Origin of the sequence: Pelotomaculum terephthalicicum JT, from assembly GCF_022410535.1 — a bacterium.
Lineage (GTDB): Bacteria > Bacillota > Desulfotomaculia > Desulfotomaculales > Pelotomaculaceae > Pelotomaculum_D > Pelotomaculum_D terephthalicicum.
This window is the reverse complement of the sequence record NZ_JAKNBL010000004.1, coordinates 114,872-169,493: the sequence shown is the minus strand read 5'-3', so window position 1 is coordinate 169,493 and position 54,622 is coordinate 114,872. Positions and strand designations below refer to the sequence as shown.

General features: G+C 47.3%; 43 protein-coding genes, 1 pseudogene and 2 riboswitches (1 of these 46 only partly in view). Of the genes and pseudogenes, 31 read left to right on the top strand and 13 right to left on the bottom strand.

What is annotated here, in order from left to right; translation table 11 throughout:
* From L9W92_RS05150 to L9W92_RS05130, 5 genes and pseudogenes are all read left to right on the top strand, one after another.
* A pseudogene (locus tag L9W92_RS05150) lies at window positions 1-608 on the top strand (hypothetical protein); the annotation flags it as partial.
* Window positions 608-952: a hypothetical protein gene (locus L9W92_RS05145; protein ID WP_240082678.1), complete on the top strand. Its 345-nt coding sequence runs from the start codon at window positions 608-610 to the stop codon at window positions 950-952. The pseudogene L9W92_RS05150 and the gene L9W92_RS05145, both read left to right, overlap by 1 nt.
* Window positions 953-1,610: 658 nt before the next feature.
* Window positions 1,611-2,465 carry a sce7726 family protein gene (locus L9W92_RS05140; protein WP_240082677.1) on the top strand — a complete coding sequence of 285 codons (855 nt, stop codon included), beginning with the start codon at window positions 1,611-1,613 and terminating at the stop codon, window positions 2,463-2,465.
* Between the two features lie 5 nt (window positions 2,466-2,470).
* Window positions 2,471-3,418, top strand: coding sequence for a sce7725 family protein (locus tag L9W92_RS05135; protein WP_240082676.1), 948 nt, complete (start codon window positions 2,471-2,473; stop codon window positions 3,416-3,418).
* Between the two features lie 23 nt (window positions 3,419-3,441).
* Window positions 3,442-4,515, top strand: coding sequence for an RES family NAD+ phosphorylase (locus L9W92_RS05130; protein WP_240082675.1), 1,074 nt, complete (start codon window positions 3,442-3,444; stop codon window positions 4,513-4,515).
* Between the two features lie 186 nt (window positions 4,516-4,701).
* Here the strand turns inward: L9W92_RS05130 and L9W92_RS05125 are convergent, their stop codons facing one another.
* Together L9W92_RS05125 and L9W92_RS05120 are read right to left on the bottom strand one after the other, a co-directional pair.
* Window positions 4,702-5,706 (bottom strand): tyrosine-type recombinase/integrase, encoded by a 1,005-nt coding sequence (locus L9W92_RS05125; protein WP_240082674.1) that lies wholly within the window; start codon window positions 5,704-5,706, stop codon window positions 4,702-4,704.
* Window positions 5,707-6,419: 713 nt separating this feature from the next.
* Complete coding sequence (locus tag L9W92_RS05120; protein ID WP_240082673.1) at window positions 6,420-7,778, bottom strand: ISNCY family transposase; 1,359 nt, start codon at window positions 7,776-7,778, stop codon at window positions 6,420-6,422.
* Between the two features lie 571 nt (window positions 7,779-8,349).
* On the opposite strand from L9W92_RS05120, the gene ilvE reads away from it, so the two are divergent.
* The 17 genes from ilvE to L9W92_RS05035 all read left to right on the top strand — a co-directional run bounded on the left by ilvE (window position 8,350) and on the right by L9W92_RS05035 (window position 30,427).
* Entirely contained in the window at window positions 8,350-9,258 is a 909-nt protein-coding gene (gene ilvE, locus L9W92_RS05115) for a branched-chain-amino-acid transaminase (RefSeq protein WP_240082672.1), read from the top strand.
* 60 nt (window positions 9,259-9,318) lie between these two features.
* On the top strand, window positions 9,319-10,980 hold the full coding sequence (ilvD, locus tag L9W92_RS05110; protein WP_240082671.1) for a dihydroxy-acid dehydratase: 1,662 nt from the start codon (window positions 9,319-9,321) through the stop codon (window positions 10,978-10,980).
* Between the two features lie 14 nt (window positions 10,981-10,994).
* Window positions 10,995-12,653: a biosynthetic-type acetolactate synthase large subunit gene (gene ilvB, locus L9W92_RS05105; protein WP_240082670.1), complete on the top strand. Its 1,659-nt coding sequence runs from the start codon at window positions 10,995-10,997 to the stop codon at window positions 12,651-12,653.
* Window positions 12,654-12,666: 13 nt separating this feature from the next.
* On the top strand, window positions 12,667-13,188 hold the full coding sequence (gene ilvN / locus L9W92_RS05100; RefSeq protein ID WP_240082669.1) for an acetolactate synthase small subunit: 522 nt from the start codon (window positions 12,667-12,669) through the stop codon (window positions 13,186-13,188).
* Window positions 13,189-14,184 carry a ketol-acid reductoisomerase gene (gene ilvC, locus L9W92_RS05095; protein WP_240082668.1) on the top strand — a complete coding sequence of 332 codons (996 nt, stop codon included), beginning with the start codon at window positions 13,189-13,191 and terminating at the stop codon, window positions 14,182-14,184.
* A 278-nt stretch (window positions 14,185-14,462) separates the two neighbouring features.
* Window positions 14,463-16,124: a biosynthetic-type acetolactate synthase large subunit gene (ilvB, locus tag L9W92_RS05090; protein WP_240082667.1), complete on the top strand. Its 1,662-nt coding sequence runs from the start codon at window positions 14,463-14,465 to the stop codon at window positions 16,122-16,124.
* 25 nt (window positions 16,125-16,149) lie between these two features.
* Window positions 16,150-17,688, top strand: a complete 1,539-nt coding sequence (locus L9W92_RS05085; RefSeq protein WP_240082666.1) for a 2-isopropylmalate synthase — start codon at window positions 16,150-16,152, stop codon at window positions 17,686-17,688.
* 124 nt (window positions 17,689-17,812) lie between these two features.
* Complete coding sequence (leuC, locus tag L9W92_RS05080) at window positions 17,813-19,075, top strand: 3-isopropylmalate dehydratase large subunit (RefSeq protein ID WP_240082665.1); 1,263 nt, start codon at window positions 17,813-17,815, stop codon at window positions 19,073-19,075.
* Complete coding sequence (leuD, locus tag L9W92_RS05075; protein ID WP_240082664.1) at window positions 19,076-19,567, top strand: 3-isopropylmalate dehydratase small subunit; 492 nt, start codon at window positions 19,076-19,078, stop codon at window positions 19,565-19,567. It abuts the gene before it with no gap.
* 2 nt (window positions 19,568-19,569) lie between these two features.
* A complete protein-coding gene (gene leuB, locus L9W92_RS05070; RefSeq protein WP_240082663.1) occupies window positions 19,570-20,649 on the top strand; it encodes a 3-isopropylmalate dehydrogenase in 1,080 nt (359 codons plus the stop codon).
* Window positions 20,650-20,662: 13 nt separating this feature from the next.
* On the top strand, window positions 20,663-22,243 hold the full coding sequence (gene cimA, locus L9W92_RS05065) for a citramalate synthase (protein WP_240082662.1): 1,581 nt from the start codon (window positions 20,663-20,665) through the stop codon (window positions 22,241-22,243).
* 128 nt (window positions 22,244-22,371) lie between these two features.
* Window positions 22,372-23,214, top strand: a complete 843-nt coding sequence (gene cdaA, locus L9W92_RS05060; protein ID WP_240082661.1) for a diadenylate cyclase CdaA — start codon at window positions 22,372-22,374, stop codon at window positions 23,212-23,214.
* Between the two features lie 2 nt (window positions 23,215-23,216).
* On the top strand, window positions 23,217-24,173 hold the full coding sequence (locus tag L9W92_RS05055) for a CdaR family protein (RefSeq protein ID WP_240082660.1): 957 nt from the start codon (window positions 23,217-23,219) through the stop codon (window positions 24,171-24,173).
* A 136-nt stretch (window positions 24,174-24,309) separates the two neighbouring features.
* On the top strand, window positions 24,310-25,647 hold the full coding sequence (gene glmM / locus L9W92_RS05050) for a phosphoglucosamine mutase (RefSeq protein ID WP_240082659.1): 1,338 nt from the start codon (window positions 24,310-24,312) through the stop codon (window positions 25,645-25,647).
* A gap of 382 nt (window positions 25,648-26,029) precedes the next feature.
* The gene (gene glmS, locus L9W92_RS05045) at window positions 26,030-27,859 is read left to right on the top strand and encodes a glutamine--fructose-6-phosphate transaminase (isomerizing) (RefSeq protein ID WP_240082658.1); all 1,830 of its coding nucleotides are present in this window, start codon (window positions 26,030-26,032) and stop codon (window positions 27,857-27,859) included.
* 243 nt (window positions 27,860-28,102) lie between these two features.
* Window positions 28,103-28,477 carry a TnsD family Tn7-like transposition protein gene (locus L9W92_RS05040; RefSeq protein WP_240082657.1) on the top strand — a complete coding sequence of 125 codons (375 nt, stop codon included), beginning with the start codon at window positions 28,103-28,105 and terminating at the stop codon, window positions 28,475-28,477.
* 297 nt (window positions 28,478-28,774) lie between these two features.
* Entirely contained in the window at window positions 28,775-30,427 is a 1,653-nt protein-coding gene (locus L9W92_RS05035) for a Shedu anti-phage system protein SduA domain-containing protein (RefSeq protein ID WP_240082656.1), read from the top strand.
* Window positions 30,428-30,769: 342 nt separating this feature from the next.
* Here L9W92_RS05035 and L9W92_RS05030 read toward each other — a convergent pair whose 3' ends face one another.
* The 3 genes from L9W92_RS05030 to L9W92_RS05020 form a co-directional block, all read right to left on the bottom strand.
* On the bottom strand, window positions 30,770-32,518 hold the full coding sequence (locus L9W92_RS05030) for an adenine deaminase C-terminal domain-containing protein (RefSeq protein WP_240082655.1): 1,749 nt from the start codon (window positions 32,516-32,518) through the stop codon (window positions 30,770-30,772).
* 166 nt (window positions 32,519-32,684) lie between these two features.
* Entirely contained in the window at window positions 32,685-34,334 is a 1,650-nt protein-coding gene (locus tag L9W92_RS05025; RefSeq protein WP_240082654.1) for an FAD-binding protein, read from the bottom strand.
* Window positions 34,335-34,453: 119 nt separating this feature from the next.
* Window positions 34,454-35,062, bottom strand: coding sequence for a TetR/AcrR family transcriptional regulator (locus tag L9W92_RS05020; protein WP_240082653.1), 609 nt, complete (start codon window positions 35,060-35,062; stop codon window positions 34,454-34,456).
* A gap of 420 nt (window positions 35,063-35,482) precedes the next feature.
* On the opposite strand from L9W92_RS05020, the gene L9W92_RS05015 reads away from it, so the two are divergent.
* From L9W92_RS05015 to L9W92_RS19115, 6 genes are all read left to right on the top strand, one after another.
* A complete protein-coding gene (locus L9W92_RS05015) occupies window positions 35,483-35,620 on the top strand; it encodes a hypothetical protein (RefSeq protein ID WP_240082652.1) in 138 nt (45 codons plus the stop codon).
* A 266-nt stretch (window positions 35,621-35,886) separates the two neighbouring features.
* Window positions 35,887-36,531: a UbiX family flavin prenyltransferase gene (locus L9W92_RS05010; protein WP_240082651.1), complete on the top strand. Its 645-nt coding sequence runs from the start codon at window positions 35,887-35,889 to the stop codon at window positions 36,529-36,531.
* A 155-nt stretch (window positions 36,532-36,686) separates the two neighbouring features.
* The gene (locus tag L9W92_RS05005) at window positions 36,687-38,186 is read left to right on the top strand and encodes a UbiD family decarboxylase (protein WP_240082650.1); all 1,500 of its coding nucleotides are present in this window, start codon (window positions 36,687-36,689) and stop codon (window positions 38,184-38,186) included.
* 290 nt (window positions 38,187-38,476) lie between these two features.
* Window positions 38,477-39,655 carry a phenylacetate--CoA ligase family protein gene (locus tag L9W92_RS05000; RefSeq protein ID WP_240082649.1) on the top strand — a complete coding sequence of 393 codons (1,179 nt, stop codon included), beginning with the start codon at window positions 38,477-38,479 and terminating at the stop codon, window positions 39,653-39,655.
* A gap of 339 nt (window positions 39,656-39,994) precedes the next feature.
* Entirely contained in the window at window positions 39,995-41,497 is a 1,503-nt protein-coding gene (locus L9W92_RS04995; RefSeq protein WP_240082648.1) for an SLC13 family permease, read from the top strand.
* A gap of 229 nt (window positions 41,498-41,726) precedes the next feature.
* Window positions 41,727-42,362 carry an MFS transporter gene (locus tag L9W92_RS19115; RefSeq protein WP_240082647.1) on the top strand — a complete coding sequence of 212 codons (636 nt, stop codon included), beginning with the start codon at window positions 41,727-41,729 and terminating at the stop codon, window positions 42,360-42,362.
* Here the strand turns inward: L9W92_RS19115 and L9W92_RS04985 are convergent.
* The 8 genes from L9W92_RS04985 to L9W92_RS04950 all read right to left on the bottom strand — a co-directional run bounded on the left by L9W92_RS04985 (window position 42,325) and on the right by L9W92_RS04950 (window position 51,739).
* Entirely contained in the window at window positions 42,325-43,470 is a 1,146-nt protein-coding gene (locus L9W92_RS04985; protein ID WP_240082646.1) for a double-cubane-cluster-containing anaerobic reductase, read from the bottom strand. The two genes, L9W92_RS19115 and L9W92_RS04985, sit on opposite strands and share 38 nt — an antisense overlap.
* 18 nt (window positions 43,471-43,488) lie before the next feature.
* Entirely contained in the window at window positions 43,489-44,643 is a 1,155-nt protein-coding gene (locus L9W92_RS04980) for a double-cubane-cluster-containing anaerobic reductase (protein ID WP_240082645.1), read from the bottom strand.
* 254 nt (window positions 44,644-44,897) lie between these two features.
* Window positions 44,898-46,256, bottom strand: a complete 1,359-nt coding sequence (locus L9W92_RS04975) for a nitrogenase component 1 (protein WP_240082644.1) — start codon at window positions 46,254-46,256, stop codon at window positions 44,898-44,900.
* A 2-nt stretch (window positions 46,257-46,258) separates the two neighbouring features.
* Window positions 46,259-47,812 carry a nitrogenase component 1 gene (locus L9W92_RS04970; RefSeq protein WP_240082643.1) on the bottom strand — a complete coding sequence of 518 codons (1,554 nt, stop codon included), beginning with the start codon at window positions 47,810-47,812 and terminating at the stop codon, window positions 46,259-46,261.
* Window positions 47,772-48,602, bottom strand: coding sequence for a nitrogenase iron protein (nifH, locus tag L9W92_RS04965; RefSeq protein ID WP_240082685.1), 831 nt, complete (start codon window positions 48,600-48,602; stop codon window positions 47,772-47,774). Before nifH ends, L9W92_RS04970 begins: the two co-directional genes overlap by 41 nt.
* Before the next feature lie 75 nt (window positions 48,603-48,677).
* Window positions 48,678-49,457: an ABC transporter ATP-binding protein gene (locus tag L9W92_RS04960; protein ID WP_240082642.1), complete on the bottom strand. Its 780-nt coding sequence runs from the start codon at window positions 49,455-49,457 to the stop codon at window positions 48,678-48,680.
* Window positions 49,454-50,476, bottom strand: coding sequence for a FecCD family ABC transporter permease (locus tag L9W92_RS04955; RefSeq protein ID WP_240082684.1), 1,023 nt, complete (start codon window positions 50,474-50,476; stop codon window positions 49,454-49,456). The genes L9W92_RS04960 and L9W92_RS04955 overlap by 4 nt, the downstream gene beginning before the upstream one ends.
* 114 nt (window positions 50,477-50,590) lie before the next feature.
* On the bottom strand, window positions 50,591-51,739 hold the full coding sequence (locus L9W92_RS04950; protein WP_240082641.1) for an ABC transporter substrate-binding protein: 1,149 nt from the start codon (window positions 51,737-51,739) through the stop codon (window positions 50,591-50,593).
* Between the two features lie 102 nt (window positions 51,740-51,841).
* A riboswitch (molybdenum cofactor riboswitch) is annotated at window positions 51,842-51,979 on the bottom strand.
* 301 nt (window positions 51,980-52,280) lie between these two features.
* On the opposite strand from L9W92_RS04950, the gene L9W92_RS04945 reads away from it, so the two are divergent.
* From L9W92_RS04945 to tsaA, 3 genes are read left to right on the top strand one after another with little or no spacing between them, the layout of a single operon-like run.
* Complete coding sequence (locus tag L9W92_RS04945; protein WP_240082640.1) at window positions 52,281-52,829, top strand: FmdE family protein; 549 nt, start codon at window positions 52,281-52,283, stop codon at window positions 52,827-52,829.
* A gap of 18 nt (window positions 52,830-52,847) precedes the next feature.
* Window positions 52,848-53,639, top strand: coding sequence for a DUF364 domain-containing protein (locus L9W92_RS04940; protein WP_240082639.1), 792 nt, complete (start codon window positions 52,848-52,850; stop codon window positions 53,637-53,639).
* On the top strand, window positions 53,600-54,442 hold the full coding sequence (tsaA, locus tag L9W92_RS04935) for a tRNA (N6-threonylcarbamoyladenosine(37)-N6)-methyltransferase TrmO (protein WP_240082638.1): 843 nt from the start codon (window positions 53,600-53,602) through the stop codon (window positions 54,440-54,442). The genes L9W92_RS04940 and tsaA overlap by 40 nt, the downstream gene beginning before the upstream one ends.
* Window positions 54,443-54,568: 126 nt before the next feature.
* A riboswitch (molybdenum cofactor riboswitch) is annotated at window positions 54,569-54,622 on the top strand (it continues 65 nt past the right edge of the window).

Here is a 54,622-nt window from a genome sequence, read left to right as displayed (position 1 = left end):
AATATTCTCTGGATTTAGACCCCGAGGACGGCATGATTGACTCCAGTTTAATGACGAAATTCCGCAAAACGCGTATTACCGAGGACATTTTGGAGGAAATGCTGAAAGAAACCATCCGTCAGGCAATAGAAAAGGGAATTATTAAATCTGGGACAATTATTGTGGACTCCACGCATACGAACGCCGCTGTTCGTCCGAAGACCGTAACGCAGGTTTTGAGAGATTTCAGCAAGCAGCTACGGAAGAAAATATACAAAAACATGTATGAGCTCTCAGCAAAATTCTCGGAGAAACCCGATAAAACCGCCGAGTTAGCCGAGGAAATCGAATATACGCGTCAATTGATCGAAAACACCGAAGAAGAAATAACAGAGACCAAGAACCGCAAAATCATTGAGCTTTATGAGCGCATCAAAGAGCTTCTGGACACCGACCGTATCCGGGAAATTCGCTCTAAAGACGATGAGGACGCGCGGTTCGGCCACAAAACGACGGCCAGTACATTTTATGGTTACAAAAATCATCTTGCGATACTGAAGAAAGCATCATTACGGGAATTGAGATCACTGGCGGCGGGGCGCCGGGCGGAAAACAGTTGGGAACATTAGTGGAGAAATCACGTAAAAATGGCATTGAAGTCAAAGAGGTTATCGGGGACACGGCATTCTCATCTATTGAGAATATTGACTATTGGGAAAAAAACGGCATCACATTGATTGCGAAATCTAACCCGGTCATCGCCACGGCGGCATCGCCTAAGAACGACGGATTTGAGTATAACAAAGACGCGGGGACCATGCAATACCCGGCGTGCGAGTTGGCCATGTGGGTTGAGAAACGAATAGGAAAGTACGAAAGCCAAGTCTGGAGCTATTATTTCAGCAAAAAGAATGCGCAAAATGTCCTCTTGCCGACACCTGTAAGTTGGTATATCAAAAACGAAGACTTATAATGTTACTGTCACCAGTGAGCGCAATCAAAAGCGGTTGGCGTTTCAGCAAAGCGATTATTTCGTTGAACGGCTGAAAATCCGTTACCGAATCGAAGAGAAAAACGGCGAATTCAAACAGGCGCATGGATTCTGAACAGTAGACTCCACAGGCCTTGAAGCCATGCGATTGCAGATGTTTTTTACCGCTTTTGCGGTCAATGTGAAGAGAATTGGTTAAGCTAATTGAGAAAAAAGCGGCCTGATACGGTCTTTTTTTATTTTCTGACAGTTTTACGAATGAAAAATAATTTTATTTGCATTTTTTGACTATATAATTATACTAGCAAATTCTGTTTCAAAGAGAAGCAAAGGTTTTTCAGTGGCCTTTAATATCAAGGGATTTAACGGTTTGTCCTATTCTTTTTCCAACCTTTTTCAACTCAAAAAACGGCCTAAAAAAACCGGCCAGGAAAGGGGATGTTTCAGTAGCGACAAAAAGTAGGCTCAAGTGGACGAGCGTCATTCAGCCTACGGATGACGCTTGTTGCACTATAATATATTACTGGAAATTAATTCCAAAATTAATTCCTCTACATTTTTTGGAAAAAATTTTATCCAAGATGGAGGAATTATGATATAGTTATTATGTATAGGTGTGCTTGAAGAAAGGAGGGCGTCTATGGGCGTCAACAATACTGTCCTTAGCAGGCTTTTTACTCAATACGCATTCAACGACCTGGTTGAAAAAAATCATAGCACCATATACAGTAATGTTGTACGGCGCTATAAAATTGACCCAAGCGGGAAAACCAACCAACAAGTCATAAGCGAGATATATCGTGTCCTATCAAAAAGCTATCGTAATGAGTATTTTTACCAGAATACCCTTCTAAACAAATTGCTTTTGGGAATACACAATTTGAATACTACCACTGCTCTCACACAAATTCCAATTGGAAAATCAAAGGCAGATTTTATCATGATTAATGGTAAAGCTGTAGTCTATGAGATTAAATCCGAGTTAGATTCTTTTGAAAGGCTAGAGACGCAGCTGCATGATTATTATAGAGCATTCAATCATGTATGTGTCATTACCAGCGAGAATAATTACGAAAAAATCAGAAAGCTGTTATATAATGGCCCTGTGGGTTTTTATGTGCTAACAAAAAAAGATACATTAAGTAAAAAAATGAGAAAAGAACCTGCCGAGAATAATTCTTATTTGGAACATTCGGCTATATTTAAGCTTTTGCATAAAAGTGAGTTTGAAAATATATTATATGCATTTTGGGGGAGATTACCCGAATGTCAACCTGTGTTTTACTACGATGAGTGCTTTACTCTTTTTTCAACTATCCCAATTGAGATAGCATATCAGATGGCTTTAAAAGAGTTAAAAAAGAGAAATGAAGTTGTTATAGAACAATTTGCCAAAGTACCTTATGAGTTAAAGTCTTTGATATATTTTTCTAGTACGTCAGTTAAAGATTACACTATGCTTAATTCTTTCTTACAAAATGAATTTGGAGGGTGAGCCTTATGTATTTCCCCTATTTGCGCGGAAGGCAATTTGAGCTAATAGCACTTAGAGAATTAAGCGAATATAAACTTTTGGGACCTCATATTATCCCAATTGTTGAGCCAGTCAAATTGTCATCTACACTTTGCATGGCAATTGAATCATATGCTGCCAATGAGCAACCCATTGCACTTATTCATAATCCTACAGTAGGGTCTTTTATGAGCGATATGGGTGATGAAAACAAAGAGAAAAATCGCATGCGTTTTTCTGCCTTGATGGGAAATCCGCGAGTAATAAAAGCGCATCAAATGAATCCCTATTCATCAATGCAACTGGTAACATTGGAATCTGAAGGCGTTAGAAAGCAGGATATTTTCGTTTTAAATACTAACCGAGAAAGTTTAGATATATATGAAAAAGAATTTGCAGTTATAATGCCTCGATATACTTTTATTCCAGACGAGAGCGTCTTTCGGAGAAAGGTAAGACGTCAAAGGGTCTTAATTGATGATAAGTTCAACAAGAAAGGTAAGAATGCCGAATATCAGGAAACAGACGACGAATTCTTTTCGGATGACCATTTGTATTATCGAGATGATGGCTTTCTAGGCTTTGCAGATTATTCAGTTATTGGAGACGAATACCTTGAAAAAGGGTTCGCACCATATGCTGTTGCAATTCATATTGTATATTTTGCTGATGACGAGAGCCTTCGTATACATCATTTTGTTTCGGATTCAAATGAAGATGCCACAAACCCTGCCGGAAAATTCTATGAGGCACTTAAAAAACTGGCCGCATGGTGTAAAATTCATCCCATAGACCATTCTATGGGACTTAGCACTTTTCTTGAGCATTATGCTAATGGCACATATCCTGGGCTGGGTACTGTAAAAAAACTTTCTATCATGCATCATCTGGAAATAATCGGTAAGTACCTTTCAAGGAAAGAGGACGCGGGTTAATGAACTGCTGTATAGAATGTTTTGTGGACCCGGAAGTGAAATCCATTATTTCCTCATCAAAGACTATTGGGAATTGTGATTTCTGCCATAAACAAGATGTCCCTGTATTAGATATTGATATGGATTCCATCGCTCTAACTGATTTGGTCAATCTATTTGATGGACTATTAGATGTATATACAGAATCCACTAATTTGCCAGATAATTATCCGAGGCATAAAATTAACATGCTCAAAAATATTCTTCATGATGATTGGTACATCTTCAATTGTGATGCGGATACCATACATCGCTTATTAGTGGGAATTTGTAAAGAACGCTATGAAAGCGAGCCAAATCTGTTTAACTTCCCTGTTGGGATTGTCGAGTTGAGCCAAGAAGATTATCTTAATCAGTTTTCTATTATGCGCACCTACGATTGGGAGGATTTTTTAGCAGAAATTAAAACACAGAACAGGTTTCATACTGATATGTTCAATACTAAAGTAATGGACCAGTTTTTTGAGCCGATGAGAAAAACTTTAAAAAAGGGAAGCGTTTTTTACAGAGCGCGCATTTGTACCAACGAAAAGGGATTTAGTCCTAACGAAATGGGACCTCCACTGGCAGGCGTAGCTACCGCTGGTCGCGCCAATTCTGAGGGCATAAGCCGATTGTACTTAGCAGATTCAATAGAAACTACTTTACATGAAATCAGAGCAGCGGCATACGACTATGTAACTGTTGGAACCTTTTGCCTGCATGAAGATATCGAAATTGTCAACTTTACTATGATTGATAAAATCAGCCCTTTTTTTGGGATTGACTTTACTCAACAGGCTATAAATCTTAAACACTTACGGCGTATAGGTTTAGAAATTTCCAAGCCGCTACGTCGCCATGACAGCCCGCTTGACTACTTGCCCTCTCAATATATTTGCGACTATATTAAAAGCCAAGGTTACGATGGCGTTGAATATGCAAGTACTATGTATCCAGTGGGCTTTAACCTCGCTGTTTTTAACAAAGCGAAACTGGAATGCGTCGATGCTGTTGTGTATGATGTGCAGTCTCTATCATATACATATAAAAGATTAAGTAGACCTCACGGAAGCTGATATTCTATGCAATACTAGCTTCCGTATCTTATTAGCGATTCCACTATCTACGCTTGCTTCACCCCACGTATGGTATGTTCGCGACAAAACCCTAAAATATAGTCAATCACGGGTGAAAACAAGAGTTTTAAATGATTTTAGTGATTTTTAGTGCCTTTGTGCCTTGCATTTCAGGCGAAATTCTCGCTAATTTATTCCGAAATTTATATCGAAATCTGTCGCACAGCTATGACGGAGGTCATGGAACCGGATCGGCCGCAGGTTATGCCGCTTGAGAAGACTGGCGAACTCCTTCGACACATAGCTGGGCTTGATGACCTCACCTTTCTCGTCGATGCAGATGTAGTCGCTCTCCTTATGATTGCGGGCCTCCTTGACCCTCAGAAGCAGCTCTTTGATCGTCTGTATCAGCGGCATCGTGCGGAGGCTCGCCGTTCGTTTCAACTTATCCTGCGGCAGCACAGTATATTTTCCGTCTATAAAAGCCTGATTCAACGAATGGTTAATGATGATCGTTTCACGCTCAAAATCAACGGCGCCCCAGCGAAGTCCCAATACCTCACTGCGGCGAAGACCATAAAACAATGCCAGCGTGACGACCAGTTCCAGCTTTTCGCCCTTTACAACCTCAAGCAATCGGTTGGCTTCTTCGACAGAGTATGGATTGTAGATGAAGTCTTCGGCTTTCGGCCACTGAACCTGGTCTGCGGGATTTCTGGGTATCAGGTCCTTTTGGTACGCCTCCTGCAGTGCCTTGCGGATATTTGCGTGGTGCCGGATGATGGTGTTGTTGGAAACGCCCCGGTCATGCAGATACTCATAATATCCCTTGATATGATCCGGCTTCAAATTGCTAAGCAGGGTTGCGCGTTCCCGGAAGTAAGGGCATACGCTGTTTTGTACAATATTCTTGTAGCTGCTGTACGTTGTCGGGGAAACCTTGCCCTGCATGTTGGACACCCAGTTTGCCATATACTCGTCAAAATAAATGCCTCGGGAATTACGCCGGATGTCCTCAAGGCCGGTGTGTTTGATTCTCAACTCCGTAAGGATTTCTTCCGCGCGCTTTTTATTCCCTTTCGCAGGCAGATGGGTGGCGAACCATTTCGGTTTCTGCTTTCCGGTTTCGTCGCGGATGTTCAGTACCGCGTACCAATATCCATTTTTGATTTGAGGATGTCCTTCGATCATAAAATCATTCCTTCTTTCTCAAAATATTCTTTTTACTGTGTGATCGCATAATAAAAATGCACGCATCGGCGCATCATTTTTGCCGTATAAAAACGAATTGGCAGCCACAACGGACTCGAAATCCAGAGCCTTTTCCAGTGTTTTCGATTCGAACCCACCGGCTGCCGCAGATGACTAAATGATAGGGAGGCTACTAACCCTTTGGCTTTATTCAGTTTTTTTACAGATTAATTAAGACTCTCACATCGTAAATCCTCCCTCCTTTCAGCACAGGCTTGTCCGGTTCATCCTCACACAAAACAAGGCGCTTCTGATCCGCCGTTTTACCGGCGAACTGGAAGCGCCATTTTGATGCCTCACAAGGTACGTATATTGATATTGTTAGACTCGTAAATACAAGACCCGCAAAAAATTCTGTCAATATTTTTTGAAAATGTCACCATAGATTTTTGTTTACCAATAGAGCGACCTGGCCGGCAAGCCTTGACTGCCATGGTCTAGTAAATTGGGGAACGGGCGAAGGCGACGGCGTACGGTAAAGGTAGTTGTACCGCCCGTTCCCGCATCTAATATTACCATGGCAATCAAGGCCAAGCTGCTGACGCAGTTGCCGTCCATGTCTTAGTCGGGTGAATTAACAAAGCAATAATAAAGGGGAGCGAGCTCAGGTTCCAACACCGGTAAATTAATCAATTTTAGATAAGCCGTAGACATCAGGCAAATTTTTTGTACTTACCGAGGAAGATTTCTTGAAGCATCTCAAGTATTTCACGGTCGCTGTTTTCAAAGGTAACCTTTTTAAAGAGAGCCGGACCGTACTTGTAATAGTGTGAATCCGGCGGTGTGTGAGCAAAAGATTTATACGCCTTTGGAGCATCATCCACAACCCTTTTAGGTTTAATAAATGGTGTAGTTTCGTAAATTCTTCCTTTGTACTCGACGCATACGCCCCTTGTACTACAGACAAGAACATTTACACTTATATGGGGTGGAACGGCATGTTGGTTATCATGCTGAATGACCCTAAAATGCTTGCCGTAGAATGAAAGCACACCACCGTTATCAATCTTTCTTTTTTGTTTGACACAAAGGATGCAATCGAGGTCAAGACCGGCATGTAACTGGCGGAAGGCAGATTCAGCGTCTTGCGGTTCAACGGAGAACATCCTGTTGAATTCAGGGATGTAATCCGTGAGGAACTCGTTGGCTTGGTCAATAGTATTGATTCCAGCGATTTTAAATTCAACTGGAAGTCTGGACTGGAGAGTTTCCCAGAGACGCTCAACGCGCCCCTTTGCCTGGGGAGATCTGGCGGGAATTATGGTAACACCAAGTTCCTTCATTGCTCTTCCGAATTGAGTATCATTACACACCTTACCTTCAAGCTGATCTTCAATGGTAAGCTTATCAGCTTTGGATGAGAGGAAGATAGAATGCCTATCCGAATAAATGCTTATCGGGATACCGTAATTGAGGATAATCTGCCGGGTTGTTTCAAAATAACCCTGTAGACATTCATTCTTGGTCATATATAGACCGACAATCTTGCCAGTAGCGTCATCTATTGCACCATGAAGAGTATATTTTGTTCTACCCCTGAACCAGTTGTAAGGAGTAGCGTCCATCTGGATTAGAAGGCCTTCCTGGGGTTTTCTCTTGCGACGTCGATAAGGCTTGTAGAGCCTTCGTTTTTTGGGACTCTTGATATCTGCACAGGTAAGTATCTTATAAAGTGAAGCATAACTTATCTTTATTTGCTCGTGCTTCTCAAGGAGTTCCTGAAAATGCTTGAAATTAGCATCCTTATATTTACCAGATGTTTTGAGCGCAACTATATTTTGTTTTAGTACGTCGGGTATTGCATGGGCAGGTTTACGACCTTGATTTTTGTGGATTAATGCCGTTACGCCGTTTTGCCGCACCCCCTTTTTTAGGCGTATCACCTGGCGCTCACTGAGGTCTAAAACCGCTGCTGCTTCCTTGATAGACATACTGCCTTCGAGAGTCTTCTCAATGACTGTGTATCTTTTTATTTGTTCTTGTGACATGAGATAAAGTACCTTGTCTTTCATAGGTGACATATTATCACGATAATTAACAAGGTGACATTATCACATGATAATCACAGACCCGCAAAAAATTCTTGACACTTTATCCGGTTTTTTGTATACTGGTTAACAAGTTATATCTGGAAAAGGCTGTGAAGGGGACAAGGAGCTTGTGTATGGGCCGCAGAGAGCCGGGGTAGCTGAGAACCGGCGCCTTGAATACGATGGCTTTACATCACCCTGGAGCTGTCGGCTGAAAGGTTGCCAGTAAGCCGGGCCGGGTCGGGCGCCCGTTACAACGCCGTGTCTTTAATCGGCACATTAAGAGGCTTCCGCTTTTGGCGGCGGCAAGCAGGGTGGTAACGCGCAAGGCTTCAACCTCTCGTCCCTGGCATTTTATCCAAACGCCAGGTGAGGGGTTGTTTTATTTATTGGGGGTTGTTTTATTTATTAAATATATTTATATTATTTAAAGGGTAGTTTAACAACGTGGGGAATTAAAAGACCCTACGGATAGGTTCCGTTGCTGGAATTTTATCCAAAGGGCTTTTCTTTAATATTCGTTGTGCTTAAATATTTTATGGAGGAGTTGCTGATGAGCCTGATTATTTATCTTGACGGGGAATACTTGCCTGAGGAACGGGCGGTGGTGTCTGTTTTTGACCATGGACTCTTGTATGGCGACGGGGTTTTCGAAGGCATCCGCGCTTACAGCGGCAGAGTATTCAAACTGCATGACCACCTGGTCCGTCTTTATGAATCGGCCAGGACAATCGGCCTGGAGATTCCCGAATCCTTGGAGAACATGCAGGAGATTGTTTTGGAAACCTTGCGCCGCAACAACCTGCGCAGCGGCTATATCCGCCTGGTGGTAACCCGCGGCAAGGGCGATCTGGGTCTTGATCCGCTTAAATGTCCCAGACCCACCGTATTTTGCATCACCGCCTCGATCCGGCTTTACCCGGAAGAGTTATATGAAAAGGGTTTGACTCTGATTACCGTTTCCACCCGCCGGAATATTCCTGTCGCCGTTACCCCGCGGGTTAAGTCGTTGAATTACCTGAACAATATTTACGCCAAGATGGAAGCCAATCTGGCCGGTGTGCCCGAAGCGATTATGCTGAACTCGGAAGGATATGTGGCTGAAGCCACGGGGGACAATATTTTTATCGTGAAAAACGGGGTCCTTGCCACTCCTCCGTCTCACATAGGTCTTTTGGAAGGGGTTACCCGCAACACGGTAATGGACCTGGCTCGCCAGGCCGGCATACCGGTCGAAGAAAAAATTTTTACTTTGCATGATCTATACAATGCGGACGAATGTTTCCTGACCGGCACTGCCGCCGAGGTTATTCCCACGGTAAAGGTAGACGGACGTACCATCGCCGACGGCAAGCCGGGCAAGATCACCCGGGAACTTATTGCCGCGTTTCGTGAACTGACTAAGGTTGACGGCCCGCTGATTTTTTCCGAAGACGCGTCCACCTGCGGTTGCGGCTGCTAAAAACAGACGTGTTAGCCGGCCGTAGACCGGCTATTTTTTTGCAATAAGGAGGAATTGAACTTGCGTAGCGACGTAATGAAGAAAGGTATTGAAAAAGCTCCCCACCGCTCGCTTTTCAAAGCGCTGGGTTATCTTGACCAGGAGTTGGAACTGCCCCTGATTGGCGTGGTAAACTCATACAATGAGATTGTGCCCGGACACATCCATCTGCGTGATCTCACGGAAGCGGTGAAAGCCGGCGTGCGCATGGCCGGGGGAACGCCCATTGAATTTCCGTCGATAGCCGTCTGTGACGGTATAGCCATGAATCATACCGGGATGAAATATTCGCTGGCCAGCAGGGAATTGATCGCGGACAGTATTGAAGTGATGGCTGAAGCCCATCCGTTTGACGGGCTGGTGCTGATCCCGAACTGCGATAAGATTATCCCGGGCATGCTGATGGCCGCGGCCAGGCTGGATATTCCGGCCATCGTGGTCAGCGGCGGCCCGATGCTGGCCGGCCTTCACCAGGGACAGAATATATCGCTGAGCAACCTTTTTGAAGCGGTGGGCAAGGTATACGCTGGCAGCATGACTGAGGACGAACTGCACGAACTGGAAGAGGCGGCCTGTCCCGGCTGCGGTTCCTGTTCCGGCATGTTCACGGCAAATTCGATGAACTGTTTGACTGAAGCCCTGGGCATGGCCCTGCCGGGCAACGGTACTGTGCTGGCCGTGTCTGCCGCCAGGCGCCGCCTGGCCAAGATGACCGGCAGGCAAATTGTGAAACTGGTCCAGGAAGGCATCCGCCCCTCCGACATTATGACCAAAGACGCTTTTAACAACGGCCTGGCGGTGGATATGGCCCTGGGCTGTTCCACCAACACGGTGCTGCATCTCCCGGCCATCGCGTCCGAGTTGGGTGTGGAAATGAATCTCGATTACGTCAACATGGTCAGTGAGCGGACGCCGAACTTATGCAAGCTGAGCCCGATGGGTCCATTCTTTATTCAGGATTTGGACGAAGCAGGGGGAATTCCGGCGGTAATGGCCGAACTGGCCAGGAAAGGGCTGATTAACCTGGAGGCCAGAACGGTCGACGGTACTGTGGGCGATAGAATCAGCGGCCGGGAGGTATCGCGCCGGGAGGTCATCCGCAGTGTGGATGACCCGCACAGCCCCAGCGGCGGTATCGCCATTCTGCGCGGCAACCTGGCTCCCGGCGGGGCGGTGGTGAAGAAGGCCGGAGTGGCGCCGGAAATGCTTAAACACAGCGGCCCGGCCCGCGTCTTTGATTCCGAGGACGAGGCCACCAAGGCCATCACAGCGCGAAAAATAAGCAAGGGCGATGTAATCGTGATCCGCTACGAAGGGCCCAGGGGCGGGCCGGGGATGCGGGAAATGCTTACTCCGACCGCTACTGTCGCCGGCCTGGGATTGGATAAAGATGTGGCTTTATTGACCGACGGCCGCTTTTCAGGAGCGACCCGGGGCGCCTCTATCGGCCATATCTCTCCGGAAGCGGCCGAGGGCGGCCCGGTGGCAATTCTCAAAGACGGTGATATAATTGAAATTGATATTCCGAACAACTCTCTGAACGTGGCGCTGAGCGCGGCGGAAATTTCCGCCCGCCTGAAAGACTGGCAGCCGCCGGAGCCAAGGGTGAAGAAGGGCTACCTGGCGCGTTACGCCCGCCATGTGACCTCGGCCAGCACAGGAGCGATCATCAGGGAAGATTAATGGAGGTGTGCGGTGTGAATTATTCCGGGGCGGAAATCTTGATCAAGAGTTTAGAGGCTGAAAATGTGGACACAATTTTCGGCTACCCCGGAGGCCAGGTTTTACCGATCTATGACGCCCTGTACGACGCTGACATCCGGCATATCCTGTGCAGACACGAACAGGGGGCGGCTCATGCCGCGGATGGCTATGCCCGCGCCACCGGCAGGCCGGGGGTTTGCCTGGCGACTTCGGGGCCCGGCGCGACCAATCTGGTAACGGGTATTGCCAACGCCCACATGGATTCAGTGCCTCTGGTGGCTATTACCGGCCAGGTTCCCTGGAGTCTGCTGGGAAGGGACTCCTTCCAGGAAGCGGACATAACCGGCATCACCTTGCCTATAACGAAGCACAGCTATCTGGTCAGGGACCCGTCCGAACTGGCGCGTATAGTCAAGGAAGCGTTTTATATAGCTACCACCGGCAGGCCTGGCCCGGTGCTGATCGATATTCCCAAGGACGTTTCCAGTACGGTGAACGAGTATATAGTGCCGGAAGAACTGCACCTGCCCGGCTACAAACCCGTGAGCGAAGCCGACTCATGGCAGGTGGTGGAAGCGGCCAAAGCAATCGCCGCATCCGAGCGGCCGGTGATCTATGCCGGCGGCGGTGTGATTATCTCCGGAGCGCATGAAGAACTGCTCCGTTTCGCGGAACTGCTGATGGCGCCGGTGGCCACCACCTTGATGGGGTTGGGGGGCTTTCCGGGAACCCATCCGTTATCTCTCGGCATGCTGGGCATGCACGGGACCAAATACGCCAACTTCGCGGTCTGTGAATGCGATCTCCTGATTGCCGTAGGGGCGCGCTTTGACGACCGGGTCACCGGTAAATTGGAGACCTTCGCGCATGAGGCCAAAGTGATTCATATTGACATAGATCCAGCAGAAATTGGGAAAAATGTGAGAGTGGACATTCCTGTCAACGGAGACGTTAAAATAGTGCTGAAACAGCTGATGAATGTGCTTCAGCCAAGATTGGGAGAGGCCTGGCGGGAGAAAATCCAGATGTGGAAGAAAGAGTACCCGATTGATTTTTGTGATAACAGGGAACTGAAGCCCCAGGCTGTCATCCGGGAAATTTACCGCCAAACCGGTGGCGATGCCCGTATTACCACAGAGGTGGGTCAGCACCAGATGTGGACGGCCCAGTATTATACTTTTTCCAAACCGCGTTCTTTTATTTCTTCCGGCGGTTTGGGCACCATGGGCTATGGCATGCCCGCGGCTATCGGCGTCCAGGCCGGCTGCCCCGGCGACACGGTTTTTGATATTGCCGGAGACGGCAGTATTCAAATGAACATCCAGGAATTGTGCACGGCGGTGAATTATGAGCTGCCAATCAACGTGGCGGTGATGGATAACGGCTTTTTAGGCATGGTGAGACAATGGCAGGAGCTTTTTTACAACCGCCGGTATTCCCAGACGAAATTGTTTAACCCTGATTTCGTTAAACTGGCCGAGGCTTATGGTGCGGAAGGGTTCAGGGTGACCAAGCGGTCTGAGCTAGCGCCCGTTTTGGAGCAGGCGATCCGTTCCAGCAAGCCGGTAATGATTGATTTCATGGTGGAGAGTGAGGAAAACGTCATGCCCATGGTTCCACCGGGTGAATCATTAAGTAAAATGCTTGGTTAGAGGGGGGGCAAATGTGACACATACGCTTGCGGTGCTGGTGGAAAACACGCCGGGGATTCTGGCGCGGGTAGCCGGTCTCTTCAGCCGGCGTGGCTTCAACATCGACAGCCTGGCTGTCGGCAGATCCGAGGACCCCGGTATTTCCAGAATGACTATCGTGGTTGAAGGCGACGACAGTATTTTAGAGCAAGTCACCAAGCAGCTGCACAAACTTATTGATGTCATAAAGATAACCGACGTTACCAGGGACGATTTTGTCGACCGGGAGCTGGTGATGATCAAGGTCAATACCGAAACGTCCACAAGGGCTGAAATAATGCAGTTGGTGGATATTTTCCGCGCCAGGATCGTAGATGTGGGCCCCAAATCGCTAACCATCGAAGTAACGGGATACGAAAGCAAAATCAACGCTTTCGAAAACTCGTTGCGTCCTTTTGGGATCTTGGAAATGGTCCGCACGGGAAAAGTAGCCATGCTGCGGGGCTTTAAATCCATTACTATAAGTGATCACCAGAAAAGGGAGGAAACAAATTAAATGGTAAAAGTGTATTATGATCAAGATGCGGATCTGACTTTGTTGAAAGGCAAGAAGATTGCCATTCTCGGATATGGCAGTCAAGGGCACGCGCAGGCGCAGAACCTGAGGGAGAGCGGGATGGACGTAGTAATCGGACTCCCAATGAAAGAAATACCCAGTCGCCAGCAGGCTGAAGCGGATGGTTTCACAATTTTGCTGCCGGGCGAGGCGGCCGCCCAGGCCGACTTTATCCAGGTGCTGGCGCCCGATGAAATTCAGGCCAGGCTTTACCGGGATGATATCGCTCCTAATCTGGCTGCCGGCAATATACTGATGTTTTCCCACGGATTCAATATCCATTACGGCCAGATTGTTCCCCCGGCCGAGATAGACGTCATTATGGTGGCCCCGAAAAGCCCGGGCCACATGGTGCGCCGCTTGTACCAGGACGGCAAAGGCGTGCCCGCGCTGGTAGCCGTTTTTCAGGACTACTCGGGCAAAGCGAAAGAAATAGGGCTGGCCTATGCCAAAGGGATTGGCTGCACCCGGGCGGGTGTTTTTGAAACCAGCTTTAAGGAAGAAACCGAAACAGACCTCTTCGGCGAGCAGGCTGTGCTGTGCGGCGGCGTTACCGAGTTGATCAAAGCCGGTTTCGACACCCTGGTTGAGGCGGGCTACGCGCCGGAAATGGCTTATTTTGAATGCTGTCATGAATTGAAATTAATCGTTGACCTGATTAACGAGGGCGGGCTCGGCTACATGCGCTATTCAATCAGCAACACTGCCGAATACGGCGACTATATGACCGGCCCACGCATTATTAATGAAGACACCCGCCAGGAAATGAAAAAAGTGCTGGAAGAAATCCAAAACGGCGAGTTCGCCAAACGGTGGATCTTGGAAAACCAGGCCAACCGCCCGGTATTCAACGCCATGGCGAAAAGAGAGAAAGAACTCCTGCTCGAAAAAGTAGGGGCCGAACTCCGCGCAATGATGCCCTGGCTTAAGAAGTAGGAACAATTTGTCAGTACTCAGGAGTCAGGAGTCAGAATAGAAGAACCAGCAAAAGACGCACTTATTCGTTGCTTATAAAGGAAAGGGGACACACCTCCCTAACGGTCCTATCTTTGGGGCCGGAGGAATGTCCCCGATTAGGTGGGCCGAACATGAGCCGTGTTGTATGCCCAAAGGTTACCAATGGAAAATTTGTTCTACTTGTGTTTTATAGTCTTTATTCTTTATTCTGAATACTGAATACTGACTCCTGACTTCTGATATGAGGGGGAATGTGCTTGGAGATCACTGTTGCAGAAGCCCTTGTCCGATGTTTGGAACAAGAAAACGTAAATTTGATTTTCGGATACCCGGGGGGCGCTATCATCCCTGTCTATGACGCCTTATATAATTCTAACATTAAGCATGTGCTGACCCGCCATGAACAGGGTGCGATCCACGCGGCAGACGGTTATGCCAGGGTGACCGGAAAGGTCGGCGTGTGCCTGGCGACCTCGGGACCCGGCGCGACCAACCTGGTGACCGGCATTGCCAACGCCTACATGGATTCGGTGCCGATGGTCGTGATTACCGGCCAGGTGCCGGTCAGTCAAATTGGCACCGACGCCTTTCAGGAAGTTGATATCACTGGCATAACCATACCTGTTACCAAGCACAACTATTTAATCAAAGATCCGAAACAACTATCTCAGGTTGTCAGGAAGGCGTTTCATATCGCTGCGACAGGCCGGCCAGGTCCGGTGTTGATCGATTTGCCCAAGGATGTTGCTCAGGCTAAGATAAAGTTCACCTATCCCAGGAACATACACCTGCCTGGCTACAAGCCTACCTATAAAGGGCATCCGGCCATGATCAGCCAGGCCGGGAAAATTATTATGGAGTCCAAGCGCCCGGTAATCTATGCCGGCGGGGGGATTAGAATCTCCAATGCCGCGCCGGAATTGAAGGAATTGGCCGAGACCATCTCCGCGCCGGTAACGCACACGTTGATGGGATTGGGCTGTTTTCCCGGTGACCACCCTCTTTTCCTGGGGATGCTGGGCATGCACGGTACCCGGTACGCCAACCAGGCTGTTACTGAGTGCGATTGCCTGATTACCGTGGGCGCCCGGTTTGACGACCGCGTTGTCGCCAATATTGAAGGTTTTGCACCTGACGCCAAGATTATTCACATTGACATCGATCCGGCGGAAATTGGCAAAAACGTGCAGGCGGGTCTGCCTATTGTAGGAGACGTCAAGCAGGTCCTGGGAAAGCTCCTGCCGCTGTTGAAGAAAAGAAAAAACGCTGATTGGACGGCGCGGGTGCAGGCCTGGAAAAAGGAATACCCGCTTGATTACATTAAGGACGGTGCGCTAAAGCCGCAGTTCGTTATTGAAAAGCTGTATGAATCAACAGGCGGCGATGCAATCGTGGTTACCGATGTCGGGCAGCACCAGATGTGGACCGCCCAGTATTACAAGTTTAAAGAGCCGCGCAGTTTTATCTCTTCCGGCGGTTTGGGTACGATGGGATTTGGCCTGCCGGCGGCAATTGGGGCGCAAATGGGCGCTTCCGGCCAAAGAGTTGTGCTGATCACCGGTGACGGCAGTATTCAAATGACGCTGCAAGAGCTCGCCACCGCAATGGAGCAGGGACTGCCCTTGAAGATTTTTGTCATGAACAACAGGCAGTTGGGTATGGTCCGCCAGCAGCAGGAATATTATTGCGATAAGCGTTATATGGCCGTAGACTTCCAGTTTGACTTGGACTTTGCGGCGCTTGCCGGGGTTTACGGCATGGCGGGGTATACTGTTAAAACACCGGAGCAGCTGGTTGACATGCTGCCGGCAGTGCTGGCTTCCCCCGGGCCGGTTATGGTGAATTGTCTGATTAGTGGTAAAGAAAACGTACTACCCATGGTATTGGCGGGATCAAATATTAATGAAGCGATAGATTAACAGGATAATATATTTGGAGGAAATCATGAGCCAGCGTGTTTATCTTTTTGACACCACTTTACGGGACGGCGAGCAGTCGCCCGGCGCAAGCCTGAATGTGGATGAGAAAATGCAGATAGCCAGGCAACTGGCCAAGCTGGGAGTAGATATCATTGAAGCAGGTTTTCCAATATCTTCACCCGGCGACTTTGAGGCCGTCAGCGCCATTGCCCGTGAGGTCAAGGGTATGACTGTGGCCGGGCTGGCTAGGACTCATTTTGAGGATATCGACCGGGCCTGGGAGGCGGTGCGTCATGCTGAGCAGGCGCGTATCCACACTTTTATTTCTACTTCGGATATTCATCTGGAGCACCAGCTGCGGATGACCAGGGAGCAGGTGCTGGAAGCGGCGGTTGCGGCGGTTAAACGGGCCAAGTCTTACACGGCCGACGTTGAATTTTCCACGATGGACGCTTCGCGCTCTGATTTGGACTATTTGTGCCAGGTTCTGGCGGCTGCCATCAAAGCGGGAGCCACAGTGGTGAACATACCGGATACAGTTGGTTACGCCGTCCCGGAGGAATGGGGAAAATTTATCGATACCATTTGCCATAGGGTTGAAGGTATTGAGAAAGTTATAGTCAGTGTGCACTGCCACAACGACCTCGGCCTCGCCGTGGCCAACTCGCTGGCCGCGGTGATAAACGGGGCCCGTCAGGTGGAGGGCACCATTAACGGGATCGGAGAACGGGCGGGCAATGCCGCCCTTGAAGAACTGGTGATGACCCTTCGTACCCGCAAGGACCTGTTCAGCCTTTACACCGGCGTCCACACCGAGGAAATTTACCGCACCAGCAGGCTGGTAAGCAATCTGACCGGGATGAAGGTCCAGGCCAATAAGGCGGTGGTGGGCAAAAACGCCTTCGCCCACGAGTCGGGTATTCACCAGGACGGAGTGATCAAAGAGCGTACTACCTATGAGATTATGAGCCCGGCGATGGTCGGAATCAGCAAGAGCAACCTGGTGCTGGGAAAGCTGTCCGGGCGCCACGCTTTCCGTCAGAGACTGGAAGAGCTAGGCTACAACCTTTCCGGTGAGGAATTGAAGAATGCCTTTGCCCGTTTTAAAAAACTGGCCGACAAGAAAAGGGATATTACCAATGATGACCTGGAAGCCATTATAGAGGAAGAAATACGTAAAGCGCCACATACTTACACGCTTAATTACCTGCATATTTCCAGTGGCACTACTGTAGTGCCCACCGCCACGGTAGTGCTGCAGCGGGACGGCCAGCGGCTGGAAGAGGCCGCTTGCGGCAATGGCCCGGTTGACGCGATTTGTAAAGCAGTGGATAAAATCACCGGCATGAGCTGCACGATGGTCAACTGGGGAATTAACGCCATCACCGCCGGTAAAGACGCGTTGGGTGATGTTACCTTGAAAATTACCGCGGACGGGCAAAAGGTTTACATCGGCCGGGGTATCAGCACCGATATCCTTGACGCCAGCGCCAAGGCCTATGTCAACGCTGTCAACAAACTGGTCTGGGACAGCAGGCTGGTTGAAAATATAGCACAAAAATAGATTAGGAGTCAGAATTCAGGAGTCAGAATAAAAGATTGGTTAATCGTTTAATAATATTCTGACTACTGACTCCTGACTACTAACTACTAACTACTGAATATTAAAGCAAGCGGGGTGAATCTATATGCCGATGACCATTACCGAAAAAATCCTGGCGGCGCACGCCGGCAAGGAGCAGGTAGTACCCGGGGAACTAATCAACGCCCGCGTGGATTTTGTGCTGGGCAACGATATTACGGCACCGGTGGCCATCAAAGAATTTGAAAAAATAGGTGTGAACGATGTGTTTGACCGGGAGCGGATTGCCTTGGTTCCCGACCACTTCACTCCGAACAAGGACATCAAGTCGGCGGAACAGGCCAAACTTCTCAAGGAATTCTCCCGGAAGCACGGCCTGGTTAATTATTTCGAAGTCGGGCGCATGGGCATCGAACACTGTCTCTTGCCCGAGCAAGGCCTGGTGGGGCCGGGCGATCTGATCATCGGGGCGGACTCGCATACCTGCACCTACGGAGCGCTGGGCGCTTTTTCCACCGGCGTGGGCAGTACCGACCTGGCCGCCGCCATGGCGCTCGGGGAAACCTGGCTGAAAGTGCCCGAGTCCATTAAGTTTGAATTTGCCGGCAAGCTCCAGCCTTGGGTCGGCGGCAAGGACCTGATCCTCCACACTATCGGCGATATCGGGGTTGACGGAGCGCTCTACCAGGCGATGGAATTTACCGGGCCGGCTATTGAAAGCCTGTCCATGGACGGGCGCCTCACCATGTGTAACATGGCTATTGAGGCCGGGGGCAAAAACGGCATCATCGTGCCTGATGAGATTACCCGGACTTACGTTGAAGGCCGCTGCAAGCGTCCGTACCAGTTTTACCAAAGCGATCCGGACGCCAAGTACGAGAAGATTTATCACTATGACGCCTCCCTGATCGAACCCCAGGTGGCTTTCCCGCACCTGCCGGAGAACAGCCGGCCGGTGAGCGAAGCGGGCAGCGTGGAAATCGACCAGGTAGTCATCGGCTCCTGCACCAATGGGCGGATGGAAGACCTGAGGGAAGCGGCCAGATTGCTGAAGGGCAAGAAAGTCCATAAAAACGTGCGGCTGGTTGTCTTTCCCGGCACTCAGGAGATTTACCTGCAGGCTATGCGGGAAGGGCTGTTTGAGATATTCGTGAAGGCCGGCGGGGCGGTGAGCACGCCCACCTGCGGGCCCTGCCTGGGCGGACATATGGGTATCCTGGCCAAAGGAGAGCGCGCTATCGCCACCACCAACCGGAATTTTGTCGGACGGATGGGCGACCCTGAAAGTGAAGTCTATCTCGCCAACCCGGCGGTGGCCGCCGCGTCAGCCATATTGGGCCGCATCGCCGGACCAGGGGAGGTGGAGTAAATGGAACTGCAAGGCAAAACCTGGAAGTTTGGTTCGGATGTAGACACTGATGCCATCATTCCGGCCAGGTATTTGAACACTTCGGACCCGGCTGAACTGGCCAGACACTGTATGGAGGACGCCGATCCGGCTTTTCCCGATAAAGTAAAGCCGGGCGATATGATTATTGCGGGCAAGAATTTCGGCTGCGGGAGTTCGCGCGAGCATGCTCCCATTGCCATTAAAGCCGCCGGTGTGTCTTGTGTAATTGCGAAAACCTTCGCCCGAATTTTTTACCGCAACGCTTTTAATATCGGCCTGCCTATCTTTGAGGCGCCTGAAGCCGCCGAAGATATTAAAGAGGGCGATGAAGTGACGGTAGACACCGGTTCTGGGGTTATTACCAACAAGACCACGGGCAAGACCTATCAGGCCACGCCGGTGCCGCCTTTTATGCAGCAGATCATCGCGGCGGGCGGGTTGATCAATTATGTGTCAGAAAGGATGAAATAACCTTGTACAAAATAGGCGTACTGCCCGGCGATGGCATTGGTCCCGAAATCACCGTCCAGGCTGTCAGGGTGCTGGAAGCGGTGGGCCGCCGCTACGGGCACGATTTTAAGTTTACCGAAGGGTTGATCGGCGGGGCTGCTTATGACGCGGTGGGGCATCCGCTGCCGCCCGAAACGCTGGATTTGTGCCATAACAGCGACGCTGTTCTCCTGGGGGCCGTCGGCGGGTCCAAATGGGACGACTTGCCTGCGCACCTGCGCCCGGAAGTGGGGGCGTTGCTGCCTTTGCGCAAAGAGCTTGGTCTTTACGCCAACCTGCGCCCGACCAAAGTGTTCCCGGCCTTGATTAACGCTTCTACTTTAAAGCCCGAGGTTGTCTCTGGCCTGGATATCTTGGTGGTCAGGGAACTGACGGGCGGCCTGTATTTCGGCAAGAAATCGAAAGAGCCGATGGAAGGCGGCGGTTACCGGGTGATCGACACCCTGGAATACACCACCCCGGAAATAGAGCGGATTGCCCGCTTGGCTTTCCAGATGGCCAGAAAGCGGCGTAATAAAGTAACCTCCGTTGATAAAGCCAACGTGCTGGAAAGCTCCCGCTACTGGCGGGAAGTCGTGACAGCCATCGGCACGGAATATCCCGATGTGGAGCTGGAGCATTACTACGTCGACAACTGCGCCATGCAGCTGGTGAAGAACCCCAGGCAGTTTGACGTCGTGGTTACTGAAAACATGTTTGGAGATATCCTGAGCGACCAGGCCTCGATGCTTTCCGGCTCATTGGGAATGCTGGCCTCGGCGAGCATCGGCGGTGAAATTGGCCTTTACGAGCCCAGCCACGGCTCCGCGCCGAAATATACCGGCATGCAGCGCGCTAACCCCATTGCCACCATTTTGTCCGGCGCCATGCTCCTGCGCTTTTCATTAAATCTGGCGGAAGAGGCCGATTGTATCGATCGCGCTGTCACAAAAGTGCTGGATCTGGGCTACCGGACGGCAGACTTGATGGAAGAAGGTAAAGAACTGGTGAATACCATCCAAATGGGGGACCGCATTATTGAGCAGATTGAGTCCGGAGTTTAAATGAGGTGACGTAATGCATCCCGTGCAAATTTACGATACCACGCTCCGTGATGGAGCCCAGTCGGAAGGAATTTCTTTTTCTTGTGAGGACAAAATTAAAATCGCCCAATACCTGGATGAAATGGGTTTTCACTATATAGAAGGGGGCTGGCCCGGCTCAAATCCCAAAGACCTTGATTTTTTTCACAGGATTCGCGGGTATACTATGAAACGGGCTAAAATAGCCGCCTTCGGCTCAACTCGCAGGCCGTCGATAGCGGTGGAAGACGACCCGAGTGTCAAGTCAATTCTCGACGCGCAAGTATCGGTAGCGACAATTGTCGGGAAGAGCTGGGACTTTCATGTGCGCCAGGCGCTGGGCACCACGCTTGAAGAGAACCTGGCGATGATCCGTGAAACCGTGGCCTACCTGAAAAGCTGCGGCATGGAAGTAGTCTATGACGCCGAGCATTTTTTTGACGGATATAAAGCCAACGCCGCTTATGCCTTGGAAACGGTCAAAGCCGCCGAAGAAGGCGGGGCTTCGACAGTGGTGTTATGCGACACCAACGGGGGCAGCTTGCCCATGGAGATTATGGAGTTGGTCCAGGTGGCCCGGAACCGGTTGAGTGTTCCTCTCGGCATTCACGCGCATAATGACGGTGAAATGGCGGTGGCCAATTCGCTGATGGCGGTGCGGGCCGGGGCGGTACAGGTGCAGGGTACGGTCAACGGTTACGGTGAAAGGTGCGGCAACGCCAACCTGTGCTCGCTTATTCCCAACCTGACGCTAAAATGCGGCATTGAAACCATTTCCCGCAAGAAGTTGGCCCGCCTGACCGAGATGTCCCATTTCGTCAGTGAAGTGGCCAACGTCAGCCCTGATCCGCACAGGCCGTATGTCGGGGTAAGCGCTTTCGCCCACAAGGGCGGCGTGCATGTCAGCGCGCTTCTGAAAGATTACAAAACGTATGAGCATATTGAGCCCGGGTTGGTGGGCAATCAGCGCCGGGTGCTGGTTTCCGAGCTTTCCGGCATGTCCAATTTGCTCTATAAATATAAAGAACTGAATCTCCAGGTGGATCGGCAAAGCCAGGAAGGAAGGCGTATTTTAGAGGAAATAAAACAGATGGAAAACCAGGGCTTTCAGTTCGAGGGAGCGGAAGGATCATTTGTCATCCTGCTGCGCAAAGCTTTTAACGGGTATCATGAGCCTTTTTCCCTGGAGGCCTTGCGCCTGATCACGGAAATAAGGGAAAACAACCCTGCTTACTCTGAAGCGATTATTAAAATGAAAATAGGCGACCGGGTGGTGCACACCGCCGCCGAAGGAAACGGTCCGGTGAATGCCCTCGACAATGCCCTGCGCAAGGCTCTCGAAGAGGTTTACCCGGAGATCAGGTCGATGCATCTTTCCGACTACAAGGTCCGTGTGCTTGATGAAAAGGACGGCACCGGGGCAACGGTGCGAGTCCATATTGAAACCAGCAACGGCAAGCGTTCCTGGGGCACGGTGGGTGTTTCCCAGAACATTATTGAAGCCAGCTGGCAGGCGCTGGTCGACAGTGTCGCTTACGGCCTGCTGGAAGACGATAACCATGACACTCCGGCTTAACAGGCCGGAGATATGTTTTTTTACTGTTAGGAGTCAGAATTTAAAATTCTTCGGATAAACAAGAACGGACAAAAGAATTGTTCCCTTATCTGTTTTAATATCTAGGGGGACGGAAGGCGGTAGTACCGGTGGAGCAGTATTGGCTTCCTAGCCTTGACTATCTCAAGACAATACTCAAATTCAACTTGAGCAGTATTATTGATATATTAATCGTAGCCTTTGTGGTATATAAGCTGATGCTTTTGATTAAAGGAACCAGGGCGGTCCAGTTAATCAAGGGGCTGGCCGTTTTGCTGATTGCCACCGCCCTTTCTAGTATGCTGAATCTTGATACCATGAACTGGCTTTTGCGGCAGGCCATGACCGCGCTGGTAGTGGCCTTGCCGGTGGTGTTCCAGCCCGAACTGAGAAGAGCGCTGGAGAAGCTTGGCCGGGGAAGACTCTTTAATTACACTCAGCTGACTCCGCTTGTGCCGGCTGAAGTCGGGCAGGTTAAGGTAATTACCGAGATCACCAGGGCTGCCATGATCCTGTCTAAAAACAAGATCGGGGCGCTGATAGTTATTGAAAAGGAAACCGGCCTCGGGGAGCATATTGACACCGGTTCGAAAATCGACGGGCTTGTATCGGCGGAGTTCCTGGTTAATATTTTTATACCGAAAACTCCCCTCCACGACGGAGCAGTGATCATCCGGGGCAACAGAGTCGCCGCTGCGGCCTGCTTTTTGCCTCTCAGCGAAAACCCTTACCTCATCAGCAGTTTAGGCACCAGGCACCGGGCCGGAATCGGCATCAGCGAGCATTCCGACGCGGTAGCTGTGATTATTTCTGAAGAAACCGGCGCCATTTCGGTCGCGGTGGAAGGCATGCTCAACAGGCATTTAGATGAATCAGGCCTGCAGGAAAAGCTCACCTCGCATTTAAAAAGCCGGCCAGGTAATTCCTTATCGTCGCTCTGGCACAGGAGGTAACAATGGTTATAGACTGGCAGCGTAATTCGATAAAGATCCTTTCTGTTTTTCTCGCTGTTATTCTGTGGATATACGTCAGCAGTGAACAGAATCCTACCGCGGAAAAGGAAATCAATGTGAGCCTGGAAAATGTCGGTCTTGCTCAGAATTATCTAATTACCGGCGGGCTGCCTGAGAGTGTCAGGGTTAAAGTGCGCGGGAACAAGACCCAATTGGCCAATCTCGCTGCCGGGGAATTCCGGGCGCTGGTCAGCATACCTGAAGGGGAGACCGGCGAAGTCACCGTGCCGGTCCAGGTAAGTTCTCCACCGGGTCTCCGGGTGGTGCAGGTCTATCCGAATGAGGTCAGCGTGTCAATCGACTCGTTGGTGGAAAAAGTGATCCCGGTCGCTGTCAGCCTGCGGGGAAAACCGCCGCAAGGGTATACTGCGCAGACACCGCAATGCCAGCCTGGTACGGTAACCGCCAAAGGGCCAAGCAAGGCCGTGAGTGAGGTTAGTCAAGCTGCTGCGGTTGTAGACGTCCAGTCCGCCACCCAGGATATTGATCTGACTCTTACGGTTACCACGGGCAATTCGAGCGTTTCCTTAAGTCCTGCAATGGTGCGGGTGGTGGTGCCAATCACCGGCGCCGCGTTGCCTAAAACTGTACCTGTGCAGCCTCAGGTGACCGGTGCCCCCGCCAGCGGCTTCGCAGTGACGCAAATTATTTCCGAGCCGGCTGCAGTGCAGATATCCGGGCCGGCGGAAGCAATCGGCGATGTGACTGAGGTAAAAACGAAGCCTGTGGATATTCGCGGCATAGATAATAACCTTGTCAAAGAAATAGACCTGATACCCGTTCCGGGTGCCGCCGCTATTTATCCCGACAGGGTGAAAGTACAAGTGATTATCAAAAAAACAGAAACACAGCCGGAACAGCCGCCAGGCAACGGCGGTGCTGAGCAGCAAAGGCAGTAAACTGCCTTCCCGGTGATTAACCGAACAGTGTCAGTTATCATAAAATATATTATTAATAGATATGTGGAAATTGACAATACAGGGTCGCATAGGTATAATAAGTTGTGTTTTTTTACATTGGGAAGGAGACCATTCCATGGGGAAGATGTTTGGGACTGACGGGGTTAGAGGGGTGGCCAACCGCAAGCTTTCCCCTGAACTGGCTTTCAAGCTCGGCCGGGCGGGGGCGCATGTTTTAGCCCGTGATAGTGCCAGCAACCGTATGGTAATTGGTAAAGACACCCGCATTTCCGGTGATATGCTGGAAGCTGCCCTGGTCGCGGGCATTTGCTCCGCCGGGGTTGATGTGATAAAGCTGGGGGTGATGCCGACTCCCGCCATAGCTTACCTGACCCGTGATTTAAAAGCAGCGGGCGGAGTAGTTATTTCCGCTTCACATAATCCGGTTGAAGACAACGGGATCAAGTTTTTCAGCGCCAGCGGCTACAAACTGCCGGACGAGACCGAGGCAGAAATTGAAGCGCTGGTCGAGGTGGGGTGTGCCAATGTTCCTTGCCCCACGGGCGGTGATGTCGGACGGTCGCGGCAATTGGACGACGCGGCCGACCGTTACGTTGAATTTGCCAAAGATGCTTTCAGCATCAACCTCAAGGGTTTGAGAATCGTGGTGGACTGCGCCAACGGGGCTGCTTTTCAGGTGGCTCCCCGGGTTTTCAGAGAATTAGGCGCGGCAGTACATCCTATTTTTAATAAACCGGACGGGATTAACATCAATGACGGGTGCGGTTCTACTCACCCGGAAGTCTTAATGAACGCTGTCGTGTCAACCGGCGCCGACCTGGGACTGGCGCACGACGGTGACGCTGACCGGGTGCTGGCGGTGGACGCCAAGGGCAGACTGGTCGACGGCGACCAAATGATGGTAATTTGTGCCCGCCATTTGCAGGAAAAAGGTATGCTCGCGGAGAATACTGTTGTGGTAACGGTTATGAGCAATCTCGGGCTGCACCTGGCGCTGCGGGATTCCGGGATCAGAGTGGTGGAAACCAAGGTTGGGGACCGCTATGTCCTGGAAGAACTGCTGCGCACCGGCGCGCGCTTTGGGGGAGAGCAGTCCGGCCATATCATCTCTTTAGACCATAATACGACAGGCGACGGTATCCTTACCGCGCTGCATCTCTTGACGGTGATGACGGAGAGCGGAAGGCCGCTGGATGAACTGGCGTCCCAGATGGAGCAGTTGCCCCAGCTGCTTGAAAATGTGCAGGTTGAAGATAAGTCGCTGGTGATGAACAGTACTGTTCTGGCCGGGACTGTCAACGAACTTGAACAGGAACTTGGCGGCAAGGGACGCATCCTGGTCCGTCCGTCCGGTACCGAACCTCTGGTGCGGGTAATGGCCGAGGGCAGGGATATGCAGCAGCTGAAAAATATTGTGGGCAGGCTGGTGAACTTAATAGTAGAATTAAAATAACTGGTTAATGGAGGTGATTATCAGCAAAGCATATATATTTTTTTATAGGACAATTTAATTGTAAGCGCCAGAACCCTGCTCGAATTTCGAAAACAGCGTTGGAAATTCGAGTCTTGAAGAATTAGGTTTCAGGTTATTTTTCAGGGTTGACGAGGAGGGGGTTAATCGAGACCTTCGGCGGGTTCCCCCCGGTCCGGCCGGACCGTCAAAGGCATTACAAAACCAGCGGGCAACCGTTGGGACAAAAATGCCGGCGGCCGAGAGAAGCAAAACCATTAAGGGTACAGTATTGTCTTCTAAAGCTGTAATCTAGTGCCGTGGCTTTGATCTGCCCGGCTTTTTTATTTGAGGTTATGTTAAAAATATACAGGAGGAGCAAATTATGTGTGGCATTGTCGGATATATCGGTCCGAAAGAGGCCGTTTCTATTTTAGTCGGCGGTTTGGAAAAGTTGGAGTACCGGGGTTATGATTCCGCCGGAGTGGCGATTCCCAGGGAAGAAGGCATTGAAGTTTTAAAAAAAGAAGGCAGACTAACCGTCCTGAAGGATAGGCTAAATGGACAAAGCTACGGTGCCCATGTAGGTATCGGCCACACCCGCTGGGCGACCCACGGGAAGCCTTCGGATGAAAACGCCCACCCCCACACGGATTGTACCGGAAAGTTCGCCGTGGTGCACAACGGCATCATTGAAAACTATCTTAGTCTTAAGGAGTGGCTCCAGTGGCAGGGGCACACCTTCCAATCCCAGACCGACACTGAGGTACTTCCTCATCTGATCGAGCACTTTTATGAAGGCGACCTGGTGGAAGCGGTGCTGAAAGCCGTGTCAAAGCTGGAAGGTTCTTACGCCATGGCGGTTGTTTCCTCGCATGAGCCTGATAGGCTGGTGGCCGTGCGCCAGGACAGCCCTCTTGTTATAGGACTGGGCGACGGGGAATATTTCCTGGCCTCCGATATTCCCGCCTTCTTGAAGCATACCCGCCGCACATATGTTCTTAATGACGGAGAAGTAGCCGTACTGGAGCCAGGCCGGATCAATATCATGGATAAAGAACGCAACCCTTTGCATAAAGATGTTTTTGAAGTGAATTGGGAAGCCAAGCAGGCCGAAAAGAGTGGCTACAACCATTTTATGCTGAAGGAAATCTTCGAGCAGCCGAAAGCCATCAGGGACACCATCCGCGGCCGTATCGCGGCGGACGACTCAGAAGTGGTTCTGGAAGAGTTCCAAATGACCCCGGAAGAAATCAGGGGCTTGAAAAAAATCTTCATTTCTGCCTGCGGCACCGCCTACCATGCCGGGATTGTCGGCAAATACGTTATTGAAAAGCTGGCGCGCATCCCCGTGGAGGTTGATATCGCTTCGGAATTTCGCTACCGCCACCCCATTATCGAACCGGGCACGCTGGTGATCATCATCAGCCAGTCCGGCGAAACCGCCGACACGCTGGCCGCGCTGCGGGAGGCCAGGCGGCAGGGAGCGCGAGTGGTTGCCGTGACCAACGTGGTAGGCAGCTCGGTGGCCAGGGAAGCCGACGATGTCATCTATACCTGGGCCGGACCTGAAATCGCCGTGGCGTCGACCAAGGCCTATACCACCCAGCTGCTTTCCATGTTCCTTCTGGCTTTGCGCCTGGCGACAGTGCGCGGTGAAATGAAGCCCGAAGAGGCTCAGGAAATAATACGTGAAATGAGGATGTTGGACAACAAGGCGCAGGCCATTCTTGACAACTCGGTGGAAATGCGGGAATACGCCGGGGAACTGGCGCGCAGCAAGTGCGTTTTCTTCCTGGGCCGGGGGCTGGACTACGCCGTGGCGATGGAAGGCTCCCTGAAGCTGAAAGAGATTTCATATATCCATGCCGAGGCCTATGCCGCCGGCGAGCTGAAGCACGGCACCCTGGCCCTGATCGAGGATGACGTGCCGGTAGTGGCCCTGACCACCCAGGATGATCTTTTCGATAAGATGGTCAGCAACATCCAGGAAGTCAACGCCCGCGGCGCCACCGTGCTGGCCCTCGCCACGGACGGACGCAAAGAAGTGGAGAAAGTGGCCGACAGAACCGCGTACATCCCCAATACCCACCCGGTCCTGGCCCCGGTTCTGGCCGTGATCCCCCTGCAGTTGCTCGCTTATCACACCGCGGTGGCGCGGGGGTGCGATGTTGATAAGCCGAGAAATCTGGCCAAGAGTGTAACGGTGGAATAAAGAAAAGTAAAATAAGTGTCCGTTTCACTAAAGTTTGAGAATGTAGCAAAATAGTTTAAGAATGGTTTCATTAAATTTTGAGAATGAGCTTAAAAATAAAGTAAAAGGTGCAGATTTCTCTGCTCCTTTTTACTTTCAAGCCTTATATTTTTCTTTTCTCTATATAGTGTGTATAACATTCTTTGCAAACCCAATCATTAGACGGTCATAAAACATGCACAGGGTCTTGGAGTTGCACACCTTTTGAATTCGAGTATAAAAATTTATATACCGAAAGGTAAGCAAGTAGAAGTAGACTATAGTGCAAATGCCGATGATATACGTAAATATATAAAAGAAAATCCGGGCTGCACGAGGAATGAAGTGCGAAAGCGTCTGTATCGCCAATATATGAGGCTTTATAAATACCAGCGTGAATTGCTCTACTCCATATTGCCTGAGAGAGTTAAGCAATTACCTGGAGGAATACAAAAAATTGACTGGAGTGCACGGGATATTGAAATCCTTGAAAGAGCGAAAATGGCGTATTCACGCCTGCTGTTTATGTCGGAACCTGTCCGTATCAGTTCCTCACGGCTTATGAAGAAATCGGATATCCATCACTTCGGTTTTGTATAGACAAGCTGCCTATGACAAAGCAGTATATTGAGGAGAATGTTGAGAGTGTTGAGGACTTTCAGCTCCGTCGAGTTGATTGTGTATGCCGTAAGTTAAATGACGAAAAGGTGATTTTTGAAAAATGGGAAGTCATGCGTATAACCGGGCTAAAAAAACTGTTTCAGACAGAGTTGTTGCAAGGATAGAAGAAAATATTTGAAAAACTCTGTGCCGTAAGGTGGTAATATAAGAGTAAAAAATGTATGCAGAAAAGAAAGAATCATAGGTCTATTCCACGGCTAATCGGAGATGATTGTTTTGAGTCAAAAGGACTATGTGCAGCGTATTCCTGAATATTTGAGTGAACACTTCAACAAAACATTGCTAGGTCGCCTTAAGCTCAAGCTTTGTAAGTATATAGGTGGTGATAATAAATGCTTGCCCAGTGATCAGTCGATAAGACACTTTATCATTGATCAATATCGCTCACGTGCAGAAGTTGGGAAGCTTTTCGGAGTACTCCTTGCTATAAAACGTTCCTTTCTGGGAAGATATAACCAACTCCGAGAGCCATCTGACCTATTACAGCTATTATTGGCACTAGAAGAGAATCCTCTAGAGGAAGCCTATTTCCTGGAGATAATCGGCTGCACAGAAACAATGCCCGAGACTCTTGGAGCTCTCGTCTATTGTGAAGAGCTTAGTGACGGAGGGTATGTATACACTGTGACATTAATAGATGAGGGAGGATTTCCGAATTTGTTGGCCGGACGCGCTGAAATCCGTGCTAATAAAGCTGCACCTGAGCCATTTTTTGGGTTACTTGGCCAAGAAGGTTATATACATTACGGCTTGAATGACTATCGAGATAACCCCGTTGCTGTTCTAATGACAAAGGTATTAAACTATATTGAACAAAACCGTCTGGAGAAATTTGTTCAGTTAACTGAATTAGGCAATTATCACCTCATTGAACAATTTGATACCACTCCTCCAATAGACAAAAGACTCGATGAGCTATTGAGGTTAGTGTTTTGTAATGAGTTACTATGTACCGAAGCAGAAATTGAGTTGTCCCTGGTTAAACCATACAGCCTAGATTTTTGCATCTCGTACCCTTTAGATGTAGTAGATGAGATTGCATTAAAAGCCAAAAGAGGTTCAACCAGCAGCCTTCTAGTGTATTGGTATAATAACTCATTTATAATGAGCGATGACTATGCCTATTATCTTGCGTATCGCAAACTTGGATATCAAAAGGTACCTGCTATTATAATAGGGCCTTACCCTAAGGAAGTTGTAAAACCCATAAGAATTGGCGGCACAGAGCTGGTTCCTCCTATCCTCATTTCGCGCAGTAGTGATTATAGTTCTCTTTCTTTAGAACTTCAAGATTATATTTTAGAACAACGCCTACAAGCAAAACCTTTATCTGACACAATAACCAATCTATATAGCTTATTTCTGTTTCTTGCTAAACTCATTCAAGCTCCCTACACAAAAGAGAAGCAGCTTCATAAATTTTTACTTAAAAATCCTATTGCCATAGACCCCTACAACCTACGTGTTAAAACGGAAGTCCGGTTGGGAAAAGTTTACCGTATAGATTTGGTAATTCAATATGAATTCACAGACAAGCGAGTTATGTTGATTGAGTTAGAAAGGGCTAATCTACCGATTTTTACAAAGAGGGGGAGGCTACGTGCGAAGGTTACGGACGCTATACAGCAAGTCGAAGATTGGTTGAGATGGTGGCGAGAAAACCCCTCTGAAATTCCCAAACCTTTGGATAGTTCTATGCCTGCTGAAGGCCTGGTTGTGATTGGCCGAAGTTTCAACATGGATGAGGATGCCAAACGCAGGTTGTTGAATCTAAATCACAATCGGAAGGTGAAAGCCATTACCTACGATGATTTACTTGATCGTCTTAGAAATCTAATAGGCGCTCTGGAGAGTACAGAGAGATCATAATGCAGTAAGGTTGCCTAATAGTGGGAAGGGATGTTTGTTTAGAACGCGGCATATCATTTACTTGTCACATCACCGATAGGCAAAAGATACAAGGCATTTCCCAACACCCGCAGTATAAGTGACTTGCTCAACCAACTCAATCCCTCTCCCCCAAAGTGACTTATTATATTTCTTATATAATTATCATAGAAAACATATATTAAAATTAATTAAAAGGTTATTATACAAGTTAAAAATTGCAAGCAGGTATTGGAGCACTCTTTTATTACCTGAACCATTAGACAACACATGATTTGATGCGGTGCATTTAAAATAATTTCTCTAATCTAAATATAAAGCATGTTATAATAATTTTTGGGTAGGTACAATGACTTGCTGCTTTTTTACATCAATAATTCCCGCAGCGGTAATCCTTAATCCGGGCAGGAAATCGCAAACCAAAAACAGCATAGTGTAGAAAAAGTCATTATAGTGGTAGCCACATTTCCTGACTTCGTCTTCTAAGTATTTCATTTCACTGACAATTGTTGCAAAAGAACGATCGCTTGCCATCCCACCGATTTTCAGTGGCATCCGAAATGATACCTGGCCATTTTTAACCAGCACAATTCCGCCGTTCATTTCGGTTACCTCTGAGGCAGCTAAAGCCATCGACGAACGATCCATTCCTAGCACCAGCAAGTTATATGAAGAATTGTAGGTTGAAGCAACTGCGTCCAGCTGACCGAGGCCGCTGACAAAGCCGTTTGTAACCCATTTGCCGAAACGGTCGATCAGAGTGCAATAAAGCAAATCATCCTCGCGTTCCAACAAACCATCACACTGCTTAAGCAAACGGTCCTGTCGTTTGGTGATAACGGTGGAAACGAAGTTAATAACCGGGAAGACCTTCTCACGAGCCGAAGGTACTCCGAACAAAGAAGTATTTTTTAAAAAATCCGCACGAGGCAATTCAGTACGAAAACCAATTTCTCCCCAGTCCGGTGCTGTGAGTGTTGCAGATAATTTCCCATCAATAGCCACTATCTTACCTTTAGAAAGAACCATATGCGGAATGAATTTTTCCAGATCAGGCAATAAAAGAATATCCGCTTGTCGACCAGGGGCAATTGACCCTAAATCTTTTTCCATCCCAAGGTATGTGGCTGCATTGATTGTAGACATTTGCAATGCCGTAACGGGATTTATTCCTGCTTTCACAGCTATGCGCAGCATTCCGTCGATAAGTCCTTCCCTGGCAATAAAACTGGGCCGCGAACCGTCAGTGGTAAATAACATCCGGTTAGTAGGCAAACGCATTTCTGTAATTGCCCGCAACAATTCAGGCAGGTCCGGCCGGAGGGAACTATGCCGCAGCATGGTCCAGAAGCCTAATCTTAACCTCTGGGCTACATCCTCAGCGGTAATCGATTCATGGCAAGATTCGGCACCTGCTGCGGCAATTACATTTAAATGATCATAAGAACACCCTGCGGTATGACCTTCAAAGCCCTTATGACGGGCACTAGCCAGGATTATCTTTTCTAATAGGGAATAATCCCCCTTAACTATTAGTGGCCAGCGGTTAATTTCACCTATTTTAATAATGCGCGGGTCGGAAAAAAGCTCCTCTAAATTAGCAATTGAAAAAATGTGTTCTTCATTTATGTCCGGCGACTGGTGTATTACCCTTGCCATCCAATAAATCCTAGCCGGCAAATTATCAAGTAAGTCCATCATTTTTAAAAAACCCTTTGTTCCTAGATATACAAAGAAAAAGAGGTTATCGTAAATGATTGTAGTAATCCCACGCAATAGAGAAGCTTCCGCCAGGTTGACCGGATTGTATATTTCCCATGGGTGACAATGCGGTTCTATCAATGCTGGACAGAGGTAGAATCCCCTGGCGTCAACAATCGTGGTGTTCGCACCTACCATTTTTTCACTTTTGCCAACGTAAGCAATTTTATCTTGCCATATTGCAGTATTGGCCAGATAAATTTCGCCGGACAGCACGTTTATTAATGAACCACCCTTAAGATAATAACTTGCCTCTTGTCTTCCTGCAGACACGTTTAATAATTCTTGAAAACCTTTTACTGTTGATGGCAAATTTTAACCACCTCCGTGCTGATCCATCTTTATAAGTTGGAATTGGTATCGAAATTATCATGGGCCGACTATTCTTTTAAAACTGGCTGTCCCATAAGCATTTCTATGTAGGTAGCCGGGGTTGGTGAAGACCAATCCCGGATTTATCCTAAATCACACTATATAACTATAGATTTTCCTTCTTCGGCTTTGTTGAAGCACACATTTCAAATCCTTTATTACCTTCAATATTAGTATTTATGATCCATTTCTCCCCAGCTTCATCAGGAAAGTCCTCGCGATAATGAGCACCACGGCTTTCTTTTCTTAGAAGAGCTGACAATACAACTGCTTCTCCTACTAAAAGCATATTTTCGGTTTCCAATTTGTTAATTAATTTCAGGTAATCGCTCACCTCGGTATCAGGAAGTTTTTCTTTTAGTTTTTCGATATCATTGACCATTCCTGATAGTCCTTCACGATTCCGGATAACACCGACCTTTTCCCACATCAGATCCTGTAACTCTCTACGTACTTCTTGCACTGAAAGCTGTTTTTTCCCTTCTGTATGAGATTCTAGATCCTTAATTGTAGATTGGAGATTTTCAATACTTAATATTTTTTTCTTGCTTCGGGCGTACTGGGCAGCGAACCGGCCGGTTATATTACCATAAACCCAGGCTTCCGTCAACGCGTTACCACCTAACCGGTTAGCCCCGTGCACGCCACCGTTAACTTCTCCCGCTGAATACAACCCCTCGATTCCCGTCTCCCCACGCTCATTAATTAGTATGCCTCCCATAAAGAAATGGGCAACCGGGGCAACAAGGAAGCGGTCTTTACCTGTTATGCCTTTTGGAATGAATTTTTGAAAATGCTTAATTTTATCTGCCGGGATGGTCGAAAGATCCAGCCAAACACCACCATTAATCCCCCTGCCTTCTTTGATCTCTTTTGCAATAGCTAAGGTCAAGGCATCCCTGGTCATTTTCGAATTGTCTTTTAAATTATGCCGCTGAGTAATGCTTTCCCCCAGACTATTGAGCAGCCTGGCACCTCCCCAATAAACTAATATTTCATAAATAACCATTTTTTTTACAAGGGAAGATTCGAGCAAACAAGTAGGGTAGTACTGCACAAACTCCATATCTGTAAGCGGGACTCCTAGGCGGTAGGCTAGGGCACAGCCATCACCTGTTGTGCCGGGAGCGTTGTTTGTTTGGGAATAAATCTGTCCAGCACCGCCAGTGGCAAGTACTATAGCTTTAGACTGAATTAAAATAAGTCCTTGTCGGACCGGATCTATAATCAATGCCCCAGCAATGTCACCCAGTTCGCTGCGGCAAAGGCGGACGACGAATACGCCAGCCAGAAAATTAACACCCAAATTTTTTGCGAAATTAAACAGTGGAAGCGTAAAATCCGTTCCAAAACTATTCTCTGTGACTACATTTCTGGCTGTAGAATGGCCGGGTAACGAGATTATCCGTAATTTATCGTTCTTTTTTTGTAGTGGAACACCATAACCTAGTAAATTTTTCACCTGTTCTTGAGCGCCGGAAGTCATGGTGCGAACCATTTTAGTCCGGTTAATCCACCTGCCCGCTGCAAGTGTATCCGTAAGATGCTGTTCAGGTGTATCACGTTCATCCCACAGCCCGGTTGATGCAGCAAAGGAGCCTCCTGAGATAGCAGTATTGTTGGAGCGTCCCGGACGGCTCTTACTAATCAGTAAAACTTCAGCGCCCTCTTTTTTGGATGAAATAGCGGCACACAAACCCGCACCGCCACCGCCGATAATCAGGACATCCGTATTTATTACCTCTAAAACATCCATGCTTAGCACTCCTCTTATCTTTTGGATACAGTTAAAATTTAGTTAGTCAAAACGAGCAAAAAAGCGGCGCGTTTAACTTGCCGAATAGCCGCAATTTTACTGTGGCGCATGGTTTTAACTTACTTAGCTAACATACGGTCGCAAATAAGATTGCTGAAATAATCAGCTATATGTTCTGCGCTATAAGGACCATCATGTTTGTACCATTGAATTATCCAATTACATGTGCCTAATATCGCAAAAACAGTAAGTTTAATGTCAACTGAAGGAAATTCATCAACCCGAATTCCTTCCTCCAAAGTTTCTCGCAGCAGCTTTTCATAAAGATTCCGCTTATAGATATAATTTTCTCGGTGTTCTAAGCTGAGTTTGTCAATTTGATTAGTAGCAATCACAAGGTTCTCATTATTTCTTGTTAAATGTAATATATGAATTTCAACCAAATGCTTTAACCTTTCTCGAGGGCTTTGTTCATATTGTTTATATACCTGTTGAGCAAGAACAAGAAGACGGTCAATTCCTTCATTTACAACCTCATTAAGCAATTCTTCTTTACTGCTAAAATGATAGTACAAACTACCTTTTAAAATGTTAACTCTGTCAGCAATATCTTTCATCGAGGTTTCAATATAACCTAAACTTCGAAAAAGCTTAGCTGCGACTCGTATTATTTCATCCCGCTTATTTAGGCTTAAAGTAGATTGATTCATATTTTTTTCTGTATCCAATGGCAATCTCCCCACTCCTTGTAGTAGTATTTATTTTAAAAAATTATATCGAATACCTATTATCTTCTCTTATTATTTTTTGGATTGCCTTACTAGTATTACATGTCTAGCCGAAATACATAACTTAGGCTTGCCTGTATTCTTTTGAATATCACATTTAGTTATTACTATTTAGAATTTAAAGTGCTCAGCTTAAGTCATCTACCCTTCTTAAATTGTTAATTCAACCAAACGGCCGGTAGTTTGATTGAATCGTATAATAATAAGAATATATTAGTCAAGATAGATTTCTCAACCGGTAAAATACTTATAGCCAATGGTAATTATTTATGGTCGAGTTGTCTTTATAAGTTGGTGCAAGCTATCGTTCTCTATATATGCATTGCCGGCTGACTGCCGCATTGCCCCAACCTTCCAAAGATGAGAATATCCCAAATTTCTCTTAATGTACAGGTGCTGGTTTTTGACGCTTACTTTTCGACTTTTGTCCGTGTATGCTACGACAGTGCCTTTGAACAGTTTAACCTTAAGTTATTCCCACTGGGTACCGATATTTGACTGGTAAGAAAAATAAACTTGTTCTTATTATTCTATTGTTGTACACTTAACCAACCAACCAAACGGCCGGTTGGTTGTAATCAAAATAACTCTTTAACCAAAAGATGAGGGGCGATTAATAACATCGTTTCTCAAGTATCTCCCTTAGCTTGGGAGCGATAAACCGCCCCTGTTTTTTTAATAAATTTTAATATGAAAGCTATGCTCGCTTTAATGCTTTGATGTGAAAGGCTGATTGTAAGATAATACATAGGAGGGCGTAAGACATGGATGTTCAGCGAATTATTGTTGCTATCACGGGTGCTACCGGAGCAATTTATGGTGTTCGATTACTTGAGGCTTTATGCGAATGTCCAGGTGTGGAAACACATCTTATATTAAGCAACTGGGCAGAGAAAACAATTGAGCTGGAGACAAATTATACAGTTGACTCAGTACGTAAAATAGCTCATTATTGCCATGAGCTGCGTAATGTAGGGGCACCAATTGCCAGTGGTTCATTCCAAAGCAGTGGCATGGTTGTGATACCATGCAGCATGAAAACATTGTCGGCAATAGCCCATGGTCTGGCTGAAAATCTAATTATCCGTGCAGCAGATGTGATGCTAAAGGAAAGAAAGAAAATAATTTTGGTCCCGCGTGAAACCCCACTGAGTGCTATTCACCTTGAGAATATGCTTGCAGTGAACAGAGCGGGGGCATATCTGGTTCCACCTATGCCAGCTTTCTACAACCATCCGGATTCTATTGACGACTTGGTTAACCACCTGGTTGGACGGGTGATGGACCAGCTTGGATTACCGCATAAACTAATGCGTCGATGGGGTGAAGTAGGTTTGGTTGGGGCACGACCAGTAAAGTTGAACAAAGTAGAGCAGACCTTAATAAGTACCACTGGCTTTAATGTTTGACTGGTAGAGTAACCGGCGCATTTTTTATTGCCATAAACCAACCGGCCGTTTGGTTGAATTAGCGATTTAGAGGAGGTGGGAATGACTTTAAGCTGATCACTTTAGATTCTAAATAGTAAAAAAAAATAACAACATAACGTAGGAGGTTTTAAAAAATGGCTTATAAAGATTTACGTGAATTTATGAGTAAACTTGAGGAAAGAGGAGAATTAGTACGGTCTTCTGTGGAATTAGAAAGTGGTTACGAAATATCTTCGTTGATGTGGGAGCTAGCAGATCGCCAGGGGCCAGCGTTGTTTTTCAAAATAAAAGGTTACGACATACCGGTACTCATGAATACGCATGGTACTTTAGAACGTAATTGTATGGGCTTAGGTTTAGAGCCCAAGGAAACTTTTAAAGAGAACTTTTTAGCTATCCGGAACCGTATTGCAGAGTTTCTTGAGGATAAAAGCCAATGGCTGAAACCCACAATAGTTAAAACCGCTCCCTGCCAGGAGGTTGTGATTACCGGTGATGATGTAGATCTGTACAAGCTTCCTGTGTTTAAATGGAGTCCGTTGGATGGCGGTCCTTATATTACACTAACCAATATTATTACTAAGGATCCAATTTCCCCAGGTTATAGACAAAATACTGGTATGTACCGGGTGATGATCCATGACAAAAATACTACCGGCGTCATGTGTTGCGCCACTCAGGATATTGGAATTCACGTTGCCAGGGCTCGTGCAAAGGGGATGAAAACGATCCCGGTAGCCATTGCTTTAGGAGTGGACCCGGTGATTAATATTTGTTCTACAACTAAGATGGGTTCATTCCTCGATGATGAATTTGAATTTGCAGGCGGCCTTAGAGGTGAACCGGTGGAAATGGTCAAAGGGAAAACTGTAGATTTATTAGTTCCGGCTACTGCTGAAATTATTATAGAGGGAGAATTAGATATACAACCTGAAAATGCAAGAATTGAGGGCACGTTTGCTGAATGGATGGGTTACTATGAAGAACCGATGATGTTGCCCCAGTTCCATGTAACAGCAATTACCCATCGGCGTGATCCAATTTACCAATCGTGTATTTTAGGCCACCCCAATAACGAGGGGGAAATGATTAGGATGCCTGTTATTCAGGCCAATAACTACAACACATTAAAAAAGACAGTGGTAGGTTTTCGCGAATTCTGGGCGCCGCATAAATCTCGCGGCTATAAAGTGATAGTTCAAGTTAATAAGCACTATCCTGGCTGGGGTAAGCAGGCTGGTCTCCAGGCCATTTCCACAGGACAAGGATTTGCGGCTGCTAATTACGTTGTGGTTGTTGATGAGGATATTGATATTTTCAATACGGAGGAAGTTGACTGGGCCATAGCTACTAGAATGGACCCGGCTGAGGACGTAATTCTTTTACCGAAAGTTGGAGTTTATCCTTTGAACCCGGCAGGCTCCGGTCGAACAGATGTAGACCCGGTTTCAGGATATACTGAGTTTACTTATTGCGGGAAGATGGTAATCGATGCTACCAAAAAAATAGCATCCGAAAACCGCCGTCCTACAAGTATCCCAGTTGTTCCAGACCGGGAGGCATTTGAGCAGATTATAGCTAAATGGAATGACTATGGCCTTGCCAAATGGACTAAAGCGAAAGATATTTATTAAATGTTTAGGGCTTAAATACCTTTTAACTTGAATTGGGAAATATAATATAAAAATGAAAGGGGAGAAAGATAATGGGTATAGCTAAAAATATTTTGGTTATACCCATTGATTAAAATATGGATAAACACTTATTAACAAAGTTGCAATATTCCGCCCCACCAGAGAGTCAGCTTGTCGAACGGGCAAATTATGAGGTAATCAGGGAGATCCAGAGCCAGGGTTTACGCAGATTAGTTAAACATTGCTGGGAGCATGTTCCTTTTTACCGGAGCTTTTGGGGAAAAATGGGATTGTATCCTGAGGATATTCGGGGAATCGAAGACATAGGCAAGCTGCCTGTGATTAATAAGGCGGAAATAGAAAAGAATCTAAAAGAAAATCCCCCTTTTGGCACTTTTCAAGGTGATTTGCCTGCTTGTCGCATTCAAAGCAGCACGGGAACAACGGGCATGCCGAAGCCATTTTTTCAAAGCAAGCATGATTGGGACGTACTCGGTAATCTATGGGCCAGGAGGCTAAATGCTCAAGGGATAACCGCAGAGGATCGGGTGCAGGTCTCTTTGACTTACGCGTTATTTATCCCTGGATTTACTTCCACTGAAGGGATTATGAAATTAGGGGCCATGGTGATCCCGCTTGGCAGCGGGGCAGTAACAAACACTGAGCGGCAAGTTACATTAGCCCGAAATTGGGGAGCCACATGTTTGTTGATGACACCTTCTTTTGCTCTTCATTTTGCTGATGTTGCGGAAAAAATGGGCTTTGATTTAAAGAAAGATTTTCAAGTGAAGAGACTTATTCACACCGGTGAACCTTTACCTCCGGCGATGCGGCAGCGGATTGAAGAACGATGGGGTCTTCCCGCATATGACAACTGGGGTAGTGTGGAGACCGGGGCGCCAACCTTTGAATGTGAGCTTAAGAATGGTGTTCATATTAATGAGGATGCTTATTATTTTGAAGTTACTGAGCCGGAAACCGGTAATAGCTTGCCCGATGGCAAAGAAGGATTGCTGACGGTGACAACATTATTTAAGGAATCATCACCCCTTGTAAGGTACAATATCGGTGACTTTACGAAAATAATACCTGAATCATGCTCTTGTGGACGGGCTTTCCGGCGAATGGCCAGCGTACATGCCCGCGTCGACGACATGGTTAAAGTGCGTGGCAGCGCAATCTATCCTACATCAGTGGAACCGGTAGTTCGTAAATATAGTGAATTAGGTAGTGAATATCGTTTGGTTGTGGACAATGTCAATAACAAGGACATCATTAAATTACAGGCAGAAATTATGCAAGACTGCTCTACGGATGAACTTAAAGAAAAAATACTAAATGATGTTAATAATGTTCTGGGAATTAAGTGCAATGATGTAGAGTTATTACCATTCGGCACCCTGGCTCAGGAAGCTTCGGCTGCCGGTAGAATTAAATTCAAAAGGCTTCTTGATTTGCGTAAAAAATAATCTGGTAAATCAGAAGATTTAACTAATTGTGATATTCAATTAAGAATATTGCTTGATTTTCCAAACCGACACCTTTTCTCAATCCTCTAATTAACAATATACACCTCAAACAATAAAAATGAGTGTTGGAGAAGGTCTCACCAACGGCAAAATGCTGAGCCCTTTTCCACACTCGTTATCAAACATCTATTAAATTTAACATGACTATGTAGAATCTTGCAAGGGCTTTTTATTTGTTTTTTAGCCTTTGAGATGAAAATATCTTTGGAGCCTTCCGCAAACACATCTATAACGGTTAGTTCAGAGAATAACAATAATTATAATGAGGTGAAAATATAAATGAATTCTATCAGTTCAGTTACTGAGAAATCAGGTTTGCAAAAACCACTTTTAGCTGGTGCCAGAAAACCAGTTTGGTTATTATTTGCGGTAATTTTTGCTTCTGTAATTATGCTCTTACCAACTCCTGTCGGACTTACTTTATATGGCAAGGCTTCATTGGCAGTCTTTTTACTTATTGCCATGATATGGGCGTCCGAGGCAGTTACATTTGATATTACGGGTCCCCTATTAATTACTTTAGTTACCCTGGTTACCTGGGGAGTAGGTGGCATGACAAGCACTAATGCTATGAAGTTTGCGCTATCTGGTCTCAGTGATTCTGCAGTCTGGTTGATTTTTGGAGTATTTATTCTCTCTACAGCAGCTATTGAAACTAATTTAGCATATCGTCTGGCTTATTTTATAGTAGCCCGGGCTGGGGCTAAGCCCCGCATATTAACTTTAGCTTATATGCTATTAGAGTATCCATTATCTTTGTTAATGCCGAGCATTACAGCTCGAGCTGGTTTTATGGAGCCTATTTGCCGGGCTACAGTTATCTCAACAGGAGCATTACCAGTTGAGGAATCCCTTAAACTTGGCCAGCAACCAAGCAAGTTTGCAAAATTGATTTATTTATCTAACCTATATGCTATATTACTTAGTGGTATTTCTTTTTTAACGGCAGCTACAACATGGCCTTTTGTAGCTGCCTTATTAAAAAAATTAACTGGTTTCGACTTAACTTGGGGGTACTCTGTAATATTGTTTTTACCAACAGCTTTAATTTTAACTATTATAGCCTGGTTTTATTTGAATTGGTTTTTTCAACCGGAATTCGATATAGCAACTGGCGGTCAGCAAAAAGCGCAAGATGAATTACAAAGATTAGGCCCAATGTCAATTCGTGAAAAACAAACATTATTTATTATTTCTATAGCTATTATTTTATGGGCTACCGACTTTATACACCATTTAGGGCCTACAGTGATAGCTTTAGGAGTCGGCTGGTTTTTATGGTTATTTGGCATTGTGACCTGGCAACAGGTTAGCCGCAACACCCCTTGGGGTTTATTAGTGGTTCTAGGCTCAGCACTGGCATTTGGAAACTTAGTGGAGCAAAGCGGCGCCATGGCATGGATCGGCGGAGTCGTACTAAACTTAACCAATGCTATGCCAATATTACTGATATTTACTATACTTGTTTTCGTAAGCACTATTGTAAGATCAATGGAAGCCTCTGGTATAGCTTTAATCGTGCCCATTGCCCCGATAATTGTTGCCGCCGCCAAAGGATGGAATATCCCCGGCGCAGAAACTGTATTGCTGATGGTTATTGGTACAGTCGGTCATGCCGCTTATCTTTTGCCAATGCAAATGACAAGCAATATGGTGATGTATAGCGGCGGTTATTTTGAAGTCAAGGATATGCTTAAGTCAGGCTGGGCTTTTGTCTTGATATATTTGCTCTTTTGGATAATAACGGCTTATACGTATTGGAAATGGCTTGGCCTTTGGTAGTTTGTTTTTAAAAAGAGATAGATGCATTTAAATAATAGTGTAATAATTAAGGTTTCGCCTCAATCCTTAAAAGATGTTAATTAGCAAATAATAAACAGCTTTAAAGAGAGGCGAAACCTTCTTATTTATCTTGGATAATTGCCGAACAGGTTCGGGAGGCGGCAGTTGCGGCGAAGCAGATTGCGGATGACAAATATAATTAATAATAATAAAATTAACAATAATTCAGGTGTTTAATGAAAAAAAGAATGACCGGGAAACCCAAGTGGTCCAGGGTATCGGTGGCGGAGCTATTATGCCGGTCAGCATGGCTATCGTATACAGGATCGTCCCCAGGGAGAAAATCGGCCTGGCTCTCGGGGTCTGCGGTATGGCGGCGGTATGTGGCCCGGCTGTCGGGCCGACTCTGGGGGGCTATATTGTAGACCACCTAAACTGGCGGTTTATTTTTACAATGGATATTCCCATTGGTGTCACCGGCCTTATATTAATGCCCGCCGCTATTGTGACAACGCTAATGATGCCGGTAAGCGGCTTTCTTTCTGACCGTTTTGGCCCGAAAGTCCTGGCTGTTGCCGGCTTGACCTTGACAGCCTGGGGGACTTTGGAATTCCGTAATCTGAGTTTGAATACAAGCAATCATAGCGTAATGCTCTTAGCAGCCGTAAGATCTTTAGGCATGGGCCTGGCGATGATGCCCATTACCACTGCCAGCATGAACACTGTTCCGGCCAACCAGGTGGGCAGGGCCTCCGCCCTAAGCAATGTCAGCCACCAGGTTGCCGATATCTATGACTCGCGTGCATATGCGTTGGGCAAGAGCTTCATTAATTTATCATCTCTAAGAACGCGGCAATTCTGGTAGTTAGTTGTCCAATTGTCTCCTGTGAATAATCAGTTTCTAAGTTTAGATAGGGAATATTTTTTTGGTTAACCACATCTTTGACTCGTTTTGTTTCCACATTATAAGTGTGACAGGTCTGCAGTATGACATCCACAACCCCATCCACCATATATTCGTCAATATAATGAGAGATCATGTCCATGCGGTGATCATTGGGACTCATGCACGCGCAGCCTGACTTTATATACCTGGTTGTTAACGCGTCAAACGGGTCGCCTGTTTCCTGAACGCCATCTTCTTTGTCCTTGATGGCTGCGCAGTTCTCAAAGCAGACTACCACACCGCCATTATCCTCTATGATTTTAATGATATTTTCAGTGGCATCCCCCAAGGGCGAGCCGGTGACCATTATTCTCTTCGCAGTAGCCGGCACCGCACTGCCGTTTTTTTCATAGTCCTCCTTGATGGCATTTGTCAGTTTCACAACCTTTTCGATTTCTGTTTCTTTATCAGCAATAAACAATGTGGCCTGAATAACTTTTCTCATATCGAAACCATAAATCGGCGGTGGCACCATTTTCCCCATTTCATAGAAATTCCTCAAGGCTTTTCTTTCTCTATTTCTTAATTTGATTCTATCCCGGATAGCATCATCTGTGATTTCAATATCTAATTCTTTCTCCAGGGCTTCCTTTAACTTCACCATTTCGGATCTGTAGTACCGGTAAGAGCCTTCCGCTTTCGGATTTTGGTGCAAATGCATAATATGCATGGGTTTCAAGTCGCTTAAAAACTCATACATCTTTTTCTTGCCATCACAGGTGGTTTCACCTATGAGCATATCCGAAAAATAAAAATAAGGGCATTTACCGGTAATAGCAAAGCCGTAGCTTGATTTGATTAATGGACAAAGATTAGCCGGCAGATGCTGCTCCGCGTCAGGAATCGTAGTGTCGGACATGCCGCAAAGCCATACGGCGATGGCTCCTGAAGCGGTAATGATCTCCCAGGGCGCGAATCCGCAGTACACACCTACCACCTTTTTTCCCTGGTCTTTTAATTCCTTTGTCAATATAAATCCATTTTGTCTGGCTTCGGCAAATTCGTTCAACATGGGGGTAAAATCCATTGTTTTTTTCTCCTTAATTTATATAGACAGCATTTCAATAAAGGCGCTGACCCTGGTGTTGAGCTGACCTGATTCGGAATGAGCAAGGTTGGTTTCAAGACTCATATATCCGGTGTGCTTCTTATCTTTGACTAACCGTCTCAGCGGTACGGTTTCCACGCTGTAGGTAAGGCAGGCCCGCAGCACGAAATCGATTACTCCATCTACTTGATAGTCGTCAATAAGTCTTGCTACCAGCTCCATCCTGTTATGATTCGGCGACATAACCGGGCATGGTATTCGCAGATATTTTTCCGCTATAGCGGAGAAGGGCTCCATATCCTCGTTGACCAAGCCGCCGGTCCCCTTCAACCAGTCACAAGTTTCAACGCAGACAATATTGCCGCCGGCTTTCTCGATAATGTTGATAATCCCGGTCATCTTTTCTCCCAGCAGACAGCCGGTCAGCAGTATTCGTGGAGAATTATCATATTCTTTCACATCTGCATCTGGGGGTCCGCTTTTTATATGCCGGATCATGGCATAGAGGTCTTCTAAAGCTTTTTCACGATCAAGTCTGTAGTCAAAATTACCAAGTATGCTGTATGCTTCAGAACTCATTAATACTCCGGGATGGGCACGCCAGTCCTCATAGAACTCTTTAACGGCAAGTCTCTGCGAATTTTTTTGTTTGATGGCGTCCTTGAGCTTAGCAATGGTGATGTCAACCTCAAATTCCTGTTCAAGTCTGCTTTTTAATCTCCTCATTTCATTTATCCACAGCAATGACTCTTCATGACCGGTATTTTTTTGAGGCAGCTGCATAATATGGGTTGGTTTAAGTTCTCTTAAGTATTCATACATTTTTTTCTTGCCGTCACAGGTTGTCTCCCCAACAACTAAATCCGCGGCTTCAAAGTATGGGGATTTGCCGCTTACCGCCTCGCCAAAGCTGGATTTAACTATGGCGCATAGATTGCGAGGCAGATGGACCTCCCCTTCCTGGACATATTGATCTGAACTGTTGCATAGCCTGAGCGGCACGGCCCCGGCAGCCAAGATTATCTCGGTCGGTGTATAAGTGCAGTAATAGCCTGCTATTTTGGCTCCTTCTTTTTTCAGCCTGTTTAATTCCTGAACAGCATCAGACCTGGCGTTTTTAAACCGGTCAATGATTTGTTTCTTTTGCTCCATTAGTTCGTTTCCTTCCCTACTTTATAAGCAGCCCGGTAATATTGTGTTGCAGCTGTTGGTGTCAATTCATATGAGGAAGATGTGCGGAATCCCCCAAGCATAAAATGAACTTGGTCGTCAACCAATGGGGGAAGATGACAATTTAATTATATAAAAGTTCTTTTTTATATTCTAATAAAATTTATATATGAGAATCTTGAATAGAATAGAAAATATCTATGTTCGAGAATGAGACCGTGAGGAGAATGCAACAGCTAAATAAATACCAAGTCATTTTCCGGACAATCCCTCTCCAGCCTGTCCATTAGCGCATTTAAAATCATATCCAGAACGCGTATGGCTCCCCTGTAGCCAACGACAGGCAAATAAGAATGGACATGTCTGTCCATGACGGGAAATCCTATTCTGACGAACGGCAGATCCTCGGCTCTGGCTAATAGTTTGCCGTGGGTATCGCCCATCAGCAAATCCACCGGGTCATTTTTGAGCCATTGCTGCAGGTCGAAAAGGTCGGCCGGACTTTTAGCCCTGCCGTCTATCTTGTATTTCCTGAAAATCTCCCGCATTCTATCCTCAAAATATGCGCCCGGGGTTCCGCTGACAGCGTATTGGGGGATCATGCCGATACCGGCAGTAAACTCGGCAAGGGCTATGATCAGATCGGGGTCGCCGAACAAAGCGATTTTTTTGTGATAAAAATACGGATGGGCGTCCAGGATGATATCAATGACCTGTTCTCTTTCTTCTTCCAAATCATAAGAAACATCCTGGCGGCTTATTTGTTTCAGCGCCATAATAAAGCGATCTGTAGCTTCTATCCCAATGGGCAAATCCATTAATTCCAGGGGCACTCCGCATTGATCCCTGAGTTGGACGGCTGCCGCTTCCGATGCATATTTGCCCAGAGCAAAAGTCTTCATGCAATTGCCCAAGTCAATAATGTCCGCTACTCTGGTGCCGCCCGCGGGATATTCATTAATCTTTTCCAGCCCGCGTTGCCCAAATACACCGCAGGTATCGGGCAGCATAATGTAATGCACTCCCATAAGACCGCTAATCCGCTTGATTTCCTTCATGTCGCCGGGGTTGACAAATCCCGGCAGGATACAGACCTTATCGTTCGGGGAGCCGGAATCTACGGCTAAATATTGGATAGCTGAAGCTGTCAAGTTGGCAAATCCGGTGATATGCGAACCGGTGTAGCTGGGCGTATTGGCATGAATGAGGTATTTCCCTTCAGGCAGGGGGAAATCGCACAGGCAGGCTTTAATATCATCACCTATTGTTTCACTGAGGCAGGTAGTATGTACCGCGATAATTTCCGGATTATACAAATCAAAAATATTTTTTACGGCGGTTTTCAGGTTGGCGTCACCGCCGAATATGGCGGCGGATTCTTTTAAAACGCTGGTTGTTACCTTAAAAGAGCGGCGAAAATGTCTTTGCAATAAGGTTTTCTGATAGCGGCTGCAGCCTGATGAGCCATGGCTGTGAGGCATGCAGCCATGAATACCCAGGGAAGCGTATATTGCTCCCAAGGGCTGGCAGCCGGCCAGCGGATTAATACGCAGGGCCTGCCTCGTAATTGGTTCTCGCGGTGTTAAATCGAGCATGCTCATATCCTCCTCCAGGGTGCGACATCGTTCTGCCAAACCGCCATATTCATCGTCATTAACAAGTCCCGCGCCAAATGGACGGCTCCTTGGAATCCGCCATAATCAAACCGGTATTCGTCGGCGTTGAAGAAGCAGGAAGGAGAAGCGGCGCCGACTCCCGCAAATTTTTCTTTGATCCCGGGGAAGTAAATATCAGGCTGAAGGGCTATAAGCAATTGTTCGGTTTCACTCTGACTGAGATTGGATATCAGGATACTGCCCAAAGCGGGATTGGAACGGACAGCGTGATCATGCGCAAGCTTTATTTTTGTTTTTATTTTTTCGTATAAGCTGACGGGAAAGTTAATATGGTAGTGTTCCAAGTCGGTATCGTACCGCGTGTCGTCTTGGGTGGCGGGAGCGTTGCCACCGCTTTCTATCGCTGACAGGAAGCCTATTTCATTCTGCCCGGGAAGGCACAATAGCTCGTTGCCTACTGTAACGGGACTGACTTCCAGGTCGGCAAGCAGTGCTTTATAATGGCGGGTGACAAATTCATCTTCAAAGATTACCGCAACTTTATCTTTTAATTTCAATTTATAATTGTCCATACTGTCTTTAACCCGTTCCAGCTCTTTGGCAATTAAGTCTTCTGTTTTGCTTAAAAGCTCCGGATTGCCGAAAAAACCGGCCATGTTTTTTAAAGAATTAATGATGTTGTCCATCCCGATAAAGTTAAATCTCAACCACCTGGTGCCAAATTTATCCTGCATGACATCCACCAAATCCGCCACGACCTTGTCACTGCTGAACAGATTTAATTTAGCCTGCTGGGCGCTTTGCAAGTCGTCATAGCTGCCGTCCCCCATTAAAACCGCTACGATATCATAGCCAATCTGTTGAAAGATCCGGGCAATTTCTTTCGCTCTCCGGCCGTTGTAAAATTCACCGATTATATTAACCGGATATTTTCCCACATTTTTTTGCCCGGTGCCGATAACGTTCTCAATTATCCCAAGATTAGCCAATCTATAGCCGGGGATACTTTTAAAACCTTCACAAGAAAAAGACAGCACTTTAATTCCATGTTCCTTCTCGGCTGCTTCCGCGATTGCCTGCACATCATCGCCGATCAGCCCTACCGGACAAGTGGAACAAATGGCTATGACCGGAGGATGAAAAATTTCCACCGCTTCTTTAATAGCCTGTTGAAGCTTTTTTTCCCCGCCGAAAATGATATCGCTTTCTTCCATATTGGTGGAAAAGCTGTAACTGTAATAATCGTGCCGCGCATTTGCCGGTCTGTGATGGAGGCGGTTGCCGCCCCAGGAATAATAGGAACAGCCCGCCGGCCCGTGGGTAATGATTAAAATACCGCTGATCGGACTTAACACCAGCCCCCGGCAGGCCATGTAGCAGCAGCCGTGCTTGCACAGGACGCCGGGTATGTCCATCATTAAGGTGCTCAGGTCCCTTTCTCCGGTGAGAAATTTGTTCTGGGTATGGATACGTTCAGTTAGCGACACTATTTCTTCACGCTCCCCACTGGCCGGCCAAATCTTCCAGTTCCTCAAGTTCCATAGGCGTAGGTATGACCAAGTCCCTGTTTTCGTCAATACTGTCGGCCAGACTAGCGTATTTTTGGGCCTGCGAAGATTCGGGGGCATATTGAACTACGGTTTGTTTATTAATCTCAGCCTGATGGACAATACTGTCCCAGGGGATAAACTCAATCATCCGGCTGCCGAGTTTTTCGGCGAAAGCTTTGATTAGTTCTTCTTCTTTCTTAATCCGGCGCGCATTGCAGATAATCCCGCCAAGGCGGGCCCCGCCGGTAGCCGCGAATTTTTTTATCCCTATGCAGATATTATTGGCGGCGTACATGGACATCATCTCACCCGAGGTTACGATATATATTTCCCGGGCTTTTCCTTCCCGGATCGGCATGGCAAAGCCGCCGCAGACCACATCCCCTAAGACATCGTAAAATATATAGTCCAGATCGGCGGTATAGGCGCCCATGCTCTCCAGCAGGTCGATGGCAGTAATAATGCCCCGCCCTGCGCAGCCCACCCCGGGCTCAGGACCGCCTGACTCCACACAGCGGATGCCGCCAAAACCGGATTTTAACACATCGTCCAGCTTTACTTGGCCATACTGGCGTAAAGTATCCAGAACCGTTTGCTGTCTTTTCCCGCCAATGAGCATTCTGGTGGAATCCGCTTTGGGATCGCAGCCTATCTGCATGATGATTCTTCCTTTTCCGGCCAGGGCGGCAGTCAGATTCTGGGTAATCGTCGATTTGCCGATGCCGCCTTTACCGTAAATCGCTATTTGTCTGCGTTTCTTACTTTCCTTATGCATATTTTTCCCCTTCCCCTGCTGTTCCACGGAGCGGCCTGAAGCCGGCTTTTTATTCGCTTCGCTCTCCATCTAAAATCAGTTTGCCAGCGGCACACAGCTTTTGATTTCGGCGCCATGATTGTCGGCAAGCCTTGTTATCCGCACATTTATTCCATAGGTATCTCTCATGTTCGTTTCGGTGATGATATCGTCCGCCTTGCCGATCTTAAACCCGTTTTTGTTCAGTAAAACCACTTTAGAGGAGCAAAGAAAAGCATGATTGGGAAAATGGGAAGTCATGATCACGCCGATGCCTTCTTCCGACAGTTTTTTTATTTGCAGGAGAACCCTTACCTGATTGCCGTAATCCAGATTGGAAGTAGGCTCATCCAGGATCAGAATCTGAGGTTTTTGCGTAAGCGCGCGCGCGATAAGCGCCATTTGTCTTTCGCCGCCGCTAATCTCCGTATAGGTCATATCTTTTAAAAAAGAAACACCCAGTCTTTCAAGGGATTCTTCAGCAATCTTAACATCGTCCCGCGAGGGGGATGAGAATGGGCCAAGATGCGCTATGCGCCCCATTAAAACAACATCCAGGACAGTATAGGGAAAAGGCGTCGTATGCGCCTGGGGGACATAACCCACAGCCTTGGCCAGACGCGACTTGGACCACTTTTTGATATTTTGTCCGTCAAGGGTTATCTCTCCGCCCTTTATGGCGATAAAGCCCAAAATAGATTTAAACAAAGTCGTTTTCCCGACGCCGTTGGGTCCGAGCAGGCAAAGTAATTCACCGGCACCGACATTAAAAGAGATGTTCCGGAGAACGGTCTTCTGGGAATAACCGAAAGATGCATCCTTTATTTCCAGGATCATGTCCATGCATCCCTTCCTTTAAATAACAAATAGATAAAAAACGGCGCTCCAATAATCGCCGTTAAGATGCTCAGGGGTATCTCCACCGCAAAAATAGTACGCGAAAGGTCATCGATCAGCAGCAGATAGGCCCCGCCCAGCAAAACCGACGCTGGCAGCATATACTTATAATTCGGGCCAACCAGCATCCGGGCCAGATGGGGGATAACCAGCCCCACCCAGCCGATCATACCCCCGGTCGCCACTGCCGAGGCCGTAATGAGCGTTGCGCAGAGGATGTAGATAAAACGGATTTTTTTAGTGTCCAAGCCCAGAGATTGTGCTTCCTCCTCTCCGAAAGAGAGCGCGTTGAGCTTGTACCTGAGTAGCAGCATGGGAATGATGCCGATAACAAAGGGAATTAGAACCAGGGAGACGTTTTTAGCTGTAATGGAGGCAAGTCCGCCCATTAGCCAGAACGATATTTCCGGCAATTTGTTGTTGGGATCGGCCGTATATTTGGCCAGCGAAATAAAAGCCGAAAACAGGCTGGTCACAACTATCCCGGTCAAGACCAGGACAAGTACGGAATTATTGCCCTTAGCAATAAGACGGCTGATTAGATAGGTCAGCGTAACGGCAATAATACCAAACACAAAGGCTACCAGTTGAATGGTTAGTGAACCCGCCGAATACAAGAGAGCCATGGCTGCGCCAAAACCCGCGCCCGCGGATGCTCCCAGAATATCGGGTGAGACCATGGGGTTGCGGAAAAGGCCCTGATAGGCGGCGCCCGACACTGAAAGCGCGGCGCCGATAATGAGCGCCACGATAATTCTTGGTATCCGGATATTAAACAATACTGTTTCCAGGGTGTCCGACCATGTGGCCGAAAGCCCGAACATTTTTCTGAAGAATACCGTGAGCAGCTCCGGCAAAGGAACCGCATAGCGGCCGACGGTAAAAGACCAGAGAAATATTGCGAGCAGTAAGATGAATAAAATGACCAGCACCAATCCGCTCTTTTTTGCCCTGCTCATTGGACGAGCATCGGCCGCTGCGGCCCTATTTCGCAAAGGTTCATCGCTCACAGCATCAGAAGACAGCATCAGCCTTCCCCTTTCAAACATTTTCAGGCCGGACATCGCCAGGGGTTATTGCTTTACTGAGTGGTTGAGCAGTTCGGTGACTTGTTCATCTCTTAAATCCATATTAAAGAAGAGACTGAAGAAATCTTTTACTTCCTGGTTCAGATTAATATCCACATATTCGGGATAAAGCACACTCGCGAGCCATTCGATTCCGAGAATCCGCATGATATTGGGAGGACGGTCGAACCAGCCGAAAGGAAGCGAGGGAGTCAAATATACTTTCCCGTCCTTGACTGCTTTGACCTTGTTCCAGGAAGCGTCGCTCAAGATATTTTGATAGCATTTGACGCCGTCTGAGTTGGAGCTAACCAAAACTGCGTCAGGATTCCAGGCAAGCACCTGTTCCATCGAAACGGGCGACATGCCCTGCCCGCTCTTGGCCGGCACATCGGCGACATTTTTTCCTCTGACAAACTTTAAAACTTCTGCATGGTGAGAATCAGCCGGATCAGTAGCAAGCCCGGCGGTTCCTTCTGCGTAGTATACGCGTACCAGCTTGTCTTCCGGAATTTGGGCAACCATATCGCCGATTGCCGCCATTTTTTGCTCACAATAGGCTGCCAGCTTTTCGGCCCGGTCTTGAATCCCTAAAATATCACCCATGATTCTGTAGACTTCAGGTGTGGAGGTAAATATGGAGTCCATAACAATCGCAGGCCTCTTTGTTTGATCCATAATGCTGTCCGCTGTTTGACCGGCCGCTGCTTTATTGACAGGGTCAAGGTCCGTCATAAAAATAATGAGATCCGGAGCCAGCTTGGCTATTTCCTCCAGATTGGCGGTGCATTTCTCACCCATCCAGCCCCCGAGAACCGGAAGGTTCTTGGCCCGGTCGCTTAAGTACTTTTTCACATCACCGGAAGGCTCGTTGACCCAGGCGGCCATTTTTTCCGGAGCCAGGGAATACATCATTGCTTCGGCAGTCGGCACGGCGCAATAGACCGTGTTGATTTTCGCCGGAATCTCGACCTGTCTTCCCGCCATGTCCGTAATTACCCGGGCCGCTGACTCCGTAGCCGCCGGAGTCGAAGGTTCCTGTTGGGTGCCGGCCGGCCGGCTGCCGCAACCGGCCGACAGCAGTGTCAGCAGCCAAAGGCAGAGTATGACTGCCACCCCTTTGGAAATTGACTTCTTGAGACGGATTTTGTGCATTCCTGATTCCTCCCGATTTTTTTGTCTTAAACTGTTTCTATATCAACAGGATGCCGTATATATAAAAAGCTTACATCTGGAAAAAATCACAGACACAAGCTTTAAGCTGTTCTTGCAACCCCTTTCCATCACCGAGGGAGGCAACAAAATTTCTTTTACTGCCCTGAGGATGCCGGACACCCAGGCTTTAATCCATAGGCTTAATGCCCTCGGGCACTAAGCTTGGAGTTGTTTATGTTAATTTATATCTGTTTATGTTGATAACTTATTTAAGTTTCATTGTTCCATGTTAGTTTTTGTCGGCTAAAAGTATATCATTTATTGACAATTTGTACAACATTAACAATGATATTTCTAACCCGCCTCTTTTTTCCTGATAGATTTCTGCTGCAAAAAACGAAACTATTGAATACAAATAAAAACAATAATATAATTTGGTTGTTGTTAGATTTAGTTGGCTGTAATTAAGCAATGCGAACGGACAGCAAAGCCGTTGCAGATAATGATTTCAGCATGAATAAATTGAGAGGGAGTGTACATCATGACGGATCTTTTTGAGGAGGATCTGAAAAAAGCGCGTGAGTTTCATGGTCACGTATGCACGGGTATCGTTTTTGGCGTTAGGATGGCCCGGGCGGGTCTCAATTATCTTGGAATTGAAGATCCTGCTGAAAACAAAGATTTTATCGTTTTTGTCGAAGTTGATCGTTGTCTTGCCGACGCTGTACAATCGGTAACAGGATGTTCACTCGGAAAGAGAAGGCTGAAGTGGTTGGATTACGGTAAAATGGCGGCCAGTTTTATCGACATGAATACTGGTAAAGGAGTCAGAATCGCTGTGGACGCGAAGCAAAACGCTCCTGAAGACGCTGATCCGGTTTCTTATTGGAAAAAATTTTCTGATGAACAAATGTTTACAATGGAGCCGATAACGGTTGCCCTGAAACCGGGAGATCTGCCGGGCAGGCCGACGGCGAAAACCATATGCGAAAATTGTCAGGAAAAAATTATGGACGGCAGGGATATGCTCAAGGATGGAAAGGTGCTATGCAAAGCTTGCGCCAATGGCGCTTATTATCAAAAGATTTAAAAAAGGAGTAAGAAACCCATGTGGGAGATGTATGATGACCTCATTGAGGCGATACCTGAAAATCTGACCGTTTTGGAATGCCTGCTGGGGGTCTCTTGGACGCTTGTCCGATCAGAGCGGGGTCTCGGTATGGCCAAGACAGTCAAGGGGGGCAAGAAAGGAGCGAATCTTGCCAATACTACCGGAATGCCGTTGAAAAAGCTTGCGTGTTTCTCTAAATCGTGGGATATGCTTGAAGCATCGTTGGGACAGGCGGCAATTAACGCGGCCTTCAATAACCCCGCGGAGGTCATGGCTCTTACCGGCAAACCAATTGATCCATCCTGTGCTCCCGAAGAATCCAACGCCTTCAAACAATTAATACCGGAAATTACCGGAAAAAAAGTTGCGGTGATTGGCCATTTCCCTAATGTAGTGCAACTCCGAAAAATATGTGAGCTGTCTGTGCTCGAAAGGAAGCCTCAAGCAGACGATTATCCCGACTCTGCCTGCGAGTATATCCTCCCCGGGCAGGATTTTGTCTTTATCACCGGGACAGCCTTTACCAACAAAACCATGCCCAGACTCCTTGAACTGTCAAAAAACTCAAAGATTATCCTCGTGGGTCCAAGTGTGCCGATTTCCAGGGTTCTATTTAACTACGGAGTCGATCGGCTCGCAAGCTTGGTTATCCTCGATCAGCAACTCATCTGGAAAGCGGTTCAAGCAGGCGAAAAAATGAATATTTTCAAGCATGGCGGACAAATGGTATGCGTTCAGGGGAGTCCGTCATGCCCAGGTCGAGAGGACGTGCGCGCGGCATGGGATTAGATTCTATTACACTAAACCCTGTAGGCATTGTCAAATCACAAATAACTGAGCGAAACAGCATGCCGACAACCGGGATTCAGGCTCAAATCATAATATTTTCCGAATTTTCCGCGGCGCTGGAGCGAATCGACGAGTATTCTCATTTATGGATTTTGACTTGGCTCCATCAAGCGTCACGTAACACCACTACGGTCGCACCGGTTAAGGTTAATCCTTTGTCCCGTAAATTTGGTGTGTTTGCCATCCGGTCACCGGCCCGCCCCAATCCAATAGCTCTGACCCTGGTCAAGCTGGACCGGATTCAAGGGAATACACTTTATGTGACTGGACTTGATGCCGTAAATGAAAGTCCCGTCATAGATATCAAACCGTATTTTGACCATGATGTCGTGTTTTCACCACGGACACCGCATATAGCTCCACTCAAACCAGATCTCCTAATGAAAAACTTGCTGAGTCAAGCCATCACTCACCACGGAGAAATTTGTTCAGATCTGCTGATAGCTGTAAGAATGGCGTTTATCGCCGATAACCGGCTTGAGTCTACCAAATCCCCGAATGTTAAGGTTCATGTCAGCGGCTCCCCTTGTTTGGCGGATACCCTGCAAGGGCTTTGCAGAGCAAGGCTTGCCAACCCGTCAAGGTTTGCCTACAACCCTTTGGGGGAACGGAAGCAGAGCGTGTGGACTAGTGGAAGCAAGCGATTAACTCTTATTTGTCTTCAAGAACTGGACATAGAGAATTTTTGTAGTTTATCGGATCAGGAAATATTCAATATCACTTTAGAGGAAAACAAGACGTGATGATTCATATCCGTTAAAATGCAAGATTTAACTTTCAAAGATGGTGGGGCTATGGATGTGTATAAAAATACCGGTTGACATGCAGTTTATTCTGTGACTATAATTGTTTCTAAGGAAAAATTATGAATTATACAACTACTCCGAGCCTTTTTGCCTAAAGGATTTGTCTCACGGCGAACA

Excerpts from the sequence above, each read along its gene's own strand:
- L9W92_RS04955 (WP_240082684.1), bottom strand. The coding sequence starts at position 50,476 with ATGAGCAGGGCAAAAAAGAGCGGATTGGTGCTGGTCATTTTATTCATC.
- leuC (WP_240082665.1), top strand. The coding sequence starts at position 17,813 with ATGCCGATGACCATTACCGAAAAAATCCTGGCGGCGCACGCCGGCAAG.
- L9W92_RS04985 (WP_240082646.1), bottom strand. The coding sequence starts at position 43,470 with ATGGATTTTACCCCCATGTTGAACGAATTTGCCGAAGCCAGACAAAAT.
- L9W92_RS05005 (WP_240082650.1), top strand. The coding sequence starts at position 36,687 with ATGGCTTATAAAGATTTACGTGAATTTATGAGTAAACTTGAGGAAAGA.
- leuD (WP_240082664.1), top strand. The coding sequence starts at position 19,076 with ATGGAACTGCAAGGCAAAACCTGGAAGTTTGGTTCGGATGTAGACACT.
- L9W92_RS04950 (WP_240082641.1), bottom strand. The coding sequence starts at position 51,739 with ATGCACAAAATCCGTCTCAAGAAGTCAATTTCCAAAGGGGTGGCAGTC.
- ilvE (WP_240082672.1), top strand. The coding sequence starts at position 8,350 with ATGAGCCTGATTATTTATCTTGACGGGGAATACTTGCCTGAGGAACGG.
- L9W92_RS04940 (WP_240082639.1), top strand. The coding sequence starts at position 52,848 with ATGTGGGAGATGTATGATGACCTCATTGAGGCGATACCTGAAAATCTG.
- glmM (WP_240082659.1), top strand. The coding sequence starts at position 24,310 with ATGGGGAAGATGTTTGGGACTGACGGGGTTAGAGGGGTGGCCAACCGC.
- tsaA (WP_240082638.1), top strand. The coding sequence starts at position 53,600 with ATGCCCAGGTCGAGAGGACGTGCGCGCGGCATGGGATTAGATTCTATT.
- ilvC (WP_240082668.1), top strand. The coding sequence starts at position 13,189 with ATGGTAAAAGTGTATTATGATCAAGATGCGGATCTGACTTTGTTGAAA.
- L9W92_RS05015 (WP_240082652.1), top strand. The coding sequence starts at position 35,483 with ATGAGAATATCCCAAATTTCTCTTAATGTACAGGTGCTGGTTTTTGAC.
- L9W92_RS05085 (WP_240082666.1), top strand. The coding sequence starts at position 16,150 with ATGAGCCAGCGTGTTTATCTTTTTGACACCACTTTACGGGACGGCGAG.
- L9W92_RS05055 (WP_240082660.1), top strand. The coding sequence starts at position 23,217 with ATGGTTATAGACTGGCAGCGTAATTCGATAAAGATCCTTTCTGTTTTT.
- L9W92_RS05025 (WP_240082654.1), bottom strand. The coding sequence starts at position 34,334 with ATGGATGTTTTAGAGGTAATAAATACGGATGTCCTGATTATCGGCGGT.
- L9W92_RS04945 (WP_240082640.1), top strand. The coding sequence starts at position 52,281 with ATGACGGATCTTTTTGAGGAGGATCTGAAAAAAGCGCGTGAGTTTCAT.
- glmS (WP_240082658.1), top strand. The coding sequence starts at position 26,030 with ATGTGTGGCATTGTCGGATATATCGGTCCGAAAGAGGCCGTTTCTATT.
- L9W92_RS05135 (WP_240082676.1), top strand. The coding sequence starts at position 2,471 with ATGTATTTCCCCTATTTGCGCGGAAGGCAATTTGAGCTAATAGCACTT.
- L9W92_RS04980 (WP_240082645.1), bottom strand. The coding sequence starts at position 44,643 with ATGGAGCAAAAGAAACAAATCATTGACCGGTTTAAAAACGCCAGGTCT.
- L9W92_RS05125 (WP_240082674.1), bottom strand. The coding sequence starts at position 5,706 with ATGATCGAAGGACATCCTCAAATCAAAAATGGATATTGGTACGCGGTA.
- L9W92_RS04960 (WP_240082642.1), bottom strand. The coding sequence starts at position 49,457 with ATGATCCTGGAAATAAAGGATGCATCTTTCGGTTATTCCCAGAAGACC.
- cimA (WP_240082662.1), top strand. The coding sequence starts at position 20,663 with ATGCATCCCGTGCAAATTTACGATACCACGCTCCGTGATGGAGCCCAG.
- L9W92_RS04995 (WP_240082648.1), top strand. The coding sequence starts at position 39,995 with ATGAATTCTATCAGTTCAGTTACTGAGAAATCAGGTTTGCAAAAACCA.
- L9W92_RS05140 (WP_240082677.1), top strand. The coding sequence starts at position 1,611 with ATGGGCGTCAACAATACTGTCCTTAGCAGGCTTTTTACTCAATACGCA.
- nifH (WP_240082685.1), bottom strand. The coding sequence starts at position 48,602 with ATGCATAAGGAAAGTAAGAAACGCAGACAAATAGCGATTTACGGTAAA.
- L9W92_RS05120 (WP_240082673.1), bottom strand. The coding sequence starts at position 7,778 with ATGAAAGACAAGGTACTTTATCTCATGTCACAAGAACAAATAAAAAGA.
- L9W92_RS05010 (WP_240082651.1), top strand. The coding sequence starts at position 35,887 with ATGGATGTTCAGCGAATTATTGTTGCTATCACGGGTGCTACCGGAGCA.
- L9W92_RS04975 (WP_240082644.1), bottom strand. The coding sequence starts at position 46,256 with ATGCTCGATTTAACACCGCGAGAACCAATTACGAGGCAGGCCCTGCGT.